Origin of the sequence: Allobosea sp. OAE752 (genome assembly GCF_050433265.1) — a bacterium.
Lineage (GTDB): Bacteria > Pseudomonadota > Alphaproteobacteria > Rhizobiales > Beijerinckiaceae > Allobosea > Allobosea spartocytisi.
This window is the reverse complement of sequence record NZ_JBNPXO010000009.1, coordinates 1-56,147: the sequence shown is the minus strand read 5'-3', so window position 1 is coordinate 56,147 and position 56,147 is coordinate 1. Positions and strand designations below refer to the sequence as shown.

General features: G+C 66.3%; 52 protein-coding genes and 1 pseudogene. 24 read left to right on the top strand and 29 right to left on the bottom strand.

Features of this window, described 5'->3' with window-relative positions:
- Positions 1-53: 53 nt before the first annotated feature.
- Positions 54-1,412, bottom strand: coding sequence for a class I SAM-dependent methyltransferase (locus tag GGC47_RS20970; RefSeq protein ID WP_142022759.1), 1,359 nt, complete (start codon positions 1,410-1,412; stop codon positions 54-56).
- A 154-nt stretch (positions 1,413-1,566) separates the two neighbouring features.
- Between GGC47_RS20970 and GGC47_RS20965 the strand changes: the two genes are divergently transcribed.
- The gene (locus GGC47_RS20965) at positions 1,567-1,944 is read left to right on the top strand and encodes a hypothetical protein (RefSeq protein ID WP_142022758.1); all 378 of its coding nucleotides are present in this window, start codon (positions 1,567-1,569) and stop codon (positions 1,942-1,944) included.
- Positions 1,945-1,975: 31 nt separating this feature from the next.
- On the opposite strand, the gene GGC47_RS20960 is transcribed toward GGC47_RS20965, so the two are convergent.
- On the bottom strand, positions 1,976-2,197 hold the full coding sequence (locus tag GGC47_RS20960) for a DUF1674 domain-containing protein (protein WP_133561012.1): 222 nt from the start codon (positions 2,195-2,197) through the stop codon (positions 1,976-1,978).
- A gap of 183 nt (positions 2,198-2,380) precedes the next feature.
- Here GGC47_RS20960 and htpX point away from each other — a divergent pair, with 183 nt between their 5' ends.
- The 7 genes from htpX (at position 2,381) to GGC47_RS20925 (ending at position 10,376) form a co-directional block, all read left to right on the top strand.
- Complete coding sequence (gene htpX, locus GGC47_RS20955) at positions 2,381-3,310, top strand: zinc metalloprotease HtpX (RefSeq protein ID WP_429068661.1); 930 nt, start codon at positions 2,381-2,383, stop codon at positions 3,308-3,310.
- A 3-nt stretch (positions 3,311-3,313) separates the two neighbouring features.
- Positions 3,314-4,678, top strand: a complete 1,365-nt coding sequence (locus GGC47_RS20950) for an RsmB/NOP family class I SAM-dependent RNA methyltransferase (RefSeq protein ID WP_142022757.1) — start codon at positions 3,314-3,316, stop codon at positions 4,676-4,678.
- Between the two features lie 93 nt (positions 4,679-4,771).
- The gene (locus tag GGC47_RS20945; RefSeq protein WP_142022756.1) at positions 4,772-6,526 is read left to right on the top strand and encodes a heparinase II/III family protein; all 1,755 of its coding nucleotides are present in this window, start codon (positions 4,772-4,774) and stop codon (positions 6,524-6,526) included.
- Positions 6,527-6,634: 108 nt separating this feature from the next.
- Positions 6,635-8,227 (top strand): bifunctional phosphoribosylaminoimidazolecarboxamide formyltransferase/IMP cyclohydrolase, encoded by a 1,593-nt coding sequence (purH, locus tag GGC47_RS20940; protein WP_142022755.1) that lies wholly within the window; start codon positions 6,635-6,637, stop codon positions 8,225-8,227.
- Between the two features lie 206 nt (positions 8,228-8,433).
- Complete coding sequence (locus tag GGC47_RS20935; protein WP_142022754.1) at positions 8,434-9,612, top strand: low temperature requirement protein A; 1,179 nt, start codon at positions 8,434-8,436, stop codon at positions 9,610-9,612.
- Positions 9,613-9,615: 3 nt separating this feature from the next.
- Positions 9,616-9,894: a hypothetical protein gene (locus GGC47_RS20930; RefSeq protein ID WP_370955592.1), complete on the top strand. Its 279-nt coding sequence runs from the start codon at positions 9,616-9,618 to the stop codon at positions 9,892-9,894.
- Positions 9,891-10,376, top strand: a complete 486-nt coding sequence (locus GGC47_RS20925) for a YbaK/EbsC family protein (protein ID WP_142022752.1) — start codon at positions 9,891-9,893, stop codon at positions 10,374-10,376. The genes GGC47_RS20930 and GGC47_RS20925 overlap by 4 nt, the downstream gene beginning before the upstream one ends.
- Positions 10,377-10,379: 3 nt before the next feature.
- Here GGC47_RS20925 and GGC47_RS20920 read toward each other — a convergent pair whose 3' ends face one another.
- Positions 10,380-11,183 (bottom strand): DUF72 domain-containing protein, encoded by an 804-nt coding sequence (locus GGC47_RS20920; RefSeq protein WP_142022751.1) that lies wholly within the window; start codon positions 11,181-11,183, stop codon positions 10,380-10,382.
- Positions 11,184-11,439: 256 nt separating this feature from the next.
- The gene (locus tag GGC47_RS20915; protein WP_185748005.1) at positions 11,440-12,267 is read right to left on the bottom strand and encodes a LuxR family transcriptional regulator; all 828 of its coding nucleotides are present in this window, start codon (positions 12,265-12,267) and stop codon (positions 11,440-11,442) included.
- Positions 12,268-12,388: 121 nt separating this feature from the next.
- Here GGC47_RS20915 and GGC47_RS20910 point away from each other — a divergent pair, with 121 nt between their 5' ends.
- A complete protein-coding gene (locus tag GGC47_RS20910; protein ID WP_113254323.1) occupies positions 12,389-13,516 on the top strand; it encodes an aminotransferase class I/II-fold pyridoxal phosphate-dependent enzyme in 1,128 nt (375 codons plus the stop codon).
- An 18-nt stretch (positions 13,517-13,534) separates the two neighbouring features.
- On the opposite strand, the gene GGC47_RS20905 is transcribed toward GGC47_RS20910, so the two are convergent.
- The 17 genes from GGC47_RS20905 to GGC47_RS20825 all read right to left on the bottom strand — a co-directional run bounded on the left by GGC47_RS20905 (position 13,535) and on the right by GGC47_RS20825 (position 30,010).
- The gene (locus GGC47_RS20905) at positions 13,535-14,329 is read right to left on the bottom strand and encodes an inositol monophosphatase family protein (protein WP_133561031.1); all 795 of its coding nucleotides are present in this window, start codon (positions 14,327-14,329) and stop codon (positions 13,535-13,537) included.
- Positions 14,330-14,355: 26 nt separating this feature from the next.
- Positions 14,356-15,039 carry an ABC transporter permease gene (locus GGC47_RS20900; protein ID WP_142022749.1) on the bottom strand — a complete coding sequence of 228 codons (684 nt, stop codon included), beginning with the start codon at positions 15,037-15,039 and terminating at the stop codon, positions 14,356-14,358.
- Positions 15,036-15,734 carry an ABC transporter permease gene (locus GGC47_RS20895; RefSeq protein ID WP_142022748.1) on the bottom strand — a complete coding sequence of 233 codons (699 nt, stop codon included), beginning with the start codon at positions 15,732-15,734 and terminating at the stop codon, positions 15,036-15,038. The genes GGC47_RS20900 and GGC47_RS20895 overlap by 4 nt, the downstream gene beginning before the upstream one ends.
- Before the next feature lie 103 nt (positions 15,735-15,837).
- A complete protein-coding gene (locus GGC47_RS20890; RefSeq protein ID WP_112761629.1) occupies positions 15,838-16,656 on the bottom strand; it encodes a transporter substrate-binding domain-containing protein in 819 nt (272 codons plus the stop codon).
- A gap of 506 nt (positions 16,657-17,162) precedes the next feature.
- The gene (locus GGC47_RS20885) at positions 17,163-18,368 is read right to left on the bottom strand and encodes a pyridoxal phosphate-dependent aminotransferase (protein ID WP_142022747.1); all 1,206 of its coding nucleotides are present in this window, start codon (positions 18,366-18,368) and stop codon (positions 17,163-17,165) included.
- Between the two features lie 21 nt (positions 18,369-18,389).
- Complete coding sequence (locus tag GGC47_RS20880) at positions 18,390-20,315, bottom strand: methyl-accepting chemotaxis protein (protein WP_051987902.1); 1,926 nt, start codon at positions 20,313-20,315, stop codon at positions 18,390-18,392.
- A 68-nt stretch (positions 20,316-20,383) separates the two neighbouring features.
- Positions 20,384-21,085 carry a ribonuclease activity regulator RraA gene (locus GGC47_RS20875; RefSeq protein ID WP_142022746.1) on the bottom strand — a complete coding sequence of 234 codons (702 nt, stop codon included), beginning with the start codon at positions 21,083-21,085 and terminating at the stop codon, positions 20,384-20,386.
- 43 nt (positions 21,086-21,128) lie between these two features.
- The gene (locus GGC47_RS20870; protein WP_142022745.1) at positions 21,129-21,914 is read right to left on the bottom strand and encodes an SDR family oxidoreductase; all 786 of its coding nucleotides are present in this window, start codon (positions 21,912-21,914) and stop codon (positions 21,129-21,131) included.
- Positions 21,915-21,942: 28 nt separating this feature from the next.
- On the bottom strand, positions 21,943-22,968 hold the full coding sequence (locus GGC47_RS20865; protein ID WP_142022744.1) for a 5-oxoprolinase subunit C family protein: 1,026 nt from the start codon (positions 22,966-22,968) through the stop codon (positions 21,943-21,945).
- Complete coding sequence (locus tag GGC47_RS20860; protein ID WP_142022743.1) at positions 22,965-23,696, bottom strand: 5-oxoprolinase subunit B family protein; 732 nt, start codon at positions 23,694-23,696, stop codon at positions 22,965-22,967. Before GGC47_RS20860 ends, GGC47_RS20865 begins: the two co-directional genes overlap by 4 nt.
- Positions 23,693-24,451 carry a LamB/YcsF family protein gene (locus GGC47_RS20855; RefSeq protein ID WP_142022742.1) on the bottom strand — a complete coding sequence of 253 codons (759 nt, stop codon included), beginning with the start codon at positions 24,449-24,451 and terminating at the stop codon, positions 23,693-23,695. The genes GGC47_RS20860 and GGC47_RS20855 overlap by 4 nt, the downstream gene beginning before the upstream one ends.
- 70 nt (positions 24,452-24,521) lie before the next feature.
- On the bottom strand, positions 24,522-25,229 hold the full coding sequence (locus tag GGC47_RS20850; protein ID WP_112761623.1) for an ABC transporter ATP-binding protein: 708 nt from the start codon (positions 25,227-25,229) through the stop codon (positions 24,522-24,524).
- Positions 25,219-25,953 (bottom strand): ABC transporter ATP-binding protein, encoded by a 735-nt coding sequence (locus tag GGC47_RS20845; RefSeq protein ID WP_142022741.1) that lies wholly within the window; start codon positions 25,951-25,953, stop codon positions 25,219-25,221. The genes GGC47_RS20850 and GGC47_RS20845 overlap by 11 nt, the downstream gene beginning before the upstream one ends.
- On the bottom strand, positions 25,950-26,963 hold the full coding sequence (locus GGC47_RS20840) for a branched-chain amino acid ABC transporter permease (RefSeq protein WP_429068660.1): 1,014 nt from the start codon (positions 26,961-26,963) through the stop codon (positions 25,950-25,952). The genes GGC47_RS20845 and GGC47_RS20840 overlap by 4 nt, the downstream gene beginning before the upstream one ends.
- A 2-nt stretch (positions 26,964-26,965) precedes the next feature.
- Complete coding sequence (locus GGC47_RS20835; RefSeq protein WP_038362683.1) at positions 26,966-27,844, bottom strand: branched-chain amino acid ABC transporter permease; 879 nt, start codon at positions 27,842-27,844, stop codon at positions 26,966-26,968.
- Positions 27,845-27,869: 25 nt separating this feature from the next.
- A complete protein-coding gene (locus GGC47_RS20830; RefSeq protein ID WP_038362681.1) occupies positions 27,870-29,126 on the bottom strand; it encodes an ABC transporter substrate-binding protein in 1,257 nt (418 codons plus the stop codon).
- Positions 29,127-29,194: 68 nt separating this feature from the next.
- Positions 29,195-30,010: a putative hydro-lyase gene (locus tag GGC47_RS20825; protein ID WP_370955652.1), complete on the bottom strand. Its 816-nt coding sequence runs from the start codon at positions 30,008-30,010 to the stop codon at positions 29,195-29,197.
- A 275-nt stretch (positions 30,011-30,285) separates the two neighbouring features.
- Here GGC47_RS20825 and GGC47_RS20820 point away from each other — a divergent pair, with 275 nt between their 5' ends.
- The gene (locus GGC47_RS20820; protein ID WP_112761620.1) at positions 30,286-31,173 is read left to right on the top strand and encodes a LysR family transcriptional regulator; all 888 of its coding nucleotides are present in this window, start codon (positions 30,286-30,288) and stop codon (positions 31,171-31,173) included.
- Positions 31,174-31,194: 21 nt separating this feature from the next.
- Here the strand turns inward: GGC47_RS20820 and GGC47_RS20815 are convergent, their stop codons facing one another.
- The 3 genes from GGC47_RS20815 to GGC47_RS20805 all read right to left on the bottom strand — a co-directional run bounded on the left by GGC47_RS20815 (position 31,195) and on the right by GGC47_RS20805 (position 34,522).
- Entirely contained in the window at positions 31,195-32,097 is a 903-nt protein-coding gene (locus tag GGC47_RS20815; protein ID WP_112761619.1) for a LysR family transcriptional regulator, read from the bottom strand.
- 147 nt (positions 32,098-32,244) lie between these two features.
- Positions 32,245-33,312, bottom strand: coding sequence for a glutamate cyclase domain-containing protein (locus tag GGC47_RS20810; RefSeq protein WP_133561053.1), 1,068 nt, complete (start codon positions 33,310-33,312; stop codon positions 32,245-32,247).
- A 196-nt stretch (positions 33,313-33,508) separates the two neighbouring features.
- Positions 33,509-34,522 (bottom strand): threonine ammonia-lyase, encoded by a 1,014-nt coding sequence (locus GGC47_RS20805; protein ID WP_142022738.1) that lies wholly within the window; start codon positions 34,520-34,522, stop codon positions 33,509-33,511.
- Positions 34,523-35,003: 481 nt separating this feature from the next.
- On the opposite strand from GGC47_RS20805, the gene GGC47_RS20800 reads away from it, so the two are divergent.
- Both GGC47_RS20800 and GGC47_RS20795 read left to right on the top strand, forming a co-directional pair.
- Positions 35,004-36,377 carry an MmgE/PrpD family protein gene (locus GGC47_RS20800; RefSeq protein ID WP_142022737.1) on the top strand — a complete coding sequence of 458 codons (1,374 nt, stop codon included), beginning with the start codon at positions 35,004-35,006 and terminating at the stop codon, positions 36,375-36,377.
- 179 nt (positions 36,378-36,556) lie between these two features.
- Positions 36,557-37,276: a GntR family transcriptional regulator gene (locus GGC47_RS20795; RefSeq protein WP_197062741.1), complete on the top strand. Its 720-nt coding sequence runs from the start codon at positions 36,557-36,559 to the stop codon at positions 37,274-37,276.
- Between the two features lie 20 nt (positions 37,277-37,296).
- Here GGC47_RS20795 and GGC47_RS20790 read toward each other — a convergent pair whose 3' ends face one another.
- On the bottom strand, positions 37,297-38,382 hold the full coding sequence (locus GGC47_RS20790; RefSeq protein WP_142022736.1) for a 4-oxalomesaconate tautomerase: 1,086 nt from the start codon (positions 38,380-38,382) through the stop codon (positions 37,297-37,299).
- A gap of 107 nt (positions 38,383-38,489) precedes the next feature.
- On the opposite strand from GGC47_RS20790, the gene GGC47_RS20785 reads away from it, so the two are divergent.
- The 5 genes from GGC47_RS20785 to GGC47_RS20765 all read left to right on the top strand — a co-directional run bounded on the left by GGC47_RS20785 (position 38,490) and on the right by GGC47_RS20765 (position 44,268).
- Positions 38,490-39,407: a LysR family transcriptional regulator gene (locus GGC47_RS20785; protein WP_038362676.1), complete on the top strand. Its 918-nt coding sequence runs from the start codon at positions 38,490-38,492 to the stop codon at positions 39,405-39,407.
- A gap of 115 nt (positions 39,408-39,522) precedes the next feature.
- A complete protein-coding gene (locus GGC47_RS20780; protein ID WP_038362674.1) occupies positions 39,523-40,509 on the top strand; it encodes a Bug family tripartite tricarboxylate transporter substrate binding protein in 987 nt (328 codons plus the stop codon).
- Positions 40,510-40,912: 403 nt separating this feature from the next.
- Positions 40,913-42,265: an MmgE/PrpD family protein gene (locus GGC47_RS20775; protein WP_142022981.1), complete on the top strand. Its 1,353-nt coding sequence runs from the start codon at positions 40,913-40,915 to the stop codon at positions 42,263-42,265.
- Between the two features lie 36 nt (positions 42,266-42,301).
- Positions 42,302-43,657, top strand: coding sequence for an MmgE/PrpD family protein (locus GGC47_RS20770; RefSeq protein ID WP_142022735.1), 1,356 nt, complete (start codon positions 42,302-42,304; stop codon positions 43,655-43,657).
- Positions 43,654-44,268 carry a glutathione S-transferase family protein gene (locus tag GGC47_RS20765; protein WP_429068659.1) on the top strand — a complete coding sequence of 205 codons (615 nt, stop codon included), beginning with the start codon at positions 43,654-43,656 and terminating at the stop codon, positions 44,266-44,268. Before GGC47_RS20770 ends, GGC47_RS20765 begins: the two co-directional genes overlap by 4 nt.
- A 33-nt stretch (positions 44,269-44,301) precedes the next feature.
- On the opposite strand, the gene GGC47_RS20760 is transcribed toward GGC47_RS20765, so the two are convergent.
- On the bottom strand, positions 44,302-44,988 hold the full coding sequence (locus GGC47_RS20760) for a GntR family transcriptional regulator (protein WP_038362668.1): 687 nt from the start codon (positions 44,986-44,988) through the stop codon (positions 44,302-44,304).
- A 229-nt stretch (positions 44,989-45,217) separates the two neighbouring features.
- On the opposite strand from GGC47_RS20760, the gene metC reads away from it, so the two are divergent.
- The 5 genes from metC to GGC47_RS20735 all read left to right on the top strand — a co-directional run bounded on the left by metC (position 45,218) and on the right by GGC47_RS20735 (position 50,701).
- Entirely contained in the window at positions 45,218-46,444 is a 1,227-nt protein-coding gene (gene metC / locus GGC47_RS20755) for a cystathionine beta-lyase (RefSeq protein WP_142022733.1), read from the top strand.
- A 99-nt stretch (positions 46,445-46,543) separates the two neighbouring features.
- A complete protein-coding gene (locus GGC47_RS20750; protein WP_429068658.1) occupies positions 46,544-47,575 on the top strand; it encodes an amino acid ABC transporter substrate-binding protein in 1,032 nt (343 codons plus the stop codon).
- A gap of 27 nt (positions 47,576-47,602) precedes the next feature.
- Positions 47,603-48,835, top strand: a complete 1,233-nt coding sequence (locus GGC47_RS20745; RefSeq protein WP_429068657.1) for an amino acid ABC transporter permease — start codon at positions 47,603-47,605, stop codon at positions 48,833-48,835.
- 1 nt (position 48,836) lies between these two features.
- Positions 48,837-49,925 carry an amino acid ABC transporter permease gene (locus GGC47_RS20740; protein WP_142022730.1) on the top strand — a complete coding sequence of 363 codons (1,089 nt, stop codon included), beginning with the start codon at positions 48,837-48,839 and terminating at the stop codon, positions 49,923-49,925.
- Positions 49,922-50,701, top strand: coding sequence for an amino acid ABC transporter ATP-binding protein (locus GGC47_RS20735; protein WP_081925342.1), 780 nt, complete (start codon positions 49,922-49,924; stop codon positions 50,699-50,701). The genes GGC47_RS20740 and GGC47_RS20735 overlap by 4 nt, the downstream gene beginning before the upstream one ends.
- Positions 50,702-50,856: 155 nt before the next feature.
- Here GGC47_RS20735 and GGC47_RS20730 read toward each other — a convergent pair whose 3' ends face one another.
- Positions 50,857-51,828, bottom strand: coding sequence for an alpha/beta hydrolase (locus GGC47_RS20730; RefSeq protein ID WP_142022729.1), 972 nt, complete (start codon positions 51,826-51,828; stop codon positions 50,857-50,859).
- Between the two features lie 53 nt (positions 51,829-51,881).
- Complete coding sequence (locus GGC47_RS20725; protein WP_142022728.1) at positions 51,882-52,397, bottom strand: MBL fold metallo-hydrolase; 516 nt, start codon at positions 52,395-52,397, stop codon at positions 51,882-51,884.
- Between the two features lie 51 nt (positions 52,398-52,448).
- On the opposite strand from GGC47_RS20725, the gene GGC47_RS20720 reads away from it, so the two are divergent.
- Positions 52,449-53,762 carry an MFS transporter gene (locus GGC47_RS20720; RefSeq protein ID WP_142022727.1) on the top strand — a complete coding sequence of 438 codons (1,314 nt, stop codon included), beginning with the start codon at positions 52,449-52,451 and terminating at the stop codon, positions 53,760-53,762.
- A gap of 6 nt (positions 53,763-53,768) precedes the next feature.
- Positions 53,769-55,001, top strand: coding sequence for an anion transporter (locus GGC47_RS20715; RefSeq protein ID WP_142022726.1), 1,233 nt, complete (start codon positions 53,769-53,771; stop codon positions 54,999-55,001).
- Between the two features lie 498 nt (positions 55,002-55,499).
- On the opposite strand, the pseudogene GGC47_RS20710 reads toward GGC47_RS20715, so the two are convergent.
- Positions 55,500-55,769 (bottom strand): annotated as a pseudogene (locus GGC47_RS20710) (FCD domain-containing protein); the annotation flags it as partial.
- Between the last annotated feature and the right edge of the window lie 378 nt (positions 55,770-56,147).

Below are 56,147 nucleotides of genomic sequence, written 5' to 3'. Positions count from 1 at the left end.
CGGATCCATCGCGAAAGATCGCGGCGCGCCCTGCCGGACGCGGTGGCGGTGATCTATGCGCTTGTCACCGCATCGGATCGTTCCGGGGAGCGGGCTCCGCTTTCCGGGCCGGCGCCATAGAGGTCCGCGCGCGTCAGCGGCAGGCCGGACGGTCCCTTGCGCCGCTTCGAGACCAGCGTCTGGTTGACCAGCGCGCCGCCGCGCTCGAAGGCGAGCGAGCAGCCGGCGAGATAGAGCAGCCACATCCGCGTCCGCTCCGGGCCGATCTCGGCCTCCGCCCTCTCCTTGTTGGCGTCGAGCCGCTCCCACCACAGCCGGGTCGTGCGCTGATAGTGTTCGCGCCAGCCCTCGACATCATGGACCTCGAAGCCATGGCGCTCGAGATTGGCGATCGACATACCGAGATGGTCGAGCTCGCCGCCGGGGAAGATGTAGCGCACCAGCGCGCGATACTCCGCCGGCATCTTGTTGAAGGCCTTCTCAGTCTTCTTGGCCCGGCGCGAGATGCAATGATGCAGATAGAGCCCGCGCGGCCGCAGCAGCCGGTTCACCGCCCGGAAATAGGACGGGTGATTGCGGATGCCGACATGCTCGAACATGCCGATCGAGGAGATCTTGTCGAATTCCCCCTCCATCTGGGTGAAGTCCTTGAGATGAAGCGTGACCTTGCCCTGAAGCCCGAGCTTCTCGACCTTCTCGCGCGCCAAGGCTAGCTGCTCCTCGGCCAGCGTCACGCCATGGGCCTCGACGCCGTAGTAGCGCGCGGCATGGCAGACCAGCGCGCCCCAACCGCAGCCGATGTCGAGGAAGCGGTCGCCGGGCTTCAGGCGCAGCTTCCGGCAGATCATGTCGAGCTTGTCGCGCTGGGCCCGCGCGAGGTCGCCATGGTCCTCGGTGAAGTAGGCGCAGGTGTAGACCATCTCCTCGTCGAGGAAGAGCCGGTAGAAATCATTCGAGACGTCGTAGTGATAGGCGATGTTGGCCTTGTTGGTCGCCGGGGCCCCGTCGCGCGCGATCTCGTCGCCCTTGCGATGATCGATCGCTTCGGCCGCCTTGCCGGGCGCGAAGATGAAGCGGCGCACCACGTCGAAGATCGCGCTCTTCGGGATGTTGCGCGCGAGCCTGCCCACCTTGCCGTCAGGCCGGGCCGCCGCGAGATCGAAGATCGAGCCGTTCCGGATCGAGATGCGGTCGGTGACATGCAGGTTGAGGAGCGTGTCGAGCTTGGGCTTGCGGATCAGGGCGGCCGGAACGCCGGCATCGGCGATGGCGATGGCGAGCCCGTCGGCAGGCCAGGAGGCGGGCACCGAACTGCCGTCCCAAAGCCGGAAGCCGAGCTTCAGCCCGAGCTTGTCATGCGCCTCCGCCAGAAGGCGGCGCAGGGCGGCGAGCCGCTTGTCATCGTTCGTCATGATCGGCTCCTATTGGCTGCCTCCCTCTGGCAGCCGAAAGCAGTTGGCAATCGCCGCCACCTGCAAACGGACCCGACATAAACCATAACGCCGTGAAGTCATGAGGTTTTCGTATCGGCGCTGCTAGAAGAGATGCGTTCGAGAGGAAGGTGCCATGAAGCCGAAACTGTTTCTCACGCTCATCATAGCGGCCTCATGCTATCTCGTGCAGAATCTCGACGTTTGGGCGCAAACGCCGCCCCCCAGCTCACCCCTTGCCGCTCAGTCGGTCGGACGCGGGCAGCCCACACGAATCAACGTCAACTTTCGCATTGAGATCGATGGCGAAACCGGAGACCTGGCGGCCACCGAAAAGGCAAGAAAAACACTTTACAGCCAGGCGGCGCGGGAATGCGCGGTGCTCACCGCGAGCTTCTCGGGCACGAGTTGCCTCATGGAAAACCTGAACGTCATGTTTCAGAGGGACGGCTCGGTGAACCGGGGTTCGGCATTCCTGAACGGCAACGCCGTCTATCAGCTTCGCGCCGATTGAGACGACAGACATTCCCTTTCACGGTTTCTTCTCAGAAATCGCTGGCGATGCCCTTCACCTCCCAGTCGTCGTAGCGCACCGGCTCAAGCCCACCGCGCCCGTTGACCTCGCGCTGGCCGGCGACTTCTGCGGCATGGGCATCGATGGCCGCGCGGCGTGCCTCGGCCTCGGCCAGAGCGCGTTTGGCCGCCGGCGAGAGCACCTTCTCCGTCACGGCAGGTGCGGGCGTGGCATCGCTGGCTTTTTCCGGCATGCGGAACATCTCCACGTTTTTGCCTTTTCGCATTTTCTTCACGCGAATCGGCGTCCACTTCGCTCGAAAATGCTCTTGGCCCGGACTTGCAGGATCGGGCCGATGCCCACCACATAGGGCAGGAAACCGGCAATCGCGAGGGTAATCCGCCCTTTTTTTGTACCGGCAAGCGAAGGGAATACGATGAACTACGTCAGGACCGGCATGCTGATGGCGGGTTTGACCGCGCTGTTTCTCAGCGTCGGCTACCTGCTGGGCGGGAGCAGCGGCATGCTGATCGCGCTGATCTTCGCCGCCGGCACCAATCTCTTCAGTTACTGGAATTCCGACCGGCTGGCCCTCGCCGCCCATCATGCCCAGGAGGTCGATGAGCGCAGCGCGCCCGAACTCTATGGCATGGTCCGCGACCTCGCCGCCCGCGCCAACATGCCGATGCCGCGGGTCTATCTGATCCAGGAGGACCAGCCCAACGCCTTCGCCACCGGCCGCAACCCCGAGAATGCGGCCGTCGCGGCGACGACCGGCATCCTGCGCACGCTGACCTATGAGGAACTGGCCGGCGTGATGGCGCATGAGCTCGCGCATATCAAGAACCACGACACGCTGACCATGACGATCACCGCGACCTTCGCCGGTGCGATCTCCTCGCTCGTCACCTTCGGCATGTTCTTCGGCTCGCGCGACAACCGCCCGAATGTCATCGTCCAGATCCTGCTCTCGATCCTCGCCCCGATGGCGGCGGCGCTGATCCAGATGGCGATCTCGCGCTCGCGCGAATATGAGGCGGACCGCCTCGGCGGCCAAATCGCCGGCAATCCCATCTGGCTCGCCGACGCGCTCGCCAAGATCGCGGCCGGCGTCCAGCACATTCCCAGCGAGACAGCCGAGGCCAGGCCTGCTACGGCGCACATGTTCATCATCAATCCCTTGACCGGCGGCGGCATGGATAATCTCTTCTCGACCCATCCCGACACCGGCAATCGCATCGCCGCGCTGATGGAGCAGGCCCGCGCCATGGGCCTCGGCCGCGCCCCGGCGGCGCCGAGCTTCACCGGCCAGGCCTCCGGCAGCCCCTGGGGTTCCGCGCCGCGCCAGCCCGGCCCCTGGGGCTGAGACATGGCCGATCGCATCCCACCCCGCCGCGGGCCGCAGCCGCCTGCGGCCGCTCCCGAATCCGACGCGCCTGGCCTGCCGGCACGCCGGCTCGCCGCGACCGTGATCGACGAGGTGCTGCGCGCCCGCGTCGCACTCGACGAGACGCTGGATCGCCTCGTCCCGGATTCCGGGCTCGACGCCGCCGATGCCGGGCTTGCCCGCGCCATCGCGGTCACCGCCTTCCGCCGGCTCGGCACCATCCAGCACGCCATCAACGAGCGGCTGGAACGCGGCAGCCCACGTCATTCCGGCCTGTTCGAGCCGATCCTGGCCGCGGCCGCGGCCCAGATCCTCTTCCTCGACGTGCCCGACCATGCCGCCGTCGACCTCGCCATCCGCCATCTGCACGAGGATCCGCGCTCGGCCCGCTACACCGCGCTCGGCAACGCGCTGCTGCGCCGTGTCGTGCGCGAGCGCGACGCGATCCTCGCCGATGCCGAGGCCAACCCCTTCCGCGACACGCCGGATTGGCTCGCCGCGAGCTGGCGCGCCGCCTATGGTGAGGAGGCCGCCACCGCGATCGCGCTGAGCCATCGCGAGGAGCCGCCGCTCGACGTCACCGCCAAGGCCGATCCGGCTGTTTGGGCCGAGAAGCTCGGCGGCATCCTGCTGCCGACAGGCTCGATCCGCCTGCGCGAGCGGCAGGCCATCGCGACCTTGCCGGGATATCAGGAAGGCGCCTGGTGGGTGCAGGACGCCGCTGCCGCTCTGCCGGTGAAGCTGATCTCGCCGGCACCGGGCGAGCGCATCGCCGATCTCTGCGCCGCGCCGGGCGGGAAGACGGCCCAGATCGCGGCGGCCGGCGCCGAGGTCACGGCGCTCGACCGCTCCGGGCCGCGCCTGCGCCGGCTCAAGGCCAATCTCGAGCGCCTCGGCCTCACGGCCGAGATCGTGACGGCCGATGCGACGAGCTGGCAGGCGGACCCCTTCGATGCCGTCCTGCTCGACGCGCCCTGCAGCGCCACCGGCACGATCCGCCGCCATCCCGACGTCGCCTGGACCAAGTCGGAGGAGGATCGCGACCGGCTCGTCGCCCTGCAGGCCAAGCTGCTCGATGCCGCCGCCGCCCTGACCAAACCGGGCGGCCAGCTCGTCTACTGCACCTGCTCGCTGGAGCCGGAGGAGGGCGAGGCGCAGATTTCGGCCTTCCTTACGCGTCATCCCCAGTTTCGTCGCGCCGGCGCGAGCCCTGCCGAAATCGGCGGTTTGGGCGCCGTCATCGACACGAACGGCGATATCCGCACCTTGCCGCAGCATTTGCCCGGGGAAACGCCGCGCCTATCGGGATGGGCGGGATTTTACGCAAGTCGCCTGATCAGGCTATGACGGAAGCGGGATTCGCGCGGTGGGGACGCCGCGCCTCTTCCGGCATGGTCTGCGCGGCCTCGAGCTGCGCCGGGAACGGAGCTTTCGGGGGATTTGAGCGCCTGGTCTGAGCGTCGGGGATTGGCCCAGGCCGCGATCGGACGGGCGGCGCGGCGCACCCGTGGCCAGCTCGTCGGCGCGACGCGCAGGCTCTGGCCCTTCGGTCGCAAGCCCTCCTCCCGCCTGCTCTTCGCCCCGCACGACCTGCGCACGGCCGACCCGACCACGGCCGGCGATTTCTACGCGGGCTACTACGCCTTCGCCGGCCGCACCGTCCGCACACACGGCGAATCGCCCTTCGACATCGCGCCGCCGACCGAGGCCTGGGCCGAGGCGCTCTACGGCTTCGGCTGGCTGCGCCATATGCGTGCCGCCGACACCGCCATCGCCCGCGCCAATGCCCGCAGCCTGGTCGAGGATTTCATTGCCCGGCGCCGCGACCGCAACGATATCGCGCGCCGGCCCGCCGTGGCCGCGCGCCGGCTGATTTCCCTGCTCTCCCACTCGCCGCTCCTGCTGGAAGGCGCCGATCACGCCTTCTACGAGCGCTTCCTGCGCCATGTCTCGCGGCTGACCGACCGGGTCGGCCTCGCGCTCGCCGGCGCGGTCGAGGGGGCCGACCGGATCAACGGGCTGATCGCCATCACCCTCGCCGCCATCTGCCTGGACGGTCAGGATGCCCGCCGCAAGCGGGCGGAGACCTTGCTCTCCGACGAGCTCGACGACCAGATCCTGCCCGATGGCGGCCATCTCTCGCGCAATCCGCGCCTGCTGATCGACTTCCTGCTCGACCTCCTGCCGCTGCGGGAAACCTTCGCCGCCCGTGGGCTGGAGCCGCCGCGCGGCCTGCTGACCGCGATCGAGCGGATGATGCCGCATCTGCGCCTGTTCCGGCACGGCGACGGCGCGCTGGCCCTGTTCAACGGCATGGGCACGACCCCGCCGGACCTGATGGCGACGCTTGCCGCCTATGACGACGCGCGCGGGCGCCCGACTGAGCACGCCGCCTATTCCGGCTACAGCCGGCTCTCCGCCGAGCGCAGCGTCGTGATCGTCGATGCCGGGGCGCCGCCGCGCGGTGGCTATTCCACCGAGGCCCATGCCGGCTGCCTCGCCTTCGAATTCTCCAGCGGCGCGCAACGCATCATCGTCAATTGCGGCGCGAGCCGCTTTGGCCCGCTCGAGCTTCGGCTGGCGGCGCGCAGCACCGCCGCCCATTCGACCCTCGTGCTCGACGATCGCTCCAGCGCGAATTTCGGTATGGTGCTCGGCGAGATGCGGGTCGTCTCCGGTCCGGCCGATGTCCGCGTCGCCCGGCAGGACGGCGCGGATGGACCGGAATGGGTCGCCAGCCATGACGGCTATCGCCGCATCGGCGCGACCCATACCCGCCGCCTGCTGCTCGCCCGCGACGGTGCCTCGCTGGGCGGCGAGGATGAGGTGGCCCTGACCGGCACGCAGACGGCCCTGCCCGCCGCCGCCCGCTTCCATCTGCATCCGCATGTCCGCGCCAGCCTTGTCCGCGAGGGCACCGGCGCCCTGCTCGCGCTGGCTTCCGGCGAGGTCTGGAGCTTCGAGGCCGGCGGCATGACCATCGCGATCGAGGAAAGCCTCTTCCTCGCCGCCGCCGATGGCCGCCGCAAGACCGAGCAGCTCGTCGTCCTCTTCGATGCTGTCGCGACGCCACGGATCGCCTGGCGGCTCAGCCGCATCAGCGCCGCCAATCCCCGCGCCGGCCAGACGCTCGCCGCGGCTCTGGCCGAGCGGCAGGGAACCCTGATCGATCCCGATCACGATCCCGAAGCGTAACGTTCCGGACGGCATTTTTTGCCTTTCGCGGCGCAGCATGATAGCTCGCGCGCGTCTGTCCAAACAGTCGACTGCCTGCTCCTGTCATTACAGCCGGACCTGATCCCGATGCCGAATGAGCTTCGCCGCGTCGAACGCGCGCTCCTTTCCGTTTCCGACAAGACGGGCCTGATCGATTTCGCGCGCGCCCTCCACAAGCTCGGCATCGCGCTGGTCTCGACCGGCGGCACTGCCAAGGCCATCGCCGAGGCCGGGCTGCCCGTCAGCGACGTTTCCGATCTCACCGGCTTTCCCGAGATGATGGACGGCCGGGTCAAGACGCTGCATCCCAAGGTCCATGGCGGCCTGCTCGCCATCCGCTCGCATCCCGAGCACCAGGCTTCAATGATCGGCCACGGCATCCAGCCGATCGACCTGCTCGTCGTGAACCTCTACCCCTTCGAGGCGACGGTCGCGGCTGGCAAGGCCTATGACGACTGCATCGAGAACATCGATATCGGCGGGCCCGCGATGATCCGCGCCGCCGCCAAGAACCACCACGACGTCGCCGTCGTGGTCGAGGCGGCCGATTACCCCTCCGTCCTCGCCGATCTCGAGGCGCAGAAGGGCGCGACCACGCTGACCTTGCGCCGCAAGCTCGCCCAGAAGGCCTATGCCCGCACCGCGGCCTATGACGCGGCGATCTCGAACTGGTTCGCCAATGAGCTGGGCGACACCGGCCCGGCCTTCCGCGCGCTCGGCGGCGCGCTCGCCGAGACCATGCGCTATGGCGAGAACCCGCATCAATGGGCGGCCTTCTACCGCACGCCGGAGAACCGCCCGGGCGTCTCGACCGCACGCCAGGTCCAGGGCAAGCAGCTCTCCTACAACAACATCAACGACACCGACGCCGCCTTCGAATGCGTCGCCGAGTTCGATCCCGCGGCTTCGGCCGCCTGCGTCATCGTCAAGCACGCCAATCCCTGCGGCGTCGCGGCTGGCGGCTCGCTGATCGAGGCCTATGAGCTCGCCTTGCGCTGCGACCCCGTCTCCGCCTTCGGCGGCATCGTCGCGCTGAACCGCAGGCTCGACGCCGAGGCTGCGAAGAAGATCGTCGAGGTCTTCACCGAGGTCATCATCGCCCCGGATGCCGACGAGGAGGCGATCGCCCTGATCGCCGCCAAGAAGAACCTGCGCCTGCTGCTGACCGGCGGCCTGCCGGATGTGCGCGCGCCGGGCCTGTCCCTGCGCACCGTCGCTGGCGGCTTCCTCGCCCAGTCCCGCGACAATGCCGTCGTCGATGACATGGAGCTCAAGGTCGTGACCAAGCGCCAGCCGAGCGAGCGCGAGCTCGCCGATCTGCGCTTCGCCTTCCGCGTCGCCAAGCACGTCAAGTCGAACGCCATCGTCTATGCGAAGGATCTCGCCACGGTCGGCATCGGCGCCGGCCAGATGAGCCGCGTCGATTCCTCGCGCATCGCCGCCTGGAAGGCGGCCGAGGCAGCGAAAGCCGCCGGCCTGCCCGAGAGCCTTGCCAAGGGTTCGGTCGTCGCCTCCGACGCCTTCTTCCCCTTCGCCGACGGCCTGCTCGCGGCGGCGGAAGCCGGTGCCACGGCGGTGATCCAGCCCGGTGGCTCGATGCGCGACGACCTTGTCATCCAGGCTGCGGACGAAGCCGGCCTCGCCATGGTCTTCACTGGGCACCGCCACTTCCGCCATTGACGGCGGGGCAGGCCGCAGGACAGGCTACCCCGGTCGGAGCCTTCCAGAATCCAGCGCTGTCATCCCGGGCGAAGCGAAGCGCAGACCCGGGATCCATGCCTGACCCTCTCTCGGAAGCGCTCCGGCATGGATCCCGGATCGGCGCCGCTTAGCGGCTTGTCCGGGATGACGGCGCGCTTGGGATCGACGGTTGGGCGAGGCATGAGATGACGCGAAATCCCAAGCCCGGCGCGCTGCTCAGGGAGCGCGTCGAACACCAGCATGCACGAGTCTCCTACGTCGAGCTCTTCTTCGACCTGGTCTTCGTCTTCGCGATTACGCAGATCTCGCACACGCTGCTCGAGCATTTCAGCGTGCTCGGGCTGGCCCAGGCCGCCTTCCTGCTCGGTGCCGTCTGGTGGATCTGGATCTATACGAGCTGGGTGACGAACTGGCTCGACCCCGAACGCCCGCCGGTCCGGATCCTGCTCTTCGTCCTGATGTTCCTCGGGCTGGTGATGTCCTGCGCGCTGCCGGAGGCCTTCGGTGCGACCGGCCTCGCCTTCGCCGGCGCCTATGTCACGGCCCAGCTCGTCCGCTCGGTCTTCACGATGGTGAGCCTCAGGGACGCCTCACCCGCGAACTATCGCAACTTCCAGCGCATCACGATCTGGCTGGTCTGCTCGGGCATCTTCTGGATCGCCGGCGGCCTGAGCGAGGGACCGTTGCGCTTCGGGCTCTGGCTGATCGCGTTCGGCATCGAATATGTCGGGCCTGCCGTCGGCTTCCGTGTGCTCGGCCTCGGCCGCTCGCTGACCAGCGACTGGAATGTCGAAGGCGGCCATCTCGCCGAGCGCTGCGCCCTCTTCATCATCATCGCGCTGGGTGAATCCGTGATCATGACCGGCGCGACCGCAGCAAAACTGCCGCCGACGGCCGTCAATCTCACCGCCTTCCTCAATGCCTTCCTGAGCACGGTCGCGATGTGGTGGGTCTATTTCCATATCGGCGCCGAGCGGGCGAGCCAGCATATCGCCCATTCGGAAGACCCCGGCCGGATCGCGCGGATTGCCTATACCTATCTCCACGTCCTGCTGATCGCCGGCATCATTCTCGTTGCCGTCGGCGACGAACTGGTGATCGCGCATCCCACCGGCCATACCGACGGCAGAACGGCCATCGCAGTACTCGCCGGCCCGGCCTTCTATCTGCTCGGGAATCTGCTGTTCAAACGGATCACGGCCGGCTGGTATCCCCTCTCCCATCTCGTCGGCCTCGGCCTGCTCGCGGTGCTCACCCCGGCCTGGACCGTGCTGCCGCCGCTCGGCTTCAGCCTGGCCGCGACCGCGATCCTGATCCTGGTTGCGGCCTGGGAAGCGATCTCGCTGCGGCCGAAGGAAGCCTGACCCATGCATACCATCAAGGTCATCGGCGTCGGCTTCGCGCTGCTCGGCATCCTGCTCGTCCTGGCGCCGCGCCTTTCGATCTCGGCGGGGAGGCCGATTCCCTTCGCGGTGAAGCTGTTCCTGCCGCTCTGGTTCGCAGGCGCGCTGATCAATCTCTGGATCGGCGTTGCTCGGGCAGGCTATACCGTGATGGAGGAAGCGCCGATCTTCCTCATCGTCTTCGGCGTGCCGGCCATCGCCAGCTTGCTGATCCTGTGGCTGACCTCGCGAATTGCCCGATGAGCCTCGAATCCGTCCGCGCCTTCTTCGCCGAGCACGCTCCCGACATCGCCGTCATCGTGACGGCTGAGAGCAGCGCCACCGTCCCGCTCGCCGCTGCCGCTCATGGCGTCGAGCCAGGCCAGATCGCAAAGACGCTCTCGCTGCGCATCGGCGACGAAGTGGTGCTGGTCGTCACCCGCGGCGATGCCCGGCTGGACAACCGCAAGGCCAAGGCCGCGCTCGGCGGCAAGCCGCGCATGCTCGGCCAGGACGAGGTCGAGGCGCTGACCGGCCATCCTGTCGGCGGCGTCTGCCCCTTCGGGCTCGCCACGCCGCTCAAGGTCTATTGCGACATCTCGCTCAAGGCCTTCGACATCGTCGTGCCGGCAGCAGGCTCGACCCATAGCGCACTGCGCATCACGCCTGAGCGCATGGCCGAGCTGACGCAGGCCGAATGGGTCGATGTCTGCCAGGAAGTGGCGCAGGCGGCAGCGGCAGAGTAGAACTCAGCCCATGGTCCGCGCGATCAGCTCCATCGCGGCGGCCGGATTGCGCACCTTGTCGCCGCTGATGACATAGAGAAACACGTCGCGCTTCTCGACCTTGGCCGGTGGGCCAATGGATTCCAGCCCCTCCGGCACGCCGCCTTCCGCCCAGACCCGCGCGGCCTTGGTCCAGCGCGCGAGACCCGCTTCGGAATAGCCCTTCGGCTCGGCCTCCTTCGTCCCCATGATCCGCGCATAGACGAAGGGCGCGGTCACATCGGCGATCTGGGTGTAGTCGGCATCGGCGGAGGTGATCGCAGCGACGCCGTATTCGCGCAGCAGCGCGATGAAGTCAGGCGTCCGGAAGCTGTCATGCCGCACTTCGACCGCATGACGCAGCCTGATACCGTCCAGTTCCTTGGGCAGCAGCTTGAGGAAGGCTTCGAAATCTTCGCGATCGAACTTCTTCGTCGGCATGAACTGCCAGTTGATCGGGCCGAGCTTGTGCCTGAGCTCGGTCAGCCCGCTGGTCAGGAATTTCTCGACCGAAGGCCCGGCCTCGGCCAGGACGCGCCGGTTCGTGCAGAAGCGCGAGCCCTTGAGCGCGAAGACGAAATCGTCAGGCGTCTCCTCGCGCCATTTGGCGAAGCTCTCCGGCTTCTGCGAGCCGTAATAGGTGCCGTTGATCTCGATGGAAGTCAGCTTGCTCGCGGCATATTCGAGTTCGCGCTTCTGCGGCAGGCCGTCCGGGTAGAAAGCCCCGCGCCAGGGCTCGAAGACCCAGCCGCCAATGCCGATATGGATCGCTCCCGCCGCGTTCGCCATGATGTTCCTCCGAAGATGAGCGATTTTGCCTGCGACAGCGGGAGCGCGCCACCCGCTTTCAGACCAGAGCGGATGCTAAGGCGCCAGGCGCGCCAAAGCTGTCAGGATCGGGCGCGTCTGTGGACACCGTCGAGGGATGAGCCATGATCGCTTCATCGCGGATTGGAGCCTTCCGGATGCCGAATGAGGCGGATCGCATCAACCGACATGTCGGCGCTCGGCTCGCGCCGCTGCGGCGCGACGGGCGACACAGGTGTCAACGTGACGGTGTCAGTTCCATCGAATAGTTGGCGTCCAAATGCTTGAGGTAGAGGCTGAACAGCTGCGCCTGGGTGGAGATGTTCAGCTTTTCATAAGCATTCTTGCGGTGCGTCTTCACTGTCGCCAGCGAAATACCGAGTTGGGCGGCTATCGATTCCGATGAGTATCCGCGAAGGACGAACTCCAGCACTTGGCGCTCACGCACGCTGATCTTGCCTTCTCCGAACGCGGCCGGTCCGGCCGAGCTCGTCCGCTGTTCCGAGAGATCATCGCTGGCTCGATTGCGGCGCCAATAGCTGCCAAAGCAAGCGGTCAAGAGGGCCAGCTCGTCCTCGATCGCAATGAGGTCCGCGTCGCTGAAGTCGCCGTTGCTGCGGTAGCGGTATAGCGCGAACTCGACCGTCTCGTCTGGCCCGAGCCGGATGGCGACGTCGATCTCAGCCAGACCTTCCGGCCAATCGCGTGTCACATAGCCGATTTCTTCGTTGCTCGTGACCTTGATCCGGTAGTCATTATAGAACTCGCTTTGGAAGAATATATCGGGCGCGAGATCGCGAATGCGATAGACGCCCGAGGCCAGTCCGTTCCGTTGCGCCTGGAAGAATGGGTTCAGCGCATAGGTCTTCTGCAGATATTCGCGGATGCCCTGCTTGGCCTTGCCGCCCACGAAGTTATCGAAGACGTAGATCGGCGCGAGCTCGCGCCGGTGCACGAAGATCGTCGCGGCATCGAATGCGACACGCTCGCCGAGATGGCTGACCAGCGCTTCTGGAAAATCGCTTCGGTCGATCGCCGTTACGAGCCGGGCCGCACGGTCGTTCATATCCCGCATACGTCTCCATCCGCTCTGCCGACGCTATCCCTCTCTGGGAGGATAGGCGAGATCGAGCCGCTGTCACTAAGAAGCAAGCACGAACGCAAGCCAACCACAGCGGATGACGCACATGAAATATGCACGCATGGTCATCGAGAAGGAAGCGCCGGAGGAGTACGGCTACGACCGGATCCGCTTCAACCTTTCGGAAAGCTCGATCCGCGACCAGAGCCTGCACGAGCTCGGCGCCACCTTCCCGGACCTGACGCTGTTCTACGGCGAACATCGCGGCGAGGCGAGGCTGCGCGAGCTGGTCGCGGGACAGGGCGCGGGGCTGACGCCTGACGATATTCTCATCACGGCCGGCGCGGCCGGCGCGCTTTTCATCATCGCCACGACGCTTCTGTCGCGCGAGGACCATCTCGTCGTTGTGCGCCCGAACTACGCGACGAACATCGAGACGCCCAAGGCGATCGGCTGCGAGATCAGCTATATCGACCTGTCCTTCGAGGACGGCTTCGCACTCGACATCGCACGCGTCGCGGCCGCGATCCGGCCCAATACACGCTATGTCAGCATCACCTGCCCGCATAATCCGACCGGCACCCTGATGCCGGAAGCCGATCTTCGCCGTCTGATCGCGCTCGTCGAGGAGAAGGGCTGCCGCCTCCTCGTCGATGAGACCTATCGCGACCTGTCCTATGGCGAGCAGCTGCCGATCGCAGCCAGCCTGAGCAAGAGCGTGATCAGCGTTTCGTCCCTGTCCAAGGCGTACGGCATCCCGGGCATCCGCATCGGCTGGATCGTCACGCGCGATCCGGCGCTCTACGAGACCTTCCTCGCCGCCAAGGAGCAGATCGGCATCTGCGGCAGCGTCGTCGACGAGTGGCTCGCGCGCACGATGCTGGAAAAGCGCGACGCCTTCCTGGACGCGCTTTCGCCGGTCATGCACCGCCGGCTCGACATCATGCGGGACTGGGCGAAGAACGATCCGCTCATCGAGTGGGTCGAGCCCAAGGGCGGCGTCGTCTGCTTCCCGCGCATGAATGTGGGCGCCGATTTCGACTTCGACGCCTTCTACAAGACTCTGCTGGAGAAGCACGGCACCTATGTCGGGCCCGGTCATTGGTTCGAGATGCCGCGCAGCCATTTCCGGATCGGCTTCCTGTGGCCGCTGGAAGAGGAACTGCGCGGCGGCCTGGCGGCCATCTCGGCCGCCATCCGGGAGACGGCGCCCGGCCTCGTCGCCGCGGCCTGAGAGCCGCCGGCTCGCTGTTCAGGCCACCATCGCCCGCGCCATGGTGGCCAGGACCTCCTCGTGCAGCGTCGGGGTCGCGCAGGCGACGAAACGCGTGCCGGAGGTCAGCCCGAGCGGTCTGCCCTCCCAGTCGCTGATCGCGCCGCCCGCCGCACGGATGATCGGGACGAGCGCGCAATAGTCGAACGGATCATGCCCGCCCTCGATGCCGATGTGGAGCGCACCGCTGGCGAGCCGGGCATAGCCATAGCAGCCCGCACCATAGACGCACCAGGCGACACCCGATCGCACGGCCGCCACCCCGCGACGCTCCCTGTCGTCATAGGGCTCGGGGCTGGAGGTGAACAGCAGGCTCCCTGACAGGGTGCTGCGCTTGGCGGTCGTCACAACCACGCCGTTGCGCAGCGCGGGACTGCCGTCGGCGGCGCTCCAGCGCTCGCCGGTCATGGGATGGTCGATGATGCCGAGCACGGGCATGCCGTTTCGCGTGAGCGCGATCAGCGTCCCGTAGAGCGGAATTCCGGCGATGAATTGCTTGGTTCCGTCGATCGGATCCAGAACCCAGACCCACTCGCTGTCGAGATTCGTGGGCGCGAACTCCTCGCCGAGAATGCCGTGTTCAGGATACTCCGCTGCGATCGCGGCGCGCAGAGCGGTCTCGATCTCGCGATCGATCGCCGTCACTGGGCTGGCGTCGCCCTTGGTGTCGAAAGCGCGGTTCTCGCCCGCGACACGTCGCAGGATCGCGCCGCTGCAATCGGCGAGGCGGTGGGCGAAGGGCAGGAAGTCGGCAGGGTGGGCTTGGGCTGACATGGTCGATCTCGCTGGGCGAAAGACGGTCACCGCTGCGCATAACGACCCAGCCGCGCCTCCAGGCGCGAGACCAGCGTCTGCATCAGGAAGGTCAGGGCCAGATAGATCAGCGCGGCCGCGATGAAGATCTCGTAGGGGGCGAAGGTCTCGGCGACGATAGAGCGGGCGACACCCGTGACATCGAGCAGCGTGACCGTGCTGGCAAGCGCAGTCGATTTCATCAGGCTGACGACCTCGTTGCCATAGGTCGGCAGGCAAAGGCGGGTGACGATCGGCACCGTGACCAGGCGCAGATGGTGGAAGCGGCTCAGGCCCAGCGCCCATGACGCCTCCTTCAGCCCCTTGCCGATGCCCAGCATGCCGCCGCGGATGATCTCGGCGACATAGGCGCCGTTGTTCAGCGACAGCGCCAGGCACATGCACCAGAACGGCTCGCGCAGGAACGGCCACCACGGCCCGCTGCGCACGAACTCTGCCTGAGGCAAGCCGAAATAGATCACGAAGAGCTGCACCAGCAGCGGCGTGCCGCGGAAGAAATAGACATAAGTCTCGGCCGGCCAGCGCAGAAAGCGGGTGGTTCGCGCCCAGCTCGTGACGATGGCGATCACGAGGCCGGAGACCAGCGAGATGCCGAGCAGCTGAAGGGTCATTCCGAGCCCCGCCAGCAGCTGCGGGAAACTCGTCAGCATGAGCGCGATGTCGAAGCTCATCGCGAGACCGTCATGAAATGGTTGGCTCGGCGCTCAAGATGACCGGTACCCAGGGTGATGATCGTCGTGAAGCCGAGATAGATCAGCGCGACCGCGAAATACATGGCGAAGGGCATGGAGTTGGTCGAGGCGGCCATGTCGGCGGTGAACATGATTTCCTGCAGACCGATCACCGAGATCAGGGCCGTGTCCTTGACCAGCGAGTTCATGTGATTGCCGAAGCTCGGCAAGGCGAGGCGCCACATCTGCGGCAGGCGGATCAGGAAGAAGACCTGCAAGCGTCTGAGACCCAGCGCCTGCGCGGCCTCGACTTGCCCGCGATCGACGCCGAGAAAGGCGCCGCGGAAGGTCTCGGTGGCGGCCGCTCCGACGATCAGGCTGATGGCGAAGGCACCGGCCCAGAAGGGCGAGAGATCGACAAAGCGGGTCTGCGGCCAGACGAGCTTTACCAGCGCCGTCAGGGTCACCGCCGAGCCGAAATAGATCAGCAACAGCAAGAGGAATTCCGGCGTGCCGCGGAAAACCACCGTGTAGGCATCGGCGGCGACCTTCGCGGCGCGATTGCCCGACAGCTTGGCGCTTGCCCCCAGCAACCCCCAGATCACGGTCAGGACGAGCGAGACCAGGAAGACGAGGAGGATGACCAGTGTGCCTTGCATGAAGGCCCCGCTCCAGCGCCAGAGCTCCTCGAACATGGTGATCCTCTTGGGTGGCGGGGGCTTGGGATGCTCGGCAGGCGAGCGGCCGCCACAGCAGGCCGGGAGCCGAAAGGCCCAGCTTGCCGTGGCGGGGATCGTCTCAATTGGTCGAGGCGGGCTTCCAGTCGCGCGGATAGATCGGGAACGGGAAGTACTTCTTGCTGAACGTATCCAGCGTGCCGTCCTCGGTCATCGCGGCGATCGCCTTGTCGACCTTGGCGAGCAGCGCTTCGTTGCCTTTGCGCAGGCCGACGCCGGCACCGGCGCCGAACAGCTTGTCGTCGGAGACTTCAGGCCCGACGAAGCCGAAGCCTGCGCCGTCCGGCTTGCTGAGGAAGGCGTCATGCGCCTTCATCGGGTTCGTCATGATGGTGTCGACGCGCCCGGCCTTGATGTCGAGGAACAGCGCTTCAACGGTGTCGTAGCGCATGACGTTGGCGCTCGGCATCTTGGCCTTCAGCCAGTCGTCATAGGTGGTCGAACGCTGCAGGCCGACCTTGATCGACTTGAAGCCTTCCGGGTTGAGCGACCCGTCCGGGTTGAACAAGGCGAGCTTGGCGCCCGTCGGAGCGACGAAGCGGCCGACCGAGATGCGATACGGGCGCGAAAAATCGAGCTTCTTCTGGCGCTCCTCGGTGATGCCCATCGAGGCCACGATGAGATCGAATTTGTTGGCGAGGATCGCCGGGATCATGCCGTCCCATTTCTGGCAGACGAACTCGATCTTGTCGCCGAGGCGCTTGCCGATCTCGTTGGCGACGTCGACGTCGTAACCGGCATAGGCCCCGGTCGAATCGCGATAATTGAACGGGAATGACGTGCACTCGATGCCGACCTTGAGCTCGTCAGCCTGGGCCGTCGTTATCCCCGCCGACAGCCCCATTATCGCTGCGAATAACCATTTGACGCTGATCTTCATGATTGTCCCCTTTTTCTTAGGCGGCAGTCACGGTGCGAAAGTTCGTTTCGAGCTGCAGCCGATACCCGAGACTAATCACCAGATCGGCAATGAACCTATCATCCCAGAGGTTGATGCACTGCAGCAGCCGGGGCACGTCCCGCCACGAGCTCTAGCTTAAGAGGTGTTCGATCCAGTCCGCGAAGACGTGGAGGCGACGCGACAGGCGCCTGCACCTCCGGCGTCGCCCCGGCGACCCTGTACAACGCGATGACAGATTTAGCTTCATCGATCCGTTCGGCACCCGCGCCGCGCCCTGGCCGACGGGTCAATGCCTTGCTCTACGGCATCTTTGCCTGGATCCTCTCAATATCCCCGTGATCGAGGGAGCCTTCTCCGCAACAACGCTTAGCAGTCAAAGCGAACGTTAAGCGTCGCCGTCAGGCCACATCCCTGAGAGCAGGCTGAGCCGGATATCCACGCCGGTGCGCATGTCGCCGGCAGCTGCGGCCGGCGCGTTCATGCCGCTAAGCTTTCAGAGCAGCGCAGGCCGCCGCGATGCGCGCGCAGGCCGCGTGCAGCCGGTCCGTCCCGGTCGCGAAGGAAATCCTGAAATAGGGCTCCAGCCCGAAGGCGACGCCGGGCACGGCCGCGACATTGGCGTCTGAGAGCAGATAGTCCACGAAGTCGGCGTCGTTGGCGATCACCCGCCCATCGGGACGCTTGCGGCCAATCAGCCCGGCGCAGGACGGGTAGAGGTAGAACGCGCCTTCCGGCGTCGCGCAACTCAGCCCCTCGATATGTGAGAAGGCCTCCAGGCAGAGATCGCGGCGTGTCTGAAAGACGGCGTTGCGTTCGGCCAGGAAATCGAGCGGCCCGGTCAGAGCCGCCACGGCCGCCGCCTGCGAGACCGAGCTCGGATTGGTCGTACTCTGCGATTGCAGCGTCGCCATCGCCTTGATGAGTTCTGACGGTCCTCCGGCGAAGCCGATGCGCCAGCCGGTCATGGCATAGGATTTGGAGACGCCATTGACCGTGAGCGTGCGCGAAAACAGGCGGGGCTCGACAGCGGCGATGGTGGCGAACTGCCAGCCATCGTAGCGTAGGTGCTCATACATGTCGTCGGTCAGGACATGCACGGCGGGAAAGTCGAGGAGAACCTCCGCCAGTCCCTTCAGCTCGGCGGCAGAATAGCCCGCCCCGGTCGGGTTGCTTGGCGAGTTCAGGATCAGCCATTTCGTCCGCTGGCTCAGCGCTGCGCGCAGGATGGCGGGGGTGAGCTTGAAGCCGCTAGCCTCGGGGCACAGCGGGATGACCGGCGTCCCGCCTGCCAGCCGCACCATATCCGGATAGGACACCCAATAGGGCGCGGGAACGACCACCTCGTCGCCGGCATCGAGCGTCGCGCACAACGCATTGTAGATCACCTGCTTGCCGCCCGTGCCGACGCTGATCATCGACGCGTCGTAGTTCAGCCCGTTCTCGCGCCTGAACTTGGCAGCGACGGCCGCCTTGAGCTCGGGCGTGCCGTCGACATCGGTGTACTTCGTCGCGCCCTTGTCGATCGCGGCCTTGGCGGCGGCCTTGATATGGTCCGGCGTGTCGAAATCGGGCTCGCCCTGCGACAGGCCGATGATGTCCTTGCCCTGGCGGCGCAGCTCCGCCGCAGTGCGGGTGATGGCGATGGTCGGCGAAGGCTTTACGGCCTTCAGCTTGGAGGAAAGCAGGCTCATCGAAGGCAGTCCTTTGTTGTTTTAAGCGCCGGGCGTCGCGGAACGGACCAGGGCGAGGCGCGGCGGCATGACCGCCGCAGAGCCGCTGCCGATCGTGAACGTCGCGATCAGCGTGTCGAGGCGACGCGTCTCGTCCGCCAGGACGGCGGCGGCGGCCGCGTTCTTCTCGGAGAGCGCGACGTTCTGCTGGGTGATGCCGTCCAGATGGGTGACCGCCTGATTCATCTCCTCGATGCCGTGCGCCTGCTCGTGCGACGCGGTCGAGATTTCGGAGACGGTGTCGGCAACCTGCTTCGAGGCCGCGACGATCTGCTCGAAGGTCGTCCCGGCCGAGCGCACCAGCTGCGCCCCCTGCCCGACCTCCTGCGTCGCCGTCGCGATCAGGCGCCCGATATCCTGGGAGGCCGTGCCGGAGCGCTGGGCCAGGGTGCGGACCTCCGAGGCGACGACGGCAAAACCCTTGCCGGCATCGCCGGCGCGGGCCGCCTCCACGGCGGCGTTGAGCGCCAAGAGATTGGTCTGGAAGGCGATGTCGTCGATCACGCGGCTGATCTTGGCGATCTCCGCGCTGGCCTGCTCGATGCGCTCCATCGCCTGGACCGCATCGCGCACGATCGTGCCGCCCTGGGCCGCGACATTGGCGGCATCGCCGGCGGCGAGCGCGACCGTCGCGGCGAAATTCGCGCTGATCTTCACGGAGGCCGCCAGCTCCTCGGTGGTCGCTGCGGTCTCTTCGAGCGAAGCGGCCTGCTCCTCGGCGCGCCGCGAGAGCTCATCGGCTCCCGCATGGATGTCGCGCGCGGCCGAAGAGACCTGCGCGGTCGAGGACTGGATGCCGGAGAGCACCTGCGACAGGCGTGCGACCATGTCGTCGACCGAGCGGTCGAGTTCGGCGAAACGGCCCTGATGGCGGGTCGCAACAGAGCGCGTCAGGTCGCCCTTGGCGATGGCGGCCAGCGCCTCGGAGAATTCGGACACCACGCGGTCGACGACGGCGTTGATCTCGTTGATGCCGCTGACGAGCTTCTGCATCTCGGCATCGGCATGCTCGATCCTCAGCCGGGCGCTGAAATCGCCGGCCGCGGCGGCGGCGACGACGGCGCCGACATCGTTGACGATGGCGATCATCGATTCCGCGCGGGCCGATCTCTCGGCGGCGGCGGCGCGCTCCTGGGTTTCGAGAGCGCGGACGCGCACGAGATTGTCGCGGAACACCGACAGCGCCGCCGCCATCTCGCCGATCTCGTCCTTGCGCTGCTGCGCCGGGATCGCCGCGTCGAGGTGGCCCTCGGAGATCTCGCCCATCGCCTGGGTGATCTGGCGCACCGGCCGCGCGATCGAGCGGCCGATGCCGAACGAAACCGCGCAGCCGATGAGGATCACGATGGAGACGAGGATCAGTGCGCGGCTGGCCGCGCCAGCCATGGTGCTTTCCATCTCCGGCCCGACGATGGCAGCGCGCTGCTCCAACGCCGCGGCCGAGTGCTTGATCGCGGCGGAGCTGTCTTCGCCAATCTTGAGCAGCGCCTGGGCCGCTTCGGATTGGAGGCCGGCGCCCTTCAGGATCGCGATCTGCGCGATATAGCTGCCGAGCCCCTCATCCAGCGTACCGACCAGGGCCGCGACGCCGCCGATGTCGGCCGCAGCCTTCGCCACCGCGATGCTGGCGAGGCTGGCCTTCGCCGCCGTTTCGGCTTCGTCCAGCTTGCTCGGGTCGAGCGAGAGGCCGAACGCCTCGCCGGCAAGGCGCGCATCGCCGAAGCTGGCCTGCGCTGCGGCAAGCCCCGCCGCGGCGGTGGTGACCGAGCGGTAGCGCTGGAACAGCGCCAGCGAATCGCGGGCCGACGCGATGGCGAACCAGCCCAGCACGGCGGACATCGCCAGAACGAACAGGAATCCGGCGGCGATCCTTGCCTGAAGTGTCACGCGCCCCTGCAATGCCGCCATCTCTATCCCCCGCCCTCATGTCGCCGATGGCGGCGTGACCGCCGCCATCGCAGCCCCCAATGCCGGGCTCAGCCCTTCTTGGTCGCCTCGTAGCGCGCCTTGTTCTCGGCATTGGGCGGATAGAGGCCCGGCAGGGCTGCGCCCTTCTCGACCTCGCTCATGATCCAGCCCTCGAGCCGCTCCTGCTCCGGGGCGAGCTCGACCACCGCGTCGACCAGCGCGGCCGGAATCAGCACGGCGCCGTCATCGTCGACCACGATCAGATCATCCGGATAGACGGCGACGCCGCCGCAGGCGATCGGCTCCTGCCAGTTCACGAAGGTCAGCCCAGCCACGGAAGGCGGCGCCGCGGCCCCCTGGCACCAGACCGGCAGCCCGGTTCCGAGCACGCCGGCAACGTCGCGCACCACGCCGTCCGTGATCAGCGCGGCGACGCCCTTCTTGGCCATGCGCGCGCAGAGGATGTCGCCGAAGATGCCGGCATCGGTCACGCCCATCGCATCGACGACGGCGATGCAGCCTTCCGGCATCGCCTCGATGGCGGCGCGGGTCGATCTCGGCGAGGACCAGGATTCCGGCGTGGCGAGGTCCTCGCGCGCCGGCACGAAGCGCAAGGTGAAGGCGCGGCCGACGAGACGCTTCTGGCCCGGCTTCAGCGGCTTGGTGCCGCGCAGCCAGACATTGCGCAGGCCCTTCTTGAGCAGGATCGTGGTCAGGGTCGCGGTGGTGACCTGCGACAGGATTTCGATGATCTTGGCGTCGTTGGACATGGGGTCGTACTCGCTCGTTGCTTTGCGATGGGATGAAGGGTGATCAGATGCTGGCGATCAGGCCGCCATCGACGCGGATCACGCTGCCGGTGAGGTAGGAGGCCCGCTCGGACGCCAGGAAGGCGACGGTATCGGCATATTCCTCGGGCCGGCCGTAGCGGCCGAGCGGGATCGAGCCGGTGCTCTCCGCCGAGACCTCCTCGACGCTGCGGTTCTCGCGCTTGGCCTTGGCCTCGTCGAGGAAGCGGATGCGGTCCGTGGCGATCCGACCGGGCAGGATGATGTTGCTGGTGATGCCGTCGCGGCCGACCTCGCGCGCCAGCGTCTTCGACCAGCCGACCAGCGAGAGCCTGAGCGCGTTGGAGACGCCGAGATTGGGGATCGGCGCGACCACGCCGGACGAGGTCGAGGTGACGATGCGGCCCCATTGACGTACGCGCATGCCGGGCAGGACCCGATCGGTCAGCGCGATCACCGACAGCACCATGGACTGGAAATGCTTCGCCCAGAGCTCGCTCGGCTGGCCGGAGGCCGGGGTCGGCGGCGGTCCGCCCGTATTGTTGACCAGGATGTCGACCGGGCCGAGCGCCTGCTCGATGAGCGAGACATTGGCGTCGATGACGGAAAGATCCCCGAGATCCCAGAGCAGGGCCTCGGCGGTGCCGCCCACGGCTTCGATCGCATCCGCCGCCCGCTCCAGCGCCGCGGCGTCGATGTCGGCGAGCGCGACCTTCACGCCCTCGCGGGCCAGCGCAAGGCTGATCGCGCCGCCCAGTCCGCCGCCGGCGCCGAGCACCAACGCCGTCTTTCCCGATATGCCGAAATCCATCAGAAACTCCCGATGATGCCGCGTCAGGTCATGCCTGCGCATGGGCGTCGACATAGCCGTCGACGAGATTGAGTCCGAGCAGGAACTCGGAGGTGAAACGGGTGCGGATCAGCGGCTCGACCGGAATCGCGCCCGCCAGGAACGCCTGCTCCTCCGCCCGCGCGGCGACGGCCTCGGCATGCGACACTCTGCGAAAGCACAGGGTGCTGCCCGGCCGGGCCTGCGCCAGGCGACCGAGATCGGGGCCGATGATGGTCGCGATCTTGGGGTAGCCGCCGGTCGACTGCCGGTCCGCCATCAGGATGATGGGCTGTCCTTCGCCGGGCACCTGAATCGCGCCCATGGCGATGCCGTCCGAGGTGATGTTGTAGCCGCGCAGATGGGTCAGCTTCGGCCCTTCGAGGAAGCAGGCCATGCGGTCGCCGCGCGCCGAAACCGTCCAGGGCCCGGCCAGGAAGGAGGCGATCTGGTCGGGGGCGAAGAAATCGTCCTGCGGCCCGAGGATGACGCGGATCGTCTCGGCCGGGCGCTCCAGCAGCGGCGCCTGGATCGCCCCCGCCGCGACCGACACCCTGGCCGGCGTGCCGGTCGCGAGCCTGTCGCCGGCCGCAAGCGCGCGCCCTTCGAGGCCGCCGATGCCTGTGCGCGTATGGGTCGAGGCCGAGCCCAGCACGAGCGGCAGGTCGAGCCCGCCGGCAACCGCGAGATAGCACCAGCACCCGGCCGCCCCGGCCCTGAGCCTCAGCTGGACTCCAGGCTCGAGACGCACAACCACGGCCGGCGGCAGGGCCTGCCCGTCCAGCGTCGCGGAAAAGGCGCCGCCCGCGACCGCGACGGTCAGCGGCGCCTCCTCGGCCGTGATCTCGATGCCGCCCAGCGAGACTTCGATGGCGGCCGCGCCGGCCGGATTGCCCAGCGCCCGGTTCGCGACCGCATGGGCGAGCGGATCCATCGGCCCCGCCCCGGTCACGCCATAGCGCAGATAGCCGTGCCGGCCGCCATCCTGCACGGTGGAGCCCGGGCCTGCCGAGAGGATGCTGAGCGTCCCGGTCATTGCCCCTGCCTCCGGGCCACCACCTCGCCGGCCTCGACGCGCCGGTCGAGCGCGGCGAAGGTCGCGGCATCGATGGGCTCGAAGCGGATGTCGTCGCCGGGCTCCATCAGGAAGGCGCTGGCGCGCTCGGGCGCATAGAGGCGTTCCGGCGTACGCCCGACCACGTACCAGCCGGTCGGCATCGAGAAGGTGGCAATGGCGCTAAGCCCGCCGCCGACGAGCACGACCTTGCTGTCATGCGGCGGGCGCGGCTTCGTCCGCCGCGAGATCGCGATCTCGTCGGGCAGACCGCCCAGATAGGTGAAGCCCGGCGCGAAGCCGTACATATAGGCGCGATAGGTGGCGCCCGCATGGATCTGCGCCGCTTTCTCGGCCGGCATGCCCATGATCTCCGCCATTTCGGCGAGATCCTCGCCATGCGGCGCCTCGTAGCAGCAGGGCACCGTCCACAGCACGGCCTTGCGCGCGCGTGTCTTGGGAGCCGACAGCCGCTCCTCGACCATCCCGACCAGCGCGTCGCGGGTGATCTGCAACGGGTCGTAATGGATCATCAGCGAGCGATAGGTCGGCACCAGCTCGCGCAGACCCGTGGGCGCCGCCTCCGCGAGCGCGGCGTCGAGCGCGAGCACGCGGTCGCTGACTGCCGGGTCGACGCCGCTGCCGAACTCGACGACCAGCGCGGCTTCCCCCGCATCGAGAAAGCGCGGCGTGGCGTCCGAAGCGCTCATGCGAAGGCCGCGAGCGTGATGCCGGCCCGTTCCAGCGCCTTGCGCACATGGCGGGCCATCGTGACCGCATGGCTGGAATCGCCGTGCACGCAGATCGACCTGACCGGCGTCGGCAGGCGCTTGCCCGTCGCGGTGACGATGACGCCTTCGGTGACCATCTCGATGACGCGGGCAGCAGCCTCCTCATGATCGGTGATCATCGCGCCGGGCTTGCTCCGCGCGATCAGCAACCCTTCATCGGTGTAGCCGCGATCGGCGAAGATCTCCTGATAGGTCGTCAGCCCTGCCGCCTCGCCGGCCGCGACCTGCGCGGTCAGCGCCGTCGCCAGCAGGGCGAGGCTGGGATCGACCGCCTTCACCGCTCGCGCGATCGCATCGGCGACCGGGCGCTCCTCGCAGGCGATGTTGCCGAGCGCCCCATGCGGCTTCACATAGCTGATGCGGTGGCCGGCATAGGCCGCCAGCGCCTGCGCCGCGCCGAGCTGATAGGCGACGAGGCGCTCGATCTCTCCGGTCGAGAACGGGATGCGCCGGCGCCCAAAACCCCAGAGATCGGGAAAGCCGGGATGCGCGCCGATCGCCACGCCGCGCTCGCGCGCCACCGTGAACGCCTTCGCCATGATCTCCGGATCGCCCGCATGCAGGCCGCAGGCGACATTCGCCGAGGTGACGATGCCCAGCATGGCCTCGTCGTCGCCGCAGCTATAGGCCCCGAAGCCCTCGCCCAGATCGGCATTGAGATCGACGGACAGCATGGCCCACCCCGCTTGGTTGAATTGCCGAAACCGATGAGGGCGCCGCCGCCTTGCGGCGCCCTCCTTTGCGTCACATGCCGAGATAGGCGCGCCGGATATCCGGGTTGTCGCGCACCTCGACGGCCGTGCCGGAGAGGATCACCCTGCCGGTCTGCAGCACATAGGCACGATCGGCGATCTCCAGGCTCTCGGCCAGGCGCTGCTCGACCAGGAGCACGGTCACGCCGGCCTTGCGGATGGTCTCGACCGCCGCGAAGATCTCGTCGACCAGCTTGGGCATGATGCCCTGCGACGGCTCGTCGAGCATCAGGATGCGCGGGCGTGTCATCAGCGCGCGGCCGATGGCGAGCATCTGCTGCTCGCCGCCCGACAGGGTCGCGGCGCGTTGCGGCAGGCGCTCCTTCAGCCGCGGGAACAGGGCGAAGACCTGCTCCAGCGGCTGCTCGCGATCGGCCTTGGCCCGGTGCAGATAGCTGCCGAGCCTCAGATTGTCGGAGACCGAGAGCCGCGGGAACAGCCGCTTGTTCTCGGGAACATAGGCGACGCCACGCTTGGTGATCTCGTGGCCGGGCAGCCCGCTGATCGTTTCGCCGGCGAAGGAGACCGTGCCGGAGCGGGCCTTCTCCATGCCGGAGATGGTCTTCAGCAGGGTCGATTTGCCGGCCCCGTTGGCGCCCGCCACGACGACGATCTCGCCTTCAGCCACCGTCACCGAGATGTCGGAGATCGCGATCAGCCCGTCATAGGCGGTGGTCAGGGAGGAGACTTCAAGCAGCACGGTGTCTCTCCCCCAGATAGGCGGTGATGACGGCGTCGTCGCGCACCACATCCTGCGGTTTGCCTTCTGCCAGCACCTTGCCGAGGTTCAGCACAACGGCGCGGTCGACCAGCGGCATCACGATTTCCATGACGTGCTCGACCATGACGACGGTAACGCCCTGGTCGCGCACCTTGCGCACCAGCTCGACCCCGAGCCGGGCCTCGCTCGGCGTGAGGCCGGTCATCACCTCGTCGAGCAGCAGGAGCTTGGGCTTGGTGGCGAGCGCGCGCGCCACTTCGAGGCGTCGCTTCTCGGGCGGCGTCAGCTCGCCGGCCGGCGCCGGGGCGCGCTGCTGCAGTCCGCAGAAGGCGAGCGTCTCATAGGCGACCCGGCGTGCCGCCGCGCTGCCCGGCTCCTTCGCGAAGGCGCCGACCATGACGTTGTCGAGCACGCTCATCGAGTCGAAGGAGCGCGGCACCTGAAAGGTCCGGGCGATACCGAGCCGGCAACGCGCCGGCCCCGACAGCCTGGCGATGTCCTGCCCTTCGAAGCGGATGCTGCCCTCGTTCGGCGGGAATGCTCCGGCGATGAGGTTGAACAGGGTCGACTTGCCGGCGCCGTTGGGCCCGATCAGGCCGAGGATCTCGCCGCGGCGCACCTCGACCGAGACGTCGGAATTGGCGACCAGACCGCCGAAGCGCCGCGTCACATTCTGGACGTCGAGGAGGATGTCCGTGCTCATGAGCGCGCCTCCGCCTTCTGCCTCTTGCCCTGGAAGAGGCTGAGGATGCCTTCGGGCTTGGCGAGCGCGACGAGCATGATCAGGCCGCCATAGATGATCAGGTCGATGCCCGAGCCGGAGCCGCCGAGATAGGAGCGGGTGATCTCGGTGAGCGGGATCAGGATCGCGGCGCCGACGACGGGTCCCCAGAGCGTGCCGATGCCGCCCAGCACGGCCGGCAGGGCAAAGAGCAGCGAGAAACGGAAGCTCATCACGCTCTCCGGGTCGATATAGGCCAGGAAACTCGCATAGAAGGCGCCGCCGATTGCGGTGAAGAAGGCCGAGACCGCTGCCGCCGCCATCTTCGAGTGGAAGATCTCGACGCCGAGGCTTTCGGCGGCTTCCGGATTATCCTTGACCGCGCGCCACCAATAGCCCCAGCGCGAGCCCTCGATCAGGAAGGTGACGAACCAGGTGATCGCCAGCAAGGCGAGCGCGAGATGGATATAGGGCACCTTGTCGCGCGCGAACTGGAGTGTCGCCCAGCCGTCGGAGCCGAACGGCCACTGGATGCCCAGCGCGCCGCCGACGAAGTCCCAGTTATGGACCAGCAGCAGGCCGATCTCCGCGATGACGATGGTCGCGATCGAAAAGTAATGCCCCTTCAGGCGGAAGCAGGGATAGCCGAGCAGCAGCGCGATGGCGGCCGACAGGATGCCGCCGACCAGCATGCCGCCCCAGGGCACGACGCCATAGGTGACGAAGAGCACCGAGGTGGCATAGGCCCCGATGCCGAAATAGAGCGCATGGCCGAGCGAGATCTGGCCGCAATAGCCGCCGAGGATGTTCCAGCTCTGCGAGACGGCAGCGTAGAGCAGCGTCAGCACGAGTACGTTCTGGAGATAGACGTCCTTGATCGCAAAGGGAGAGACCGCGATCGCCGCGAACACCGCGGCGGCGACGACGAGCTGGTTGCGGCGCCGCGGCAGCATGCCGAAGGCCGGAGGAAGATTCAGGGCTTCGTCCGTCATCGTCACAGCTTTCCGAACAGGCCGCTCGGCCGGATGAAGACGACGCCGAGATAGAGCGCGAAGATGCCGAGGGATTTCATGGCGGGAGGCAGGAACGCCGCGGTGAGCGCCTCGACCAGGCCGACGATGACGCCGGCGACCAGCGCGCCGAAGACGCTGCCGAAGCCGCCGAGCGCCACGGTGACATAGGCGATCAGGCCGAAGGTCGCGCCGACCTGCGGGTGGATGTAATAGAAGATCGCGAGCACCGCGCCGGCAAGGCCGACGAGCGCGGCCCCCAGCCCCCAGCCCAGCGCAAAGACGCGGTTGCGGTCGATGCCGACCAGCGCGACGGCGCCCTGGTCCTCGCGCGTCGCCTCCAGCGCCTTGCCGAAATCGGTTCGCGACATCAGCAGGTAGAGCCCGCCGAAGGCCGCGATCGAAACCAGCCCGCCGAACATCTGCGGCCAGGGCAGGAAGACGCCGCCGAGGTCGAGCGTCTTGCCGCCGAGCCAGGAGTTGCCGATGCTGCGATAGTCGGGCGTCAGGAAGTACTGGGCTGCGCCCTGCAGCAGCGTCGCCAGGCCGAAGGTCGCGAAGATCTGCACCATGCCCTGATTGGCCTTCGCGCGCATCGCGAAGCGGACGATGCCGAGATAGGCCAGCGCGCCGACGCAGAAGAGCACCGCGGCGGCGACAGGGGCGAACAGCACGGGATCGAGCGCGGTGAACAGGAAGAGCCCGAAGACGACATACATCGCCGTCATCAGGAACTCGCCATGGGCGAAGTTCACCACATCCATCAAGCCGAAGATGAGCGAGAGGCCGACTGCGATCAGGGCGTAGATCAGCCCCATGAGCAGGCCGCTCGCAAGCACCTGGAGAAGTGCTTGCGTCGTCATGCCGGATTCCTTCCTGAAGTGAGGGTCAGCCGTTCATCGGCCAGATCGCATCCGCGATCGCGACCTCGCTCGGGAAGATGGTGACGAATTTGTCGCCGAGATATTGCAGCAGAACCGGGCTGGCCTCCGGGTTCTGGCCGTCCGGCCCGTATTTCACGCGCGCCCAGGGCATGATCGTGCTCGTGCCGGGAATGTCGGTGGCGGCGAGCGCGTCGCGGACCTTCGGGCCTTCGAGCGAGCCGGCGCGGTTGATCGCCTCGGCCAGCAGCAGCAGCCCCATGAACTGGCGCGAGGTGTTGTCGTTCAGGTCGCGGGTCGAGCGCGCCTTGAACATGTCGTTGACGGTCTTGATGAACGGGCGCTTCGCCGCGAGATCGAGCGAGAAGCTGGCCCGGGTGATGGCGCCCTTCAGCTTGTCGCCGACGGCATCGTAGGTGACCTGCTCGGAGAAGCCGCTGGCCTGCGCGACGAGGTTCTTCGGCTTGAAGCCGAGCTCCGCCATCGTCTTGACCAGCAGCATCGCGTCGGTGGTGTAGGTCGAGGGCATCAGAACGTCGGGGTCGGCGCTCTTCAGCTGCTGCACCTCGGCCGTCAGGGACGGCGAATTGGTGCGGTATTTGACGTCGGCGGCGATCTTGTAGCCCCGGTCATTGGCGAGCTTGCGCTGCGTGTTCGAGGAATCGACGCCGAAGATCGTGTCCTCGAAGAACAGCCCGACGCTGTCGATCTTCTTGCCCTTCTTCTTCTGCGCGTCGAAGAAGTCAAACATCGCGGCCGAGAACATCTCGTCCTGGGCGGCCGGACGGAAGAAGAACTTCATGTTGCGGCGCTGCAGGCTCGGCGAGGAGGAGTCGGCGCACAGGAAGGGGACGCCGTAGCGCTCGGTGACGGCGCTGACCGTGGCGGAGACGGAGGACTGGTAGCAGCCGATGATGGCCGAGACCTTCTCCTGCGTGATCAGGCGCTCGGCCTCGGCCCTGCCCTTCTGCGGATCGGCCTGGTGATCGGCGAAGACGAGGCGGATCTTGGCCCCGCCCAACGCGGCAAGGCCAGCGCCCTTGGCGGCGACGAGATCGAGCTGGTGGTCGTTGTTGATGATGTCGAGCGCGGTTTCGAAGGCGTTGCGCGCGTCGATGCCAACCTGCGCGCTCGCCCCGGACATCGGGTAGATCACGCCGATGGTGACTTCCTTGGGCGCCTGCGCCCGGGACGTGCCGGGATAGGCCAGCGAGCCGGCGGCGGCAGCGGACACGCCCGCCAGGAGCAATTCTCTACGATTCATGGCTTAAACCCCTCTTTTTTGATGGCTGCGCGGCTCTTTTTCGGCCGGCAGGGTGGTGGTGGTGGAGATCAGATGACGGCGAACTCCGTGTTGCGCCGGTCGGTCACGAGCATGCAGCCGGGCGCATGGGTGATCGCGAAGGGCGGCTTCACTTTGGCGATGACGGATTGCGGGGTCACGCCGCAGGCCCAGAACACCGGCAGCTCGCCGGGCAGCACCTCGACGGCGTCGCCATAATCGGGCTGCGAGACGTCCCTGATGCCGATCAGGGCCGGGTCGCCGATATGCACCGGCGCGCCGTGCACGGCAGGGAAGCGCGAGGTGACCTGGATCGCCCGGATCGCATGGGCCGCCTTGAGCGGGCGCATGGAAACGACCATCGGGCCGCTGAAGGGGCCGGCCGGAACGCAGTCGATGCTGGTCCGGAACATCGGCACGCGCAGGCCGCGCTCGACATGGCGCAGCGGAATGCCTTCGTCGAGCAGCGCTTCCTCGAAGGAGAGCGAGCAGCCGATGACGAAGGAGACGAGGTCGTCGCGCCAATACTGGCCGACATCGCTGGTCTCGGCGACGAGCTCGCCATTCTCCCAGACGCGATAGCCCGGAAAATCGGTGCGGATGTCGAGATCCCGGCCGAGGACCGGCACCAGCGGGCTACCGACATCGGACACGCCGATGATGGGGCAAGGACGCGGATTGGCCTGGCAGAAGCGCAGGAAATCGCCGGCGAGATCGGCCGGCAGGATGGCGAGATTGCCCTGGACGAAGCCGGGAGCCAGGCCCGAGGTCGTTCCCTTCAGAGCTCCGCTGCGACAGGCGAGCCGGACCGACAGGGCCGAGCCGATGTCGAACGCGCCGGCCGCATGCTGCGATGCGGGCATCATCGTCGGCCTGCTCATCGTCTCCGCCATCCCCTCATCCCGTTCGTTGCATCATGGGCGCACCGTCCGGCGCACACGTCCAATCGTGAATCCGTATCGATCGCCATAACAGGCCGTTATGCCGGAAGGCTGGCCGGCTGCCGTCCTTCCGGGCAGACGGGTCCGTGATCGGACAGCCGCGCGGAGGCTCCGCGTCTTGTGCAGCGCATTAAATTTGACGCACCGCGAACAAAATGAAAAATGCGTTTCTCTGCTTTCAGTTTTAAGAAAAACTACAAATGGATACGCGCTTCCTGCAGACCCTGCTGACTGTCGCGGAGACGGGATCGCTCACGCGAACCGCACGGGCGCTGAACCTGACACCCTCCGCCGTGATGCAGCGGATCAAGGTGCTGGAGGGCGAGATCGGCGCGCCTTTGATCCATCGCTCGGGCAATGCGATGTGCGTGACGGCCGCCTGCGCCGCGATCCTGGAGGATGCCCGCTTCGTCGTCGGCACGGTGTCCCATATCAAGGCAGCAGCGGCGGGGCGCCAGGATGTCGGGCTGCTGCGGGTCGGCGTGATCCACACGGTGCTGAGCGGCCTCATGCCGGATGTGATGCTGGCGCTGCAGCGCAACCGGCCAGGCATCGAGCTTTACATCCTGCCGGGTACGTCGACGGATCTCTATGCCAAGCTGGCCGCCGGTGAGCTCGACACGGCCATCATCGTCCAGCCGGCCTTCGCGATGCCGAAGACCCTGGAATGGACGCAGCTGCGGCAGGAGCCGCTGCTCCTGATCACGCCGCGGGAGACCGCGGAAAGCGACCCCGGGCTGCTGCTCAAGACCGAGCCCTTCATCCGCTACGACCGCAACCATTGGGGCGGCCGCGTCGTCGAGCAATATCTGCGCTCGAAGCGCATCGTGCCGCGCGAATTCCACGAGCTTGATTCGATCGAGGCGATCACCATCCTGGTTCATAGGGGGCTCGGTGTCGCGCTCATCCCGGACTGGCTGCCGCCCTGGCCGCAGGGCGTCGATGTCCGGAAGTTGCCGATCGTGGATGCGCCGAAGCGCTCGATCGGGCTGATCTGGCCGAAGGTTTCGCGGCGTCAGCCCCTTGTCCGGGCCTTTGCCGACGAGGTCCTGTGGGTGGCCGCGCGGCTCGGGATCGACCGAGCTTGAGGCGGGCTGCGAGCTCCGCCTTCAGAAGGCGCGGCTCGCCTCGTAGCTGCGCGCGATGTCCTGGGCGAGCTCGGCCATCGGGCGTGCGAGGCTGCCGCTCAGCGTCAGCGGAAAGGCAGCGGTGAAGACCAGATCCGGCAGGTCCAGCACCGTCTCGACGATACGCAGCCGGCCTTCCTTCAATTCGCGCTGCACCACGACCGGCGGGATCACGCTGACGCCGATCCTGTCGAGCGTCATCTGGACGATGGTCGTCAGAGACGAGTTGCCGAAGATGCGCGGCGGCGGCAGGGACGGATCGTTCAGCGCCTCGCGTAGGCGCGGATAGGGCGCCGTCGCCTTGGGGTAGGTGATCATCGGGAAATTGCGAAGCTCGGCGATGCTGAGCGGCTCCTCGCCGAGCACCATATCCGGGGAGGCGATCACGGCCAGCGAATAGGCGCATAGGTCGCAGCTCGCCATGGTCAGGTCGTCGATCGGGCCGAGCATGAAGGCGAGGTCGAGGTCGCCGCGGGCGAGCAGGTCGCGCATTGCCGGCGACACGTCCACCGTCAGATCGATGACGATGTTGGGATAGACAGCATGCGCGCGCTCCATGAACCGGCTGAGCCAGGTCTGCGCGATGGTCTCCGACACGCCCAGCCTGACGATGCCCTTCATGGCGACAGCCGAGCCGACCTCGGCCAGCATCTCCGTGCGCAGCAGCAGAAAGCGCTCCGCATATTGGACGAGCTTGCGGCCCTGATGGGTCAGGCTGATCGAACGGGCGTTGCGCTCGAACAATTTGACGCCGAGCTCCGCCTCCAGCGCCGCGATCCGCTGCGAGACCGAGGGCTGCGTGGTGTTGGCGCGCTCGGCCGCGCGGCTGAAGCTGTTCAGCTCCGCGACCCAGTAGAACAGCTCGAGGCTGCGGAAATCGGTCATCTCAGGCGGCGCCCCGCTCGCTTGCCGGCCGGCCGATCGCCGCCGGCCGCTCCGGGCAGGCTAGCATGATTGGCCCCTCGCCTGGGACTGCGGCGGCGCTTCACGCATCCGGTTCCAAACATGCGAGGCGATGCCGGACCGCCCCGGTCACTTCACCTGCCGCCAGTCGCCGCGATCGCCCTTCCAGTTGACCGAATGCCCCAGCGCGCGCAGCACCGAGCCCCGCAGGCTGCGCACGAGCCCTTCCCATTCGCGGGCGGAGATGCCGTCGACCGCCGGCTCCGGCGCCATGAACATGCCGTCGACGCCGCCCCCAGCGACGCATTGCTCGATGCAGCGCGTTTCGAGCTCCGGCTCATGGAACACGACCTCGTTCTCCAGCAACCCCGCAAGCGCCGCGATGATGCCGGTCGCGCCCCAGTTCGAGACATTGGAGATCACGAGATGGCTCGCCGCCGTCGCTGCCGCGACGCCGCCCCGGCCGGGAATGCCGCAATCAGCGGCCTTGGGCGAGAAGCCCGGCAGATCCTCGGCAAGCACGCCCATGCCCAGCTCGTTGCCGCCGTCGCCGATACCGATGAAGGGCAGGCCGAGCTCCTTTCCGGTGCGGAACAGATAGTCGAGATCGCCGACCATGCCGTCGAGCGGGCGCCCGCCGAGGCCGTGATAGAGCCCGTTCGCATTGGCGCCGGGGCGCTCGATCGCGATCATCAGGCTCGGCCGCGTCCGCTCCAGCAGATCGTCGCTCACCGCGCGGCAGCCCTCGGCGTCCTTCGGTACCGTGCGGATATAGACCGGGCGCAGGAAGGCGATCGGCTCGATCACGCCCGAGACGGGGAACGGCATCGGGGCGAGGCCGGCGCCGAGGCAGGTCTGGCGCATCATCGCCTCCCAATCCTCGTCGACGACGATGACGCTTTCGACGCCGAGCCCGAGGAACAGCGCTCGCGCCAGCAGCGCCGCGCCGACCGGGCCGTCGGTCTCCGGCACGCCGCCGCCCTCCGGGAAACCGGTGGCGATCAGGACGGGGCCGCCCTTCTCCCTGACCCTGTTCACGATGATCTCGGCCGCGCCCATGCAGATCGGCCCCTGCTGACGCCGTTCGAGCGCGCCGCGGAGATGGTCGATCAGGCCGACGCCAGTCAGGTCGATCGTCATGAAGCGGTCGATCGTGGCGGCGAGGCGACCGTAGAGCGGCGTTTCTTTCGACAGCATGGCGGTTCGGTATCTTTCAGGAACTGAAGGTTTCAGAGCCTCTCTGGACATTCCCTCAACCCTCATCCCGAGCAGCCATTCCGTCAGAAAGGGCGTTCAAAGGAGGCTTGAGGAGGCTCCGGAATCATTTGGAATCATCCTTCGAGAGGCTGCTTTGCAGCTTCTCGGGATGAAAAGTGAGTTTCCAAACAGGAGCTCAGACGGCGATGCACCGGGCGAATGTATCGTGGTCGACATTCCCGCCGCTCAGCACCAGAGCAACGGTCTTGCCGGCGACGTCGAGCTTGCCGGCGAGCGCCGCGGCCAGGGGGGCGACGCCGCCGGGCTCGACCACCAGCTTCAGCAAATCATAGGCGAGCCGCATGGCGCGGCGGACCTCGTCATCGGTGACGGCGACGGCACCGGCCAGCAGCGCCTGGTTGACCGGGAAGGTCACCTCTCCGGGGGTCGCGACCTGCAGCGCGTCGCACAGGCTCCGGGCGCCGGGCGCATTGCTCTCGCGCCGGCCGGACGCGAGCGAGCGGGCGGTGTCGTCGAAACCGGCGGGCTCCACGCAGAACACGCGCGTATCGGGGGAGACGCCGTTCATCGCGATGGCGCAGCCCGCCGCCAGCCCGCCACCGCTGCAGCTCACCGCGAGCATCTCGAGCGAAACGCCGCGCTCGCGAGCCTGCTCGGCGAGTTCCAGCGCGACCGTACCCTGCCCCGCCATGATGTCGGGATCGTCATAGGGTGGGATGATCACGGCGCCGGTGGCGGCCGCGATCTCGGCCCCGATCGTCTCGCGCACTTCCGTCGCGCGATCATAGAGGCGTACCGTACCGCCGAACCGCTCGGCGCCCTCGATCTTGGTGCGCGGCGCGTCCGAGGGCATCAGGATCGTCGCCTTGATGCCGTTGCGGGCGGCGACGGCGGAGATCGCCAGCGCATGGTTGCCCGAGGACCAGGCGACGATGCCGCCCTTTCGCTCGGCCGGGGTCATGCGCGAGACGCGGTTGAGCGCGCCGCGGAACTTGAACGAACCCGTGGTCTGCAGCGTCTCGGCCTTCAACAGGACTTTTGCGGAGAGGATGCGATCAAGCTCGTCATTCGCGATGAGCGGCGTTTTGACGACATGGTCGGAGATCCGAAGAGCCGCCGCTGCGACGTCACGAAACTCGACGCAAAGCCGAAGATCTTCACTGATCTTTACTTGAGGTCTTCCGCTCATTTATTTTATCCCGGCAGTAATTCTCCCAACAAGCTATTTAAATCTGCAAGGCGGTCAAATTCTCAATCGCGATGGGAGTGGATAAGGTCTGCTTATCGATTGGGCGGCGCCGAATTGGACGCTTAGCGCGAACCGTTCAGCTGCACCGCTGGTCGCACGGCGTTGTCAGGTTAACTGCCGCGAGCGCCAAGAGATGGGGCCGCCGCCCCCTCCAACGCGAACCCATGCGCCGCCCAGCCTGGCGGCGCAGGTCGCGGTGTAGCCCGATCAAGCGTCGAGCGATCTACCGGCCAGTCCGTCTTCAGCCCGGCTCTCGAACGATTGTCCGGCATGATCGTAGCTGAAAAGACCAGCCAAACGAGCCCCGAAACAAATCAACATGCATCTGCATACATTTGTACTTGACGTGCGATGTCAGCACGATATGCCCCGGTGAGGCTACGGCGCTGCCTGAGGTCGGTCGAGTCGCTGGAGGTGATCAATGAGCGAGCAGTCTTTCGAACAGAACCGCTCTGAAAAGCTGGCGAGTTTCGTCGCCGGCGCACGCGGACGAGTCTTGCCGGAAGCGGTGCGGGATGCCGGCAGGCAAGCTCTCGTCGACTTCATCGCCGTCTCGGTGGCCGGCCATCAGGACGGCGCCGTCGAAGCCCTCCGCGCGGTCGCCGCCAACTGGAACGCGCCGGGCGGGGCGCGCATCTTTCTAGGTTCGAAAACCCAGCCGGCGATCGCGGCATTGCTCAACGGAACCATGACCCACGCCATGGACCTCGACGACGTGCACTACGCCGGCGGCGGACATCCCAGTGGCCCCTGCTGGTCGGCCGCGCTCAGCCTGGCGGAACATCACGAGGTCGACGACGAGACCGCCCTCCGCGCTTTCGTCACCGGATATGAAGTCATGGCGCGGCTCGGCGGCGGGGGGCAGCAGGGTGTGGGCCGCACGCTTCAGCACCATGGCTTCCACCCGACATCGATATTCGGCCGAGCCGGTGCCGCGGCCAGTGCGAGCGTTCTCCTGGATCTCGACCAGGATCAGGTGGCGAACGCGCTCGGCGTCGCCGCCACAACCGCAGGCGGGCTCGTCGGCTCGTTCGGCACACATTCCAAGCCGTTCCATGCGGGCAAGGCAGCCATGGACGGCGTTATGGCCGCAGAAATGGCGCGTTCGGGCTTCGTGTCCGGGCAGAACCTCTTCGAGCGCGACAAGGGGCTGCTGCCGAGCTTCCTGAAGGGAGCGGAGTTTGTGCTGCCGGAGCTGGACTTCGACGAACAGTGGTACGTCCTGCGCAATGGCTACAAGCGCTTCGCGAGCTGCCGCGCGACGCATGCCGCGGCTGAAGCCGCCCTGAGCGTCAAGGATCAGGTCGGGAACAGGACGGTCACCAGGATCCAGGCCTTCGTCAATCCGATTGCGCTGGTGGCCGCAGGCAACCCCGCGCCCAGAACGGGCCTGGAAGCCCGTTTCAGCACCTATTGCTGCATTGCCATGGGTCTCGTCGGATACCGCCTCTCCGCTTTCGATTTTACCGATGAGATGGTTGCGGATCCGGCGGTTTCGGAACTTCTGCCCAAAATCGAGTGCATTCCCGTCAAGGGACAGTCGGAGGTGGCCGCGAAGCTGCTGATCGATCTCTCGGACGGGCAGCAGATGGAGGCCTCGGTCGATATCGTCCTCGGTCACCCCGACCGGCCGCTGAACTGGGCTCAGATTCAAGACAAGTTCGAAGGGCTTGTCGCGCCGGTTCTGGGAGACGAGAAGGCAGACGAGCTGTTCAAGGCGGTCACGGGCTTCGCCACGAACGACAGGCTGTCTATTCCAAGAATTTCCGCCTTGCTTGAGGCCCGGCAGCACTGAAGCCCATCCCGCCTGGGCCGCCTCTCAGAGCGGCTCAGGCCCGTGGCATCTTGGCCGGTTTCGGGCATCCGTGCTAACCGCACTGCTCAGGCTCGGCGGTTGCGCCGAGCCTCTGTCCGGCAGTGGCCGGCGTCTCGGCCCGGCCGATGCGCGCCGTCAGGCGATGAAAGGTTTGCAGGTTGGCGAAGCCAGTCAAAGTCCGGACCAGCGGCAAACGGCGACCAACTTCGGCCGACACGACCGATCATCAGATCAGCGGCAGCGGCGATCTGGCCTCCGATATCCAGATCAAGGTGCGCGATGCCATCCGCAAAGGCACGCTCCCCATCGGCGAGCGCGTCACGGAGGTCGATCTCGCGGCCCGTTTCGGCGTGTCGCGGACGCCCGTGCGCGATGCCATCCTTCGTCTCGAAGCCGACGGCTTGCTGACGAACGAGCCCCGGCGCGGGTTGATCGTCTCCAACCTCAACCATCAGCAGGTGGTCGAACTTTATTTTATGAGGGAGGTGCTCGAGGGCGCAGCAGCGCGCCTGGCGGCCCAGAGCGCCAGCGACATCGAGCTGGAAACGATCTCCGCCCTGAGCGCGCTCGAATCCGAGCCGGGCGTAACCCTGGACGCTCTCAGCGATATAAACGTCAAAATCCACAACATGATCGCGCTTGCCGCGCATAACCGCTATCTGCTCCGCAGCCTGACGCAACTCGGCATCACGATGTCCCTCTTGCCGAGTCTCCTCGCAATGGGCGATCGCGCGCGATCTGCGGCGTCGGAGCATCGCGCCATCGTCGCGGCATTGTTGGAGCGCGACAGCGAGCGAGCCGAATCCGCCGCCCGCGCCCATGTACGGTCATCCTTGCAGCACCGTCTGTTGCAGACGATCGGCAGGCTACAGAACTAGACGAAACTCCCAAGAGAGCATCAGGCCGCGAGGGGCGCCGGCCGGTCCGGAATTTGGGCGAAGGCGATGCCCTCCAGGATTGGCTTTGTCGTTCTGAGCACCGCGGCGGTGGCTGCGCCTTCCCGTCGGTCGATGACGACCTCGATGCGCCCCGACGGATGCTCGATCGTCACGCTGCGGGGCAGGCTGTCCCCTCCGACGAGACGATGCGCCAGCGTGCCCGGCGTGCCGCAGGCCGTGCCGAGACCGACGGCGCCGGTCACGGCGAAAGCCTTGTGGCAGGAGTGCGGCATGAAGTAGCGCGCCGTGAGCGTGCCGCCTTTCTGCGGCGGGCCGATCAACACGGGTTTTGGAATGACGAGGTTGGACACGTCTCCCAGCCCCATTCGCCTGCCGGCTTCCAGTCGGATCCTCTCCAGACGATTCATCAACGACCGGTCGCCATCCAAGTCCGCCGGCAACTCGCCGCCGGTCTTCCCCAGCGCGGTGGCTTCGATCACGACCAGAGGCATTGCAGCGTCGATACAGGAGACTTCGACGCCGTCGATTCTGTCGACGGCCGATCCCGTCGGCAACAGCATTCCGGTCTTGGCGCCAGCGACGCCTAGAAATTCCAGTTCGACCGGCGCACCGCTGCCGGGAACGCCGTCGATGACCGTGTCGCCATCGTAAGTGGGCCGCCCGTCAGGGGTCAGCACCGTGGCGGCGATGAGTTGGCCGGTGTTGACGTTGTGAATGACGACGCGTGTGCGGCCGATTTGGCCCTGAACGAGTCCCTTCTCTATGGCGAAGGGCGCAACCGTCGACAGCATGTTCCCGCAGTTCGGGGAGGTGTCGACGGTCCTTTCGATGACCTCCACCTGGGCGAAGAGATAGTCGACATCGGCGCGGGGGTGAGTCGATGGCCCCACGATGGCGACCTTGCTTGTCAGAGGGTTGCCGCCACCGAGCCCATTGATCTGAAGCTCATTGCCCGACCCCAGGACCGACAGCAAAATCTCGCCACGCAGAGTGGGATCGGCCGGCAGGTCGGAAGCGAGGAAAACAGGACCGCGCGACGTGCCGCCGCGCATGAGTGTGCATGGAATGCGAAGTTGGGTCGCCATCGCGGCTCCTTCCAGCAGCTTCCGCCGAGATCGACGGCAACTGGAAAAGCGATATCTGCCACCCCCATCATGTTGTGAAATGCAAAAATCTCGATCATTGATCGGCAATGCGCATCAATTTTGAACTGCTCGATATCCGCGCCTTCCTCGCCGTGCTCGAGCTGGGCGGCTTTCACAAAGCGGCTGAGATGCTCAACATCTCGCAGCCCGCCCTGTCCCGTCGCGTGCAGGCGCTGGAAGCCGCGGTCGGCGCGCCGCTGCTGGAAAGAACGACGCGCAGAGTCGGACCCACGAGCGTCGGCCGGTCCTTCGCGCCGCTGGCCCGTCGCCTGCTCGACGAATTTGAGGAATCTCTGCTCGGCATCACGGGTGTCGCCGGGCGGCAGTACGGTCAGGTCACCATCGCCTGCGTGCCGACGGCCGCCTTCTACTTCCTGCCACGCGCCATCGAGTCGTTCAGCGCGATCTATCCGCTGATCCGCTTTCGTATCCTCGATCTGTCCGCAAATGACGGCCTGGAGAGCGTGGCACGGGGCGAGGCCGAATTCGGCATCAATCTTCTCGGCAGTTCGGACCCTGACCTGGCTTTCACACCGCTCGTCGAGGACCCATTCGTCCTCGCATGCAGGCGTGATCATCCGCTCGCCGCTCGGCAGGAGCTGGCCTGGAAGGATCTTGCCGACCAGACGCTCATCGGGGTCAGCCGCGCCAGCGGCAACCGCATGATTCTGGAAAGCGCTCTCGCCAAGGAGGGCGTGGGGCTGACGTTCAAGTTCGAAGTCAACCACCTGACGACGTCGCTCGGACTGGTCGAGCGCGGTCTTGGCGTCTCGGTGCTGCCCCGGCTCGCGACGCCACCGCAGGATCACCCCGTCATTGCGACGAAGGCAATCGGCGCACCGCCGGTATCGCGAACGATCGGCCTGGTCGAGCGGCGGAAAGCGCGCCTTGCACCTGCGGCCCAACGCTTCAGGGACATGCTGATCCACACCTGGAATGCGAACCCGCGATCGAACTTTCTATAATTGATAGGGATATCGCATCAATCGGATCAATTATCGCATTTCTCAAATTCGCCCTTTGCGTTGAAAGAAGCTCCGATAACGGGGCCACCAGCCGCCCTGACTTTGGGAGGGACGAATGATGCATCTGACTCGCAGGAGCTTGGTTCTGGGCGCGGCTTCTCTGGCGGCAGGGAGCGCGCTCAGCACCGTCGCACGGTCGCAGGCTGCCTTTCCCACGCGGCCGATGAAGTTGCTTGTCCCCTATGCGGCAGGCGGCGGAACTGATGCCATCGCGCGGCTCGTTGCGCAGGGCATCGGTGAAAAGCTCGGCCAGTCCCTGGTCGTCGAGAACAACGGCTCGGCCGGTGGCAATCTCATCACCGCACAGGCCGCCTCCTCGCCGCCGGACGGCTACACGGTCCTGCTGGCCAACCAGGGACCCATGGTCGTCAATCCCCACCTGTTCAAAAATGTCCGGGTTGACCCGCTGACAGCCTTCGATCCGGTCACTCTGATCTCCGATACGCCGCTCGCGTTGGTGGTGGCATCGAAATCATCGTTCCAGACCGCGCGGGACCTGATCGATCACGCGAAGAAGAACAACGGGAAGCTCACCTACGGTTCTGCCGGCAACGGTTCGGCGAGCCATCTCGCCACCGTCCTGCTCGCCAGGACTGCAGGATTCGATGCGGTCCACGTTCCCTATCGCGGGGCCGGGCCAGCTTTGACGGACCTCCTCGCCGGACAGACCGACTTCATGGTGACGACCGTTCCGTCGGTGCTGGGTCTGATCGAGGGCAAGTCCGTGCGGCTGCTGGCCGTCACAAGCCCGCAGCGCACCAAGCTCTTCCCCGAGACTCCGACCGTGGCCGAACTCGGCTGGCCGGATTACCGGGCAACGGCCTGGTACGGGCTCGTCGTGCCGAAGGGCACCCCGGAGTCCATCGTCAAGGCTCTTCGTGACGCCACGGTCAGCACGATCAACAACGACACGATCAAGGAGCGCCTGCGCAACGAAGGCGCGGAGCCGATCGGCAACGAGCCGGCAGCCTTCGCCGAGATGATGCGTGCCGAATCCAGGCGCTGGGCAGAGCTGGTCAAGAGCGCGAACATGTCGATCTGAAACGCCGCAAACGCCTGACGTTATCGGGCCTGGCAGGATCGCGCCTTGCGATCCTGCGCCTTTGCCGACGCCGCCGGCCGCACATCGGCTGCAAGGCGGCATGGCGTTGCGCATGTTCGACTGTCCGCATGCTTTCCGCGAGTGGTGTCGCTGGCCAGCCGCGCTCCTGACGCGCCACAGGCCGCTTCTCCCGATCAACTCGGCGGCCCCGCCTCCCGAGGCCGAGCCCCCGCCCGACTGCGCCCTCCGACACATCGTTACCGAGCGCGGCAGCTGCCTGTTCGCGACAAATTGAGCTCTATTGAATTCATTTGCATGCAGAAGTAGACAGACTCGCTCTGCCGCGCATATCGGTACAGCGCACACGGTTGTCGTCGCCATCTGGTCTCTCGGAGAATTGCGGATGCTGGTCCAGCACATTGCGGAGCGTTCCGTTGCCCTCGATCCGCACAGCTTCGATCCGATGGCTCGCAAATGGGCCAAGGACGCCATCGCGGACATGATCGGCTGCGCCCTGCTGGGCGCACGGACAGCGACGACGGACATCGCGCTGGCCACCTCACCGAATGCCGGGGATTGCCTCGTGCTCGGCCGTAAGGCACGGATCGGCCGCCTCGAAGCAGCCTATGTCAACGCCACGTCCGGCCACGCGCTCGATTACGACGACACGAGCAAATCGCTCTCCGGCCACCCGACCGTCATCATCATCCCGGCACTGCTGGCCCTCGCCGAGCAGCGCGACGCGACAGGAGCCGAGCTGCTCGACGCCTATATCGTCGGTGTCGAGACCGCGACCCGCATCGCGCGAGGCGTCAATTTCCATCACTACGAGAAGGGGTGGCATCCGACGGCCACGCTCGGAATATTCGGCGCGGCTGCGGCCTGCGGGAGGCTGCTCGCCCTCCCCGCCGATAGGCTCGCCCATGCGCTGGCGACGGCCGCATCCTTCGCCAGCGGCGTCAAAGCGAATTTCGGCACGCAGACCAAGCCGCTGCATGCCGGCTTTGCCGCGCGCAACGGGCTGTTCGCCGCTCTTCTCGCCGCGGGAGGCGTGCCGGCTTCGCCAGAAGCCTTCGAGCATCCCCAGGGATTTCTCGAGGTCTTCAACGGCACGGGCCATTTCAACGCGGACCGCATGCTGGAAGCGTGGGGGCAGCCGCTCGATCTGCTGGCGCCGGGGATTTCCATCAAGAAATACCCGTGCGTCTACAGCGTGCATGGTGCGATAGATGCGGCCATCGAACTCCGGCGCCGCGAGAGTTTGACCGCCGACAGCATCGCCGCGGTGACAGTGCGGATGCACCGCAGACGCCTGCTGCCGCATGTACGCAACCCCGCGACCAGCGCGCTCAACGCCAAGTTTTCGATGCCCTACGCGGTCGCGCGAGGGTTGGTGAACGGCGCCGTGACGCTTTCGCATTTCGAGGATGACGCGCTCTACGATCCGCAGGTCACGCGCGTGATGGAACTCATCGGCGTAGACGAGCATAGCGACGACGCCAACGACTATGGCGCCGAAATCGTCGTCGTCCTGAGCGATGGCACCCGCCTCACTGCGTCGGTGTCTTCCCCTCTCGGCCGTGGGCCGGAAGCCCCGCTGCCGGACGGCATGTTGCGGGCGAAATACACCGATTGCGCCGGCCGCGCGCTGACGGCCGCAGGAATCGAAGCCAGCTTCGACATGCTCATGCGGCTCGAAGATCTCGACAGCGTCCGTGAACTGACCGCGCTGATCCAAGAATCCAGCTGCGTCTGACCGGCCCGGCCCAGCCTTTTGAGCGACGAGGACTCCATGAGCTTCGCATTCGAACTTGCAGGGCGCGCCAGCGCCATAACGCTCGATACGATGCCGCCGGAAGCGGGCCGCGTGGCGGCGCGCGCCTTCGCGGATACGATCGGGACCGCGCTGGCCGGATGCCGGGCAGGCTTTCTTGACGGCATCGAGCGCGCGCTGGAGATTGCTGCCGATGCCGGCCCCGCGACCAAGATCGGCCGCCCCGGGCGCTGCCACCCGCTGCAGGCCGCTGTCATCAACGGTACGGCGGCGCATGCTCTCGACTTCGACGATTGCAGCACCACCATGGGTGGTCACCCTTCGGCGCCGGTCGTGCCCGCGCTGCTTGCGCTCGCGCAGGATCGCGGCTCTTCCGGACGAGCTGTCCTGTCGGCCTATCTCGCAGGCGTCGAGCTGGAATTGCGGCTCGCCAGGGCGGTGATGCCGCATCACTACGAGAAAGGCTGGCATCCGACCGCCACGCTCGGCGTATTCGGCGCCGCCACGGCGAGTGCCCATCTGCTGGGCCTCGATCCGGAGCGCATGGCCACGGCACTGGCGATCGCGGTATCGATGGCAAGCGGCCTCAAGTCCAACTTCGGGACGCCGATCAAGCCCCTCCATGTCGGTCAGGCCGCCTATAACGGGTTGCTCGCTGCAACACTCTCCGAGCAGGGCGTCACGGCCAGCCATTCAGCCTTCGAACACGAATACGGCTTCTTCAACGTGTTGAACGGCGCCGGAACCTTCGATCCGCAGAGGGCGCTTGGCGACTGGCTGACTTCGCCGGACGTTCTCTCACCCGGCATTGCGATCAAGCAGCACCCCTGCTGCGGCAGCGCACATTCCGCCATCGATGCGGCATTGACCCTGCACCGCCGGCACGGTCCCTTCAGGTCCGGTGAGATCACGGCGATCGAGACCTGGACCCACCGGCGCCGGCTCGCCCACACCGATCGCCCCCGGCCGAAGACCGGGCTCGAAGCGAAGTTCAGCGTCCAATTTTTGACCGCCAAGGCGCTGACGGCCGGCATCGTCCGCCTCGGCGACTTCGACGACAGCACCTTCCTCGACGCCGATACGGCGTCCCTTGCCGCTCTGACTCGGTCCAACGCCCATGACGAGCCGAACGAATATCTCGGCCGCGTCAAGGTCACGCTCGGCGACGGACGCGTCGTCGAAGCCTCGGCCTCGACCGAGTTCGGCCGCGGGCCGCTCAATCCGATGTCGGACGACGAGCTGGAGGCCAAGTTCGTCGATTGCGCCGGCGCGAGCCTGGACGAGGAGCGCGCTCGCAGCCTGTTCCGCGCCATTCTCGCGCTCGATCAGGCGCCCAGCATCGAAGACATCATGACCGCGACCCAGCAAGGATGAAGACGATGCTCAAAATCTACGGACGCCGCGATTCATCGAATTGCGCGAAGGCCTTCTGGGCCCTCGACGAGCTCGGGGTGGGCTACGAGCTGATCGCATGCGGCGGGCGGTTCGGCGGCACGGACGCGATCGATTACCGCGCGTTCAACCCGCATGGGAAGGTGCCGACCGTCGTCGATGATGGCGCCGTCGTCTGGGAATCGAATGCGGTTCTGCGCTACCTGGGCAATCGCTACGGCAAGGGGACGATCTGGCCGCCGGACGCGGCAGGACGTGCGAGCGCCGACCAGTGGATGGATTGGGGGGCCACCGCCTTCGTGCCGGCGATGGGCAAGATCCGAACCGCCTTGAAGGCCGAGGACGCGGCGGCGGCGGAAGCGGCTCTCAAGGCGTTGACGGCCCACGCCGCGCTGCTCAACCGACATTTCCAAGCAAACGACTATCTCGCCGGCCCGTCCCTGACACTGGCGGACATCGCCCTGGCACCCGCTGTCCACCGCTGGTTCCTCGTCCCGCTAGCCCGTCCCGATCTGCCGTCACTGGCAGCCTATCGCGAGCGTCTCGCTGGCCGAGACGGATACAGGCGGCATGTCGCGGAAGCGCTGAGCTGATGAAACCGCGGCATGCGCCGGCATGACCGCCGTTCAACCGCGCGTACCCGTGCTCGCATGGGCGCGCAGCATGATGCTCATGCGATGCTGCTGCGACGAGCGCACCTGAGCCTTGATCAGGCTTTCCGCAGCCAGCCCGTCCCGGCGCAGCAATGCTTCGGTTATCTCGCGGTGCTGCCGATGCAATACGGCCGCACGGCCGTTCTCGCCGATCAGCGTCGGCAGCAGCGACATCGTGACCGAGAGCTGGTTGAGGCTGCGCAGCAGGTAGCGATTATGCGATGACAGGGCCAGCAGATGGCGGAAATTGCGGTTGATCTCGGACATCCGCTGGACGTCATCCAGGGCGCCGGCCTCGGCCTCGACAAGCCCCGCGAACGTAGCAAGCTCGATCTCGCTGGCCGCCTGCGCAGTCAGCCGCGCCGCGGCGCCTTCGAGCACTTCGCGCATGAAGTAGAGCTCGACAATCTGTTGATGGTCGAGATCGGTGACGATCAGGCCGCGGCGCGGCTCGTTGGTCAGCAGGCCATCGGTCTCGAGCCTGGCGATGGCTTCATGCACCGGGGTCCGCGACATGCCCAGGATCGTTGCCAGGCCGATCTCCGTCACGCGCTCGCCGATGGCGAGTTCGCCCTTCTGAATGAGGGCGCGGATGCGCTCATACGCATCAAAGACGAGGTCGCGACCTCCGGTCGACGCCCTTTTCGGCAACTTGGTCATCGTCTGTCTTCGGCTCCGTTATGCCGCACCCCGACCGCAGCCCAATCAGCTTCTTCCTTCCTATGCAAAAGGACGCCGCCTGAACAGGCGACGCACAGCGACAGAAGGAAAGGCCGCGATAAATTTGATTGCACTCTGTAAAATGCAATTGTATGCATTTACATGCCGAATGTCGAGAAGCGCGCGCTTCTGTCCGTGCTCGCATCGGCTCGTCAGGAAAGAGTGACGCATGAGCCTTTCGCCCCCATCCGACATCGCCTCGAGCCAGCCCGCCGCCGCGACGGACGGCCACCGGAACCGCAGGCTCGGCCCGGATACCGTCATCTGCCATGCCGGGCGCGATCCCTCGGCGCATTTCGGCGTCGTCAATCCACCGGTGTTTCATGCCTCCACCATCCTGTTTCCGACGCTGGCGGCGCTCGACGCCAAGGCCGAAGCGAAGGTCCGCTACGGTCGGCGCGGAACGCCGACGACCTTCGCGCTGGAGGATGCGGTCTCGGCGCTGGAAGAGGCGGCCGGCACGGTGCTTACCCCGTCCGGCGCCAATGCCATTTCCACGACGCTGCTCGCCCATCTGGATCCCGGCGATCACGTCTTGATCGCCGACAATGTCTACGGGCCCTGTCGTCACTGCGGTAACGACGTCCTGCGCCGCTTCGGCGTCGAGGTCGAATTCTACGATCCGCTGGTCGGCTCCGGCATCGACAGGCTGATCAAGCCGAACACGCGGCTGATCTGGATGGAGGCGCCTGGATCACTGACATTCGAGATGACGGACATCACCGCCATCGTGGCCGCGGCCAGGCCGCGAGGCATCGTAACCGTCGTCGACAACACCTGGTCCGGCGGCGTTTTCTTCAAGCCGCTGACGCTGGGCGTCGACATCTCCGTCCAGGCCGGCACGAAATATATTTCAGGTCATTCCGACCTGATGCTCGGCACGATCTCGTGCTCCGAGACGAGCTATGAGCGCGTGAAAGGGTTCGCGCAGCGGCTCGGCATCTGTGTCGGCCCGGACGATGCCTATCTCGCGCAACGAGGTCTGCGCACCATCTCGGTCAGGATGCGGCAGCACCACGCCAACGCGCTCGAACTGGCCAACTGGCTTGCAAATCGGCCCGAAGTGACGCGCGTCATGTATCCGGCCCTCCAGACCGACCCCGGCCACGAACTTTGGAGGACGCATTTCACCGGCGCGTCCGGGCTGTTCGGCTTCGTCATCCGCGAGACGGACCGCCGGCGGCTGGCGGCGATGGTCGACGGTCTGCGCCTGTTCGGCATGGGATCGAGCTGGGGCGGCTATGAAAGCCTGCTGCTTCCCACCGATCCGCGCATCCTGCGTTCGGCCACGACCTGGCGCGAACCCGGCCAGTGTATGCGCGTGCATGTCGGCCTCGAGGACGTTTCCGACCTGATCGACGATCTCGAACGGGGTTTCGAGCGGCTCGGTCGCTGAACGAGGAATCTCGCACGCCTATGCGCAGGGACATGCGGATGGCGGCGTCGCTGGTCGCCGCGCTCCGCAGGGCCGCATCATAACAAGGGGAGTCAGAATATGCGTTTCGCATTCGGTTTCGCCGGCGCCATCGCCGCCCTTCTCTGCACCGCCATTCTTCCGGCCGAGGCGGGCCAGGGCGACACGCTCAAGGCCATTCGCGAGCGCGGCGAAGTCCTTTGCGGCGCCCATCCGGGCCGCTACGGCTTCGCCGCTCCCGACGACAAGGGGCGCTGGTCCGGCTTCGAGGTCGATCTCTGTCGGGCGCTCGGTGCGGCGATCTTCGGCAGCGGTGAAAAGGTCCGCTTCGTCGCGCTGTCGAGCCAGCAACGATTCCCCGCTATTCAGGCAGGCGAAGTCGACGTGCTGGCGCGCAATACGACGGCGACCTTGACGCGCGATACCGCGCTCGGACTCAATTTTTCGCCGCCGGTCTTCTATACCGGCCTCGGCTTCATGGTCCGCAAGGATGCCGGCGTGAAGACGGTCGAGGATCTGAACGGCGCCACCATCTGCATGGCGCCCGGCAGCACGACCGAGCAGGCCGTCGCTAGGCTCTTCACCCAGCATGGGCTCAAATACACGCCGATCGTGATCGAGAACAACAAGGAGCTCGCCAGCGCCTATGTCGCCGGCCGCTGCGATGCACTCGCCAAGGATCGCGACGCGCTGCCGGGCGTACGGATGTACGACGCGCCGCAGCCCGAGGAGCATGTCATCCTCGAGGGGACCTTCTCCAAGGAGCCGCTCGCACTCGCCGTCCGTCACGGTGACGACCAATGGTACGACATCGTGAAATGGGTGATGTACGGCCTGATGGAGGCCGAAGAAAACAAGGTAAGCCAAGCCAATGTCGACGAGATGACGAAGTCCAAGGACCCCTATGTCCAGGACCTTCTCGGCGTCACCGGTGATTACGGCCCCAAGCTCGGGCTCGACAAGAAATGGCTCTACTGGGTCGTCAGGTCCGTAGGCAACTACGGGGACATCTACGAGCGCCACTTCGGCGACAAGACGAAACTGCCGCTGCCGCGCGGACACAACAAGCTCTGGACCGAGGGCGGACTGCTCTACGGGCTCCCGGTCAAGTGACGCGTCCGCGCCGCGGGGTAACAAGACATGACGAGCATTGACCGGAGCCTCGCGGCCAGCGGGCCGACACGGGCCGATATACGCGCCCGGCAGGCCGCAAAACCGCCGCGCCGCAGGCTGAGCTGGGGCGATCCTTTCACACGGGGCTTGATCTATCAGGCCGGCCTCGCGGTCTTGCTCGCGCTGGGCATCTATGCGCTCTACAGCAACGTCTCCGAGAACCTGCAGCGGCAGAACATCGCCACCGGCTTCAGCTTCCTGGAGCAGCTGGCGCGGTTCAATATCGGCGAGTCGCCGATCCCCTATAGTGCCAGCGATACCTATGGCCGAGCCTTGCTGGTCGGCGTACTCAACACCCTCCGCGTCGCCGCGGTCGCCATCGTGTTCGCCACTGTGCTCGGCGTCGTCGCGGGCGTGGCCCGGGCCTCGCGCAATGTGGTGATTTCGACGCTCGCCGGCACCTATGTGGAGCTGGCCCGGAACGTGCCGATCATCCTGCATGTCCTGCTGTGGTCTTCGATCATCCGTAACCTGCCGCCGCCGCGGCAGGCGCATGATCTGCTCGGCATCGGCTTCATCAGTAACCGCGGATTGACAGTGCCCTTGCCCGGCTTCGGCACCTCCGGCGGGACGATCATGATCGCTCTCGGCGTCGCCGTGCTTTCCGCATTCGCCGCGGCGCGGTTGGCACGCCGCTATGGCGAGCGCACGGGGCGATATGTCGAACCGATCGTACCGGCGCTGGCCGTGCTTGTCGCGCTGCCGCTTCTGACCTGGCTCGTAACGGGCGCCCAGTTCACGCCCGATATCCCGCAGCGACGTGGTTTCGGCTTCACGGGTGGTTTGACGCTCTCGCCCGAGTTCTTCGCTTTGGCCATCGGCCTGACGATATACACCGGCGCCTTTATCGCCGAGATCGTTCGCGGAGGCATTCAGGCTGTGCCGAAAGGCCAGGTCGAGGCGGCACGCGCGCTCGGTTTGCACCCATTTTCGATCATGACCCGCATCGTCCTGCCGCAGGCGCTGCGCGTGATCGTGCCGCCGCTGTCGAGCCAGTTCCTCAGCCTGACCAAGAACAGCTCGCTGGGCGTCATCATCGGCTATCCCGAACTCGTGAACATCGGCAACACCGTCATGAACCAGACCGGACAGGCGATGGAAATGGTCACGATCATGATGCTGATCTACTTCACGCTGAGCCTGATCACCTCGCTGCTCATGAACTTCTACAACAGCCGCATTGCGTTGAAGGGGCGCTGAGATGGCCAATACACTTCAGCCGCTGGTGAGCGGCCGCCGCAACGCTCTCGACTGGTGGCTCCGCGAGCGTGTATGGCCTTCGCCGTTCCACATCTTGCTGAGCTTTGCGACCCTGGCTCTGGTGGTACCGATCTGTGTCAAGATCGCGAATTGGGCGATCTTCGATGCCGTGTTCGTCTCCACCGGGCCTGAGAGTTGCCGCGATGCTGTCGGCGCCTGCTGGGCGGTGATCGCGGAAAAGCACCGGGTCATCCTGTTCGGGCTCTACCCATTCGACGAGCAATGGCGCCCGACCCTGGCCGTGGCCATCTACCTGATCACCGTCATCGTCACGCTGACGCCGCGGTTCTGGTCGCTGCGCCTGCTGGTCCCGCTCTGGACGAACGCCGTCTTCGTCATCGGCGCGCTGATGTATGGTGGAATCGGGCCGCTGCGCATCGTGCCGACCACCGAATGGGGCGGCCTCGCCCTGACGATGATCATGTTCTCCGGAACCGTGATCCTCGGCTTCCCGATCGCGGTGCTGCTCGCGCTCGGCCGGCGCTCGCATCTGGCGCTGCTGCGCTCCGTCAGCGTCGTGCTGATCGAAACGCTGCGCGGGGTGCCGCTGATCACGATCCTTTTCGTCGCGGTCAATGTCTTCCCGCTGTTCCTGCCGGCCGGCACGAACGTCGACAAGCTGTTGCGCGTAACCATCGGCATCGCGATCTTCTTCGCCTGCTACCAGGCCGAGACGATCCGCGGAGGCCTGCAGGCCGTGCCGGAGGGGCAATATGAAGCCGCCAAGGCCCTGGGCCTGCGCTATTGGCAGATGACCGGCCGCATCATCCTGCCTCAGGCCCTGCGCATCGCCTTTCCGGCCATCATGAACCATGTCATCGCCGCGATGAAGAATACGTCGTTCGTGATGATCATCGGCTTGTTCGACATCCTGACTGCAACAACGGCAGTCATGCAGGACCCGGTCTGGCGGAAATACTATGTCGAAGCCTACACCTTCGTCGGCTTCGTCTACTTCGCCTTCGGCTTCGCGCTTTCGATCTATGCGCGCCTGATGGAACGCCGGATGAACAAGGGGTATGTCTCGTGAGCGCTCTCGCAAATCATGTGGAAGAGGCACGCCAAGCGCCATCGCTTGCCGTCAGCATCCAGGGGTTGTGCAAATGGTATGGCTCCGTCCAAGTCCTGCATGATGTCGATCTCGAGGTCGCCACCGGCGAGAAAATCGTCATCTGCGGACCCTCGGGCTCCGGAAAATCCACACTCATCCGCTGCATTAATGGCCTCGAGAGCCATCATGCAGGCCGCATCGTCGCCAATGGCGTCGAGCTTGACGGGCGCACCCGCGGCTTGGAGGCGATCCGCCGCGAAGTCGGCATGGTCTTCCAGAGCTTCAACCTGTTTCCGCATCTGACCATCCTGGAGAATCTGACGATCGCGCCGATGCTGGTGCGCGGCACGCGCCGGCGGGAAGCCGAGGCTCTGGCCATGAACTATCTCGAGCGCGTCCATATTCCCGAGCAGGCACGGAAATTCCCGCTTCAGCTCTCAGGCGGGCAGCAGCAGCGCGTCGCCATCGCGCGGGCGCTGTGCATGCAGCCGAAGATCATGTTGTTCGACGAGCCGACCTCGGCGCTCGATCCCGAGATGATCAAGGAGGTGCTCGACGTCATGCTGGAACTCGCCGACACCGGCATGACGATGCTGGTCGTAACCCACGAGATGGGCTTCGCGCGCACGGTGGCGGACCGCGTCGTTTTCATGGCCGACGGCCGGAAGGTCGAGGAAGGCGCACCGAATCGCATCTTCGACCACCCGCAAACCGAACGAGCCCATGCATTCTTCAGACAGGTCCTGAAGCATTGAGATGTGTCGACCAGCGCACGCGCTGACGCGTCGCCGCTGGTCGATGCGGGCCGGAACCGGCCTATGGGCTCGACAGCGCCGCCTTGCGCTTGCCCGGCCGCCCCGAAAGGCGCGGCCGGGAGGCGAAGCCCGACCCCCGAGCTTACCTTGAGCCCCTATTTGGCAAGGCCCTTCCTGGCCAACCAGTCGTCGATCAGCTGAGCGACCTCCAAATTGTTCTTGTCCATCATCATCATGTGCGAATTGCCTTTGATGCCGACGGAAGGAAGATTCACGACATCGACCGAGCCGCCGGCCGCCTTGATGCGATCGCCGAAATCGGTCGCGGTCTTGCGGATCGTCGGCCAGCGCGAATCCTGCTCGATATAGTCGCCGAAGAGCATCAGTACCGGGATGTCCTTCAGGACATCGGCCTTGGCCGGGTCGCCGATACCCGCAGGCTCGACCGCGACAAGCGCCTTGACCTTGTCGGGGCGGGCCTGCGCGACCTTAAAGCCGAACTGCCCCGCCTGGCTGTGGAAGGCGATCACGCAGGGGCAGACCTTGTCGACCTCGGCGATATAGGCATCGATGATCATCTGGTCGGTGCTGGTCCAGCGCGGCACGATCTGTTTGACGAAATTGTCGTAGCCCTCGGCCGGAAACTGGCTGCCCGGCAGGTATTTGCGCTTGGCGGGGTCGGGGTTGAAGCCGCCCGCCGGCTCCCCGATGCGGAAGCGCTCGAACGGGTTCGCGGTCGTGAGGAAGAGCGGCTCTCCGGGGATGACGTCCGGATACATCGCCCAACTCGAACGCCCACGCTCCACGGCATCCGAGTTGTAGACCGACCACCCCTTGCGCAGGAAAAACTCGAGCCAGCCCTCCCGGCCATCGGGCGTCGTCTCGAAATTCACGCCGGTCATGCCCCCGCCATGCCAGAGTAGCAGAGGCACCTTGCCCCGCTCCTTCTGCGGCAGAAAATACTGAACATACATCTGGCCGGTCTGATAGGTGCCGTTCGGATCGAACTTGGCCGGTGTGCCACCAGGCGTGAAGACGACTTCCTTGACCTGGCGTCCTGAAATTTCGACGAGTTTTCCGCCGACATGAAACGAGCCCATCGCCCGTAGGGCGAGCGGTTCCTGCATGGTTTGCGCGTGAGCCGCTCCCCCCAACCCCAAACCGAGCCCAAATGCAGCCGTCACGAACTTACGAAACATGAAACCTCCCTGCTCAAGCCTTTATGGCAGACATCGCCGACCGGTTTTCCCAATCGGACGGCGAGCATGGGGGGTGTCGGTGTTGAGCAGAAATGCAAATACCGAAGCGATTGATCCTCGATGCGGATCGCTCGCAAGAGTGCAACCGGATACAGCATCGATCGCACGGTCTGTGCCGACGCCTCCGGCCGGCCGGAAGGTCGGCAAAAGCAGAGCTTGCTTTTTCGACACTGGTCGAGCTCGGTTTGCCGATCTTCAATCGAGCCGATCAGGCAGCTTGAAAACGCCCGCGGCTTTGGCGCAAAGCCTGTCTTCCACGCAAATCTCGAGGCTGCGCGGATCGCGCGTCCGACCCGCTCGCGCAGCGAGACCAGGAGTTCACGGAATCGAGCGACCTCGGTCAGATTGGTCGGTGGCCCATGACCGGGGATGACCGTCTCCACATCGAGGGAGAGCGCCGTCGAAAGACTTCCTCGCCATGACCCCGTCCGGCGCATGCCGGACGGTCTCTTCGCCCCTATCCCCATCTCCTGCCGCGAGACGCTCCGATGCCCACGCAAAGCCAGTCCGGCGCCCCGGCGAAATCGGGCGAGCGCTCGCCGTCCCGGCAGGCCCTGCGCGGGCTCGACGCTCTGAACTTCTTCCTCGCCGACGTGCGCGACGGGTTGGGGCCCTATCTCGCGATCTATCTGATCGCCGTGCGCGGCCCGGAGCAGGGCTGGAACGAGGCGACCGTCGGTCTCGTCATGACCATCGCCGGCATCGTCGGCCTGCTCGCCCAGACCCCGGCCGGAGCGCTGATCGACAAGGGCCGCCACAAGCCGGCGATCGTCATCGCCTCCGCGATCGCGGTCACGCTGTCGTGCCTGGCGCTTCCCTTCATCAGCAATTTCTACCTGGTCGTCGGCACGCAATCGGTCGCCGCGATCGCGGGCGCGATCTTCCCGCCGGCGCTGGCTGCGATCACGCTCGGCCTCGTCGGGCCGAAGCTGTTCTCCAAGCGCATCGGCCGCAACGAGGCCTTCAACCATCTCGGCAATGCGGCCTCGGCCGCGATCGCAGGCGCGACCGCCTATTTCTTCGGGCCGATCGTGGTGTTCTGGCTCATGGCCGTGCTCGCAGTCCTCAGCATCGGCGCCATGCTGATGGTGCCGGAGAAGGAGATCGACGACGATCTCGCCCGCGGTCTCGACGAAGCCGTCGACGACGAGAAGCCCTCTGGCCTCAAGGCCCTGCTGCAGAACCGCCATCTCATGCTGTTCGCGCTGCTCTGCGCCATCTTCCACCTCTCCAATGCCGCGATGCTCACCTCCGTCGGCCAATTGCTCACCCGCGTTGCCGGCAAGGAACAGGCGACCTCGCTGATCGCGATCTGCATCGTCGCGGCGCAATGCGTCATGGTGCCGATGGCGATCATGGTCGGCGCCAAGGTCGATGACTGGGGCCGCAAGCCGATCTTCCTCGTCGGCTTCGGCGTCCTGGCGCTGCGCGGGGCGCTCTATGTCGTCTCGGACAACCCGTTCTGGCTGGTCGCCGTGCAGGCGCTCGACGGGGTCGGCGCCGGCATCTTCGGCGCGCTGTTCCCGATCGTGGTGGCGGACCTGACGCGAGGCACCGGCCGCTTCAATGTCTCGCAAGGGGCTGTGGCGACGGTCCAGGGCGTCGGGGCCTCGCTCTCCGCTTCGCTGGCGGGGGTGATCATCGTCACCGCCGGCTATTCCGCCGCCTTCGTCACGCTCGCGGTCATCGCGGCCTGCGGCCTCGTCCTCTATCTCGTTGCCATGCCGGAGACGCGCGGCTATGAGCCGCCGACCGACCACGGCGCCCGCCCGGCGCCGGCGGCGCGAGAGAGAATGGCCTGATCTCACATGACCGGCTGGGGCCTCAACGCGACGCAGATCCTCGCGATCGCGATCTTCCTCGCGACCTATGTCGCCATTGCGATCGGCCGGATGCCCGGCTTGCGCGTCGACCGTGCTGGGGCGGCGCTGATCGGTGCGGCGCTCATGGTCGGCTGCGGCGTGCTCTCGCTCGAGGACGCCTATCGGGCGATCGACCTCGACACCATCACGCTGCTGCTCGGCATGATGATCGTGGTCGCCAATCTGCGGCTCTCGGGCTTCTTCCGCATGGTGACCGGCTGGGCCGCCGGCCGGGCGCGGCATCCGGTGCTGCTGCTTGCGGTCGTGGTAATGACGACCGGCGTGCTCTCGGCTTTCCTCGTCAACGACGCGATCTGCCTGGTGATGGCGCCGATCGTGATCACGCTGACCCGCGCGCTCGACCGCAACCCGGTGCCCTATCTCATCGCCGTGGCGCTCGCCTCGAATGTCGGCTCGACGGCGACGATCACCGGCAACCCCCAGAACATGATCATCGGCAATCTCTCGGGCATCTCCTACGGCGCCTTCACCGGCGCGCTGCTGCCGGTCGCGGCGCTGGGGCTGCTGGTGACGATCCTGTTCGTGCTCCTGCTCAATCCGCGCGAGTACATGACGCGGCAGGCGCTGCGCAGCGTCACCGTTCCCGCTCACTATCATGGCTGGCTCGCGACGAAGGCGGCGCTGGTGTCCGTGGCGATGATCGCCCTGTTCTTCCTCGGCCAGCCGGTGGCGAAAGTGGCGATCTGCGCGGCAGCGCTCTTGCTGCTCACCCGCAGGATCGAGCCGCGCAAGGTCTATGCCGAGATCGACGGGCCGCTCCTGCTGATGTTCGCCGGGCTCTTCGTCGTGGTGCGGGGGCTTGAGCACGCCGTGTTGACGCCCGACCTGCTGGCGCAGGCCACCCGCCTCGACCTCGGCAACACCGCGATCCTGACCGGCGTGACGGCGATCCTGTCCAACCTCGTCAGCAACGTCCCCGCGGTTCTCGTGCTGAAGCCCTTCGTCGAGCATCTGCACGATCCCCAGCGCGCCTGGCTCGTCGTGGCGATGGCCTCGACGCTCGCCGGCAATTTCACGCTGCTGGGCTCCGTCGCCAACCTGATCGTCGCCGAGCGTGCCGCCAAGGACGGCATCACCATCGATTTCTGGACCTATTTCAGGATCGGCGCGCCGCTCACCCTCGCGACGCTGGCGATCGGCGTTTTCGTTCTCTCGTAGTCTCAATCAACGGTTTCATCTTACATGGGCATCGGAAATTTCAGATTGAGCAACGGCGCAGTCACATCGGGGCGGCCAATCCAGTCTGCGAAATCGCGATGAGCGTCCTGCCACTGGAGTACCCGTAGGGACGGACGAGACGTCAGCAGCACGGCAGATCCAGCAGGCGCGGACAAAACGAATTCTGCGGAGCTGTCCAGCATGCGGTCAATCGCATGAGGGCTCTCACGCGATGCGTGGCGTGGCTGATCGAGCAGGTTGCAGAAACCCTGCCTGAGAAGTGCTGCGATTCTGTATTGAGCTGATGAGGCGAGCAGCCGGAACCGAGTCACGGTTCCCACCATTCCGTTGCGATCTTTGAGACAGCGCCACGGACCCGAGCGCGATGCGCCAGGAGCCGACGTCGAAGCTTCTGCCCTGAACCGGACATTCGTGATCGATTGGGATGAGCGCGCTTCTCGGCTGGCCGTGGACGCTGACGGCTCGCTCCACGCCACTTTAAGAGCGCGCCGAAAAGCGCTCCAGCACCGCAGTCAGGTTATGGCTTTCGCCCCGAGCCTCATCGAGCACGAGCCGGCTCTCGAGATCGTCGAAATGCTTCCTCATCTGAGCGACCGCACCTGTCTTGTCCCCGCGAGCCACCGCTTCGATGATCTGACGATGATGATCGGCGCCGCACTGATCGCCGTTCTTTCGTCGGTATAGGGCATCGACCAGCGAAATGCGGGCGAGAACTTTCTCCGGCAGTTCAAGCAGCACGGGATTCCCGCTGAGCCTGGCCCGCTACGTCGGCGCCTATCGGCTCAGCACTGAGCGCGCACGGATGTTTCCGATGTGGCAGGCGGCGCTGGCCCATGCGCTACTTCTCGACCATGACGGCCTCAACGGCCGGCAGATGGCGGCGGGGGCGCGATCGATGGCGCGAACCCTCGCGCTGTTGCTCGCCGACGCCCCTATCGGCACCCGCCGACCTTCTGCAGAGCGCGGCGCGCCTCTACGCGAACAGGAGCGGCCCAGTCGGGAGCTCTAAATCATGCCGGCCGCGCGGCCTGAGGCGGGCGGGAGCGGTGTGGGTGCTGATCGCGGCGATCGTGCTGACGCCGGGGGCGGGAACGGGGCGAGATGTTTGCGACGCTGTACGGCGAG

Excerpts from the sequence above, each read along its gene's own strand:
- GGC47_RS20970 (WP_142022759.1), bottom strand. The coding sequence starts at position 1,412 with ATGACGAACGATGACAAGCGGCTCGCCGCCCTGCGCCGCCTTCTGGCG.
- GGC47_RS20965 (WP_142022758.1), top strand. The coding sequence starts at position 1,567 with ATGAAGCCGAAACTGTTTCTCACGCTCATCATAGCGGCCTCATGCTAT.
- GGC47_RS20960 (WP_133561012.1), bottom strand. The coding sequence starts at position 2,197 with ATGCCGGAAAAAGCCAGCGATGCCACGCCCGCACCTGCCGTGACGGAG.
- htpX (WP_429068661.1), top strand. The coding sequence starts at position 2,381 with ATGAACTACGTCAGGACCGGCATGCTGATGGCGGGTTTGACCGCGCTG.
- GGC47_RS20950 (WP_142022757.1), top strand. The coding sequence starts at position 3,314 with ATGGCCGATCGCATCCCACCCCGCCGCGGGCCGCAGCCGCCTGCGGCC.
- purH (WP_142022755.1), top strand. The coding sequence starts at position 6,635 with ATGCCGAATGAGCTTCGCCGCGTCGAACGCGCGCTCCTTTCCGTTTCC.
- GGC47_RS20935 (WP_142022754.1), top strand. The coding sequence starts at position 8,434 with ATGACGCGAAATCCCAAGCCCGGCGCGCTGCTCAGGGAGCGCGTCGAA.
- GGC47_RS20930 (WP_370955592.1), top strand. The coding sequence starts at position 9,616 with ATGCATACCATCAAGGTCATCGGCGTCGGCTTCGCGCTGCTCGGCATC.
- GGC47_RS20925 (WP_142022752.1), top strand. The coding sequence starts at position 9,891 with ATGAGCCTCGAATCCGTCCGCGCCTTCTTCGCCGAGCACGCTCCCGAC.
- GGC47_RS20920 (WP_142022751.1), bottom strand. The coding sequence starts at position 11,183 with ATGGCGAACGCGGCGGGAGCGATCCATATCGGCATTGGCGGCTGGGTC.
- GGC47_RS20915 (WP_185748005.1), bottom strand. The coding sequence starts at position 12,267 with ATGAACGACCGTGCGGCCCGGCTCGTAACGGCGATCGACCGAAGCGAT.
- GGC47_RS20910 (WP_113254323.1), top strand. The coding sequence starts at position 12,389 with ATGAAATATGCACGCATGGTCATCGAGAAGGAAGCGCCGGAGGAGTAC.
- GGC47_RS20905 (WP_133561031.1), bottom strand. The coding sequence starts at position 14,329 with ATGTCAGCCCAAGCCCACCCTGCCGACTTCCTGCCCTTCGCCCACCGC.
- GGC47_RS20900 (WP_142022749.1), bottom strand. The coding sequence starts at position 15,039 with ATGAGCTTCGACATCGCGCTCATGCTGACGAGTTTCCCGCAGCTGCTG.
- GGC47_RS20895 (WP_142022748.1), bottom strand. The coding sequence starts at position 15,734 with ATGTTCGAGGAGCTCTGGCGCTGGAGCGGGGCCTTCATGCAAGGCACA.
- GGC47_RS20890 (WP_112761629.1), bottom strand. The coding sequence starts at position 16,656 with ATGAAGATCAGCGTCAAATGGTTATTCGCAGCGATAATGGGGCTGTCG.
- GGC47_RS20885 (WP_142022747.1), bottom strand. The coding sequence starts at position 18,368 with ATGAGCCTGCTTTCCTCCAAGCTGAAGGCCGTAAAGCCTTCGCCGACC.
- GGC47_RS20880 (WP_051987902.1), bottom strand. The coding sequence starts at position 20,315 with ATGGCGGCATTGCAGGGGCGCGTGACACTTCAGGCAAGGATCGCCGCC.
- GGC47_RS20875 (WP_142022746.1), bottom strand. The coding sequence starts at position 21,085 with ATGTCCAACGACGCCAAGATCATCGAAATCCTGTCGCAGGTCACCACC.
- GGC47_RS20870 (WP_142022745.1), bottom strand. The coding sequence starts at position 21,914 with ATGGATTTCGGCATATCGGGAAAGACGGCGTTGGTGCTCGGCGCCGGC.
- GGC47_RS20865 (WP_142022744.1), bottom strand. The coding sequence starts at position 22,968 with ATGACCGGGACGCTCAGCATCCTCTCGGCAGGCCCGGGCTCCACCGTG.
- GGC47_RS20860 (WP_142022743.1), bottom strand. The coding sequence starts at position 23,696 with ATGAGCGCTTCGGACGCCACGCCGCGCTTTCTCGATGCGGGGGAAGCC.
- GGC47_RS20855 (WP_142022742.1), bottom strand. The coding sequence starts at position 24,451 with ATGCTGTCCGTCGATCTCAATGCCGATCTGGGCGAGGGCTTCGGGGCC.
- GGC47_RS20845 (WP_142022741.1), bottom strand. The coding sequence starts at position 25,953 with ATGAGCACGGACATCCTCCTCGACGTCCAGAATGTGACGCGGCGCTTC.
- GGC47_RS20840 (WP_429068660.1), bottom strand. The coding sequence starts at position 26,963 with ATGACGGACGAAGCCCTGAATCTTCCTCCGGCCTTCGGCATGCTGCCG.
- GGC47_RS20835 (WP_038362683.1), bottom strand. The coding sequence starts at position 27,844 with ATGACGACGCAAGCACTTCTCCAGGTGCTTGCGAGCGGCCTGCTCATG.
- GGC47_RS20830 (WP_038362681.1), bottom strand. The coding sequence starts at position 29,126 with ATGAATCGTAGAGAATTGCTCCTGGCGGGCGTGTCCGCTGCCGCCGCC.
- GGC47_RS20825 (WP_370955652.1), bottom strand. The coding sequence starts at position 30,010 with ATGATGCCCGCATCGCAGCATGCGGCCGGCGCGTTCGACATCGGCTCG.
- GGC47_RS20820 (WP_112761620.1), top strand. The coding sequence starts at position 30,286 with ATGGATACGCGCTTCCTGCAGACCCTGCTGACTGTCGCGGAGACGGGA.
- GGC47_RS20815 (WP_112761619.1), bottom strand. The coding sequence starts at position 32,097 with ATGACCGATTTCCGCAGCCTCGAGCTGTTCTACTGGGTCGCGGAGCTG.
- GGC47_RS20810 (WP_133561053.1), bottom strand. The coding sequence starts at position 33,312 with ATGCTGTCGAAAGAAACGCCGCTCTACGGTCGCCTCGCCGCCACGATC.
- GGC47_RS20805 (WP_142022738.1), bottom strand. The coding sequence starts at position 34,522 with ATGAGCGGAAGACCTCAAGTAAAGATCAGTGAAGATCTTCGGCTTTGC.
- GGC47_RS20800 (WP_142022737.1), top strand. The coding sequence starts at position 35,004 with ATGAGCGAGCAGTCTTTCGAACAGAACCGCTCTGAAAAGCTGGCGAGT.
- GGC47_RS20790 (WP_142022736.1), bottom strand. The coding sequence starts at position 38,382 with ATGGCGACCCAACTTCGCATTCCATGCACACTCATGCGCGGCGGCACG.
- GGC47_RS20785 (WP_038362676.1), top strand. The coding sequence starts at position 38,490 with ATGCGCATCAATTTTGAACTGCTCGATATCCGCGCCTTCCTCGCCGTG.
- GGC47_RS20780 (WP_038362674.1), top strand. The coding sequence starts at position 39,523 with ATGATGCATCTGACTCGCAGGAGCTTGGTTCTGGGCGCGGCTTCTCTG.
- GGC47_RS20775 (WP_142022981.1), top strand. The coding sequence starts at position 40,913 with ATGCTGGTCCAGCACATTGCGGAGCGTTCCGTTGCCCTCGATCCGCAC.
- GGC47_RS20770 (WP_142022735.1), top strand. The coding sequence starts at position 42,302 with ATGAGCTTCGCATTCGAACTTGCAGGGCGCGCCAGCGCCATAACGCTC.
- GGC47_RS20765 (WP_429068659.1), top strand. The coding sequence starts at position 43,654 with ATGAAGACGATGCTCAAAATCTACGGACGCCGCGATTCATCGAATTGC.
- GGC47_RS20760 (WP_038362668.1), bottom strand. The coding sequence starts at position 44,988 with ATGACCAAGTTGCCGAAAAGGGCGTCGACCGGAGGTCGCGACCTCGTC.
- metC (WP_142022733.1), top strand. The coding sequence starts at position 45,218 with ATGAGCCTTTCGCCCCCATCCGACATCGCCTCGAGCCAGCCCGCCGCC.
- GGC47_RS20750 (WP_429068658.1), top strand. The coding sequence starts at position 46,544 with ATGCGTTTCGCATTCGGTTTCGCCGGCGCCATCGCCGCCCTTCTCTGC.
- GGC47_RS20745 (WP_429068657.1), top strand. The coding sequence starts at position 47,603 with ATGACGAGCATTGACCGGAGCCTCGCGGCCAGCGGGCCGACACGGGCC.
- GGC47_RS20740 (WP_142022730.1), top strand. The coding sequence starts at position 48,837 with ATGGCCAATACACTTCAGCCGCTGGTGAGCGGCCGCCGCAACGCTCTC.
- GGC47_RS20730 (WP_142022729.1), bottom strand. The coding sequence starts at position 51,828 with ATGCAGGAACCGCTCGCCCTACGGGCGATGGGCTCGTTTCATGTCGGC.
- GGC47_RS20725 (WP_142022728.1), bottom strand. The coding sequence starts at position 52,397 with ATGCGCCGGACGGGGTCATGGCGAGGAAGTCTTTCGACGGCGCTCTCC.
- GGC47_RS20720 (WP_142022727.1), top strand. The coding sequence starts at position 52,449 with ATGCCCACGCAAAGCCAGTCCGGCGCCCCGGCGAAATCGGGCGAGCGC.
- GGC47_RS20715 (WP_142022726.1), top strand. The coding sequence starts at position 53,769 with ATGACCGGCTGGGGCCTCAACGCGACGCAGATCCTCGCGATCGCGATC.